Source organism: Pseudoalteromonas sp. 2CM28B, from assembly GCF_023161935.1.
The window spans coordinates 1-56,137 of sequence record NZ_JALNTH010000009.1 but is presented as its reverse complement, the minus strand read 5'-3'; the positions used below and the strand labels follow the sequence as shown (position 1 = coordinate 56,137).

Genomic DNA, 56,137 nt, shown 5'->3' with positions numbered 1-56,137 from the left:
AAAAACTATTTTTCAGTTGTTGTTAGCCGCCCTTGTTATTTGGGCACTTACTCATCCATTTATACAAACTGATGAGTTTGTTTCAGATGAACAAACACGTGCCGACGACATTAAAAAAGAAAAGAAGAAAGAAAAACCATTGCACAATGTTAAGTTGCCAAAATTCTCAGAATACACCGATGTAAAAGAGAAAAAGCATGCGTTTTTTAACTTCATTAAGCCCCATGTAGAAGCCGAAAACAAAAAGATTTTACAGCAACGTGCAAACATTGAAATTGCGCGCATGATGCTAGAACACGACGAGCCGTTAAGTAAAAAACAAGCGAGCGATATTAAAAAAATACTTAAATTATACCGCTTACCTGAAACCTTAGACACGCTTACACTAACTCAAGCGCTGCGCCGTGTAGATATTATTCCTAAAGAACTTGCGCTAATGCAAGCAGCTAATGAGTCGGCATGGGGTACCTCTCGCTTTGCCCAAATAGGCTTAAATTTTTTTGGCCAATGGTGCTACAAAAAAGGCTGTGGCATGGTGCCAAGAAGACGTAATAATGAAGCCGAGCATGAAGTGGCTGCATTTAAATCGGTTCGCGCTGCAGTAACGTCATATTTTAGAAATATTAATACACATAATGCTTATAAACAATTACGCAGTATACGTGAAGATTTACGCGCACAGCAAAAGCCAATTAAGGCGACTAAGCTAACCCTTGGGCTGATGTCCTACTCAGAGCGTGGTGAAGCGTACATTGAAGAGCTAAATACGATGATCAATCAAAACCGAGCGTACTTTGATGAATAAACCAGTATTAAAATTAGTGACGACTATAGCGACCTGTTTTTTAACAATAGCGGCAAATAACGCCTATGCCAAAGAGTTTGTTATGTCGTATGACGGTTTTTACGACCGGTTAAAAGTAGTAAACAAAGGTGATTTTCAATACGCCCGTGTAAACTTTTATATCAGCGATATTGGTACTAATGAGGTGTGTAGTATTAAAAGCGGCACTATTCTAACTGAAAAAAATGAGTACCCGCTTAATTACACCGACAAAGCGCAATTGTTATTACCGTATGATAAGCAGCTTGATACTGACAAAGCGGTGATTGTGGTTCAGCCTAAAAATCCGGTTCATGATTGTCAGTTAAAGCTTCAAATAGAGGCCAACGAGCTAGAAGGGCTAACCTTTTCAAAGCAATCATTATTAACCATTAATAATGAGCTTGAAGCGCTTTTAACAGACTTGTCGGGCTTTTTTGTTAGCAAACTAATGTGGTTTTTACTGCCTGAGCAAAAAGGGGTGGTTGTTACTTTTAATGCGCCTAAACAATTTGATGATGAGCACATAACATGCGAAAAATCAGTGTGTTATTTTGAAGTAACAGACAACTGGCAAAACGACACCAAAGTATTGGCTGATATTAACGAGGTAGTTAAAGTAACACCTTGGATCAGTAAGTAATAAATTAATTGGTTTGATTATAAAGCGGGGTCAGGTTTGACCCCGCTTTTTTTATTACTAAATTAAATAATAGCAGTGGGGCTATTCATGAGTGCGCTTTTTTCATCATGAGTAACAACTTTATTGCGACCCGTTTCTTTGGCAAGATAAAGGCGTTTATCAGCTTGTAATAGCAGCGCTTGCATATTTAAATCGCGAATAAGTGCGCTACTTACTCCGGCACTAACAGACAGTGCAATGCTATTACCATTAAAATAAAAGGGATATTGATCAATACTTTTGCATAGTTTTTGGGCTAACTGCCTTGCTTGAGTAAGATTTTTTTGGTTAAGGAAAATAGCAAACTCTTCTCCGCCAATTCGAGCGGTAATGCCTGCTTCAAAAAACAATTCGTTAATATGTTGTGCAATCCACTTTATTGCTTCGTCGCCAGTTTCATGGCCATATTGGTCGTTCACTTGTTTAAAAAGATCGATATCGAGCATAATTAACGACACTCTGCTGTCAAGCGGTGCAGTGTGGGTTATTTTTTTACACAGGCGGAAAAAGCCTCGCCTGTTTAATAATTGTGTAAGCGGATCGTGATACGCTAAGTTTATTAGTTTTGATTCTTCATTGGCAAAAGCAAAAAACGGCAGAATTAATGCACTGGCTGTGGTTAAAAATAAATGCGAGACCAATAATAGTTGTAATCCCGCGGCTAAGTTCGCCTGACTAATTTGGCTAAAGTAGGGTAAAACAAGGAGTACAACTTGCAACAGCATTACTACACTGTGTAGTGAAAAGCAGGCAATTAGTAGTCGTTGCTGTACTTTAGCAACACTGGGGGTTTTGACCATTAAATAGGCCGCGTAGCTAAATAATACGGCAGTAATAATACTGGTAATAATTTGCCCCGCATCAATGAGATACACAGCAAGTAGCAATGTGCAACATATAGCACTGGCATAATATAAAGGCGATAGCTTTACTGCAGGTACCGTACTTTGTGGTATTAACCCTAAAATAAGCAGGAGTGGGGTTAAAATAATAAATAGGTAAGCAAAAAAGTAAGTTAAAAGTGGATAGTCAATCAGCCCTCTTGAACCAATTAGGGCAATAGCAGTTATAAACGAGCAGCAGGCAGTAGCAAAAAATAAAAAGCTAGGTTGTTTTTTATATGAATACACAGAAAAAAAGAACACCGCAATAAACAAGTTAAGAATAAAACAGAGGCTAATTAATGTGGGTAAATGAAGCATGTTTTAGTTGCTCTTTTAGCTGAATAAGAAATAACGCTTAACTCATTATTAGATAGTAACACTAAAATAGCAAGGGAGTAAAAAGTATTGACTTTATACTCCCTCGCTACAATCTTAACCCTTTAAGACCTCTCGTTAAACTAAACTTTTTAATGCGGCATCGATTTCAGAAAAGTGAAAACGGTAATTATTTTCTAATGCTTTTTTAGGCACCACAAATTGGCCTGTTGTAAGTAGATCTGCCATTTCTCCCATTAAAACATTGAGCACAGCTGCAGGCATGGGCATAAAGGCTGGGCGTGACAATGCTTTACCCAATGATTGGCTAAATTGTTTATTGCTCACCGGGTGCGGGGCTGTTGCATTTATAGCACCAGAGATATCTTGATTACGAATCAAAAATAAAATGAGCTGCACCATGTCATCAATGTGGATCCACGACATACCTTGCTCGCCATTGCCAATTGGCCCGCCTAAACAAAGCTTAAATGCAGGCAACATTTTTCCAAGTGCGCCGCCTTTATTAGCCAGTACAATACCTGTGCGAAGTAAGCAAACACGAGTATCGTCAGACTCAGCTTTTAATGCAGCGAGTTCCCAATCTTTACAAAGTTGGTGACTAAATTCATCGTGTGGTTCTGTGTTGTTTTCATCAACTTGGGTTTTACCTTGGCGACCATAATAGCCTATTGCACTGCCTGAAATAAACGTATGTGGCGGTGTATGACATTGACTAATTGCATCACTTATGGCTTGGGTAATAATAATTCGGCTATCGCGTATTTTTGCTTTTTGTTTATCACTCCAGCGTTTATTAACGATAGGTTCGCCGGCTAAATTAATGACAATATCGACCGTATTAAAATCGACATCGTCTAAGCTGCTAATAGCATTTACTCTGTGGCCTAACAACACTTTAGCTTTGGTTGGGTTTCTACTTAGTACCGTAATGTCGTGGTGGTGCAACAAGAAAGGGCATAGGTGCCTACCAATTAAGCCCGTGGCGCCTGTAAAAAATATATGCATTGCAACTCCAAAATTATAAATAAAGCGGGATGTTTAAAATTTATACTCCCCAGCTCAACGATTTGCAAATTTATACGTACTAATCATTATTATGATCACCCATAAATATTTCATTCTATTGGGTTTTGCCTTACACTGAAGCCAAATAACAGTAATAGGATAAGAGTATTGGCAAGTTTAACTGGGGTAAATAAAAGCTTAATTATTTTTGCGGCGTTGGTCATTGTATTGGCGGGCATTAAAGCCGCAAGTGCTATTGTTATTCCGTTTATTTTGGCAGCATTCATCGCCATTATTTGTAGCCCACTCATTAATTTTTTTGCTCGCTACCGTATTCCAAAAGGCATAGCGGTTGTGCTTGTGGTGCTTATTATTATGGGCTTAGGTGTCAGCTTAGGCGGTTTAGTGGGGCAGTCGGTTAATGACTTTTCAAAGCAGTTACCTGAATACAAAGTACAGTTAAAAGAAGAATTTGTATGGCTGGTTGATATGGCGTCGCAATACAATATCTTAATTAATAAAGAACAAATTTTGTCTATGTTCGACCCCGGTAAAATGGTTGATGTTGCCACCAATATGTTAACCGGCTTAGGTAGCGTAATGGCCAATATGTTTTTAATTATTTTAACGGTTGTTTTTATGCTGTTTGAAGGGCCCATACTTGGTAAAAAAATACATTTAGCACTGGACGATCCTGACAGCAAAATCAAGCAAATTGACCGTTTTTTAGACTCTATTAACTCTTATTTAGCTATTAAAACCTTAGTAAGTTTAGCCACCGGTGTAATTGCTGGTTTTTACTTGTGGATACTCGATGTTGATTACTTTGTACTTTGGGGCGTACTGGCATTTATGCTTAATTACATTCCTAACATTGGTTCAATCATAGCGGCTGTGCCAGCACTGTTACTGGCGCTTATTACTCAAGGTCCTTTAGTGGCAGGCCTCGTTGGCGCGGGTTATTTAACTATAAATACCGTAATGGGTAATATTGTAGAGCCAAAATACATGGGTAAAGGGTTAGGGCTTTCTACGTTAGTGGTGTTTTTATCGTTAATATTTTGGGGCTGGTTATTAGGCTCTGTGGGAATGTTGTTATCGGTGCCGTTAACCATGATTGTAAAAATAGCGCTAGAAGCCAGTGACGAAGGGCGTTGGTTAGCCACTATGCTTGGCACAGGTGAAGAAACCGTTATCAAATCAGAAGACTAATACCTTACAAAGGCGTGCCTACATAGCACGCCTTTTAAAAAGCTAAGTATCCATTAAATTAGCTAAGGCGTTATCTACAGCGTTTATAGCCCCCTCTAAATAGCCAGCTTCTTGTTGTGCAAACTCACTCCCCACAAAATGCACTTGTAACTGTTTAAGCTGCTCGCTGAGCCCTGAAAAATTAAATTCAGGATGCTGCGATACACCTAGTTGGTCATCCTTGTTGGCCACAAATTCATCCTCAGCCCAATCTTTTATCGTGCAATCAGTGGCAGTATAAGCCTGCTCACCATAAAAACAGCCAAGCTGATCAAGGCAGGCTTGGGTTAATTGCTCGCGAGTTACTTGACTTCGCTGTAAGTAAGGAATGCCAATAAAGCCAAATAGAGGAGGATGAGCATGATCACTTGCTGAGGCATCATGTATTTCTACCAATGGACCAACACGGCTAAAACATTGCCCAGATAAATTTTTATCTCGCCAAAAAGCGTGCTCAAAGGTGGCAACAAACTTTGCTTGGCCTGCCATCGATGTAGGCACCGACGTTAAACGCTGTGTTAAAACATTATCAGCCCATAAATGCGGAGTTAAATGTTGGCTGATCATACTAGGGGGTAACGCCAACAGTAACTGTTCGCAAGTAAAGTGCTGCGTACTCACTTGGTAATTAGCGCTTATATGCCAGCCGTTGGAGAGGTTTTTCACTTCGCTAAAAGCGTGTTCTAATTTAACGGTGTTTGGCTGGTCATTTGTAGATTATGGCCCAGAATATTGTAGTTTTACCGCACAAGGGGTTGATGGTGGTTTCTTTAAATCTGACTTGGTTGTTTCTACTAAAAAACGGAAGCCCGTTAATTGTGTTATACAGTAATGACCTTGAAGTGACTCAAAATAAAATTGAAAAAGCTGGAGGCAAAGTAATTAAGCCTACATTTTCATTTCCCGGTGGTAGACGATTTCACTTCAGCGATCCTAATGGAAATGAATTTGCGGTATGGTCAGAGTAATCACATTGCAAACTATATAACTACAAAAATGCAGTCTTTAAGGCTGCAGTTCCCAAAACACCAATAAACTATTCACTTAATTACCAAATCAAACCAAACCTAAGCACACATCGCTTACCTATAAACTAATTAAAGCCCCATTTTAAGCTGCTGAATAAACTGCTCGGTCATTGCTATTTCACACTCTTTGTAGGTAACAACGGCTTGTTGTGCATTAGGTTGTTTTAGCATGTAGCGCCATTGGCAGCTTCTTTGAATGTAGTTGTCTTTTGCGTTAATACTTAGTTTAAATAATGACAAAATTTGGGTGTTGCCGGTTTCGCTTTCTAATGCCGATAGTTCAAAGGTACGCTTTTGGATCCAGCTATCTTGTTCTTGCTGTACTGTATTTAATTTGGCATCTAAACATTGTGTATATGCTTTGATTTGTTCGGGTAGGGCGTTCTTTTCAAGTGTGCATTCTTGCGGCGCTGCAACGCTTGGAACAGCCCAAGCAAATAACAGGGCTAGAGTAAAACAAAGGATATACTTACTTTTTTTCATGGTAATTAAACTCGAGAATAAATTTTGCGCCGCCCAAACGTTGCGACTGAGAAATAGTTAACAACCCGTGATACGACTTCACCAAGTCAGATACAATCGCCATGCCAACACCATGGCCACTCTCGTAAGTATCAAGGCGAGTACCGCGTTGAAGCAATGACTCGCGTTTATCTGGTTGAATACCCGGGCCGTCATCACAAATACTAATGCTGAGCGTTTTAGCTTGTGAAACGTCAATACTTACTTGGGATCGACAGGCTTTGCAGGCATTATCTATTAAGTTACCTAATAACTCCATTAAATCGGTTTTATCGCCTAAAAAGTAATCTTTATCACTCACTTTGCAATTAAATATGATGTCTTTATCGCGATAAACCTTACCCATTGCACTTAAGATAGAGTCGATAACCGGTTTGATGGGGGTTTGCTTTTTCCATGTATCGGAAGCCCCAGTAGCAGCACGTTTTAATTGGTGCTCGATCATCACATTAATTCTGTCGAGTTGTTCTTGTGCGTCGGCATCGTTGGCCAGTGGGCTTGATTTTAATACCGCCAACGGCGTTTTAAGTGCATGTGCTAAATCGCTGAGTGAGGCGCGGTAGCGCTCTTTTTGGCGTTGCTGCGACTCTAACAATAGGTTGAGGTCGGCTTTTATTGTTTGTAGCTCAACGGGGTATAAGCCTTTAATTTCTTGAATATCACCCGATTCAATGGCTTTTATTTCTTTATCTAGGCGCTGCAGCGGCCTTGCACTCCAAATAAAACCAATAGCCATTAACCCTGCAATGGCAATCCCCATTATAAACATCCAATCGACTAAGGTTTGTTTAAACCCGTCCATTAAACGCAGTAGGGCATCGTTGCGTTTTAGTAAAATAAATCGTGCTTGTTCTGATTGGTCAATATTATTAAGAATGACCGTTAAGCTTAACTGCCAATAGGCGGTGTTGTTATAAACCACGCGTCTAAAGTCTGCGGCACCGGCTTTGGGCTCTATATACTGAGGTACAAAATTAACGTTAACCGCAGACTCAGAATGCCAAATAGGCACATCGTCACGGTAAATCATGGCATAAGTATCAGAATTTAAGTTGTTGAGTTCGGGCGTTAAGATAGAGCTGGGCATAATAATACCGCGCTCTGTAAAATCAACCTCGGAGATGAGTGAATACAGGTGCGCTTCGAGGTTTTTTTCGGTGGCATCAACAAGTGACGCGTAATACGCCTTACCTATGGAGTAAAACAAAATAGGTAAGGCGACTAATAAAACAAAGACAAGGATAAATCCTTGCCTTATTTTTAACGAAATCTGCGGTGCTACCACTGGCTTTTAAGCCTGTAACCACGCCCACGCAGCGTTTCTACTGGGTTAAGCACACCGTCTGGGTCGAGCTTTTTACGTAAACGCAGTACAAACACTTCAATGACGTTTGAATCAAGATCGAAATCTTGGTCATAAATATGCTCTGTTAACTCAGACTTTGAAATTACTTTTTGCGGGTTAACCATTAAGTATTCAAGTACTTTATACTCGTATGCGGTTAAGCTCAGCTCTTTGTCATTTACCCACACTTGTTGTGAACGCGTATGAATTTTAATAGGGCCGGCTGTCATTTCTGGGTTTGCTTTACCTGCACTTCGACGAATAAGCGCATTACAGCGAGCAATGAGTTCTTCAACATGAAATGGCTTAGTTAGGTAGTCGTCAGCGCCGGCATCTAGGCCTTCAACTTTGTCTTGCCAACGATCGCGTGCCGTTAAGATTAAAATAGGGATAGTGATGCCTTGGGCACGGGCTTTGTTAATAAGCTCAATGCCGTCTATTTTAGGCAGACCTAAATCAACCACCGCCATGTCTAAAGGGTATTCTGTTATATGAAAAAGGCCCGCTTCGCCATCGTGACATAAATCAACACTGTAACGCTCTTTTTCTAATGCATTGCGCAGATTGTCTGCCAAATGTAAATCATCTTCTATTACTAAAATTCGCATTGGTTAATCCTTTTTCACTTCGCCAGTTTTTTTGTTTATCTTCAAATCGACGACGTGGCCGTCAGCTTTTAAAATTCGTACTGTATAAAATTGTGTTTCTTCAGAAATTTTTAATGTTGTACCGTCTGTGGTTTGTTTTGCAAGTATTACTGCTTTCTTTTTGCTTATCTCAATTTTATCGGGTGTGCTGTTAGTATTATTTGCATGGGCAAAATTAGCCAAACAAAAAACAGCGATTAAATTGAGTGTTAATAATACACGCATTACGAAACTCCTAGAACATACCTGCTTAGCCTAAAAACTAAGCCACTAAAATTTAAATACTCTACTGGGTATTTAAATTTTATAAGACAAAGTCTAATTAAAAATGAGTGAACAAACCCTGAATTACTGGTTGCAGTTAAACAGGGGATCCCACATTGATATTAAGCAGGGAACACTTTTTTGAATGGCTTAACGATTGAGTTTTCATATACGCCACCCGCAACATAAGGATCATCTGCGGCCCATTCTCTGGCATCTTCTAAAGAGTTAAATTCAGCAATCACTAAAGAGCCAGTAAAGCCTGCATCTTGAGGGTCTTCACTATCAACCGCTGGAAGGGGGCCGGCTGTTAATAGTCGGCCTTCGTTTTCTAGCGTTTGTAAACGTGCTAAATGAGCAGGGCGAGCGGCTTTTCTGTGCTCTAAGCTGTTCTGGACGTCCGTTGAATAAATCATATACAACATAAAAATACTCTCAAAATTTGTTAAATTTAATTAACTGCATACTAGCATAGCGTTGATAATTGGTGAATTAAAAGTGTTTATGGCGATGTTTACAGCAAGAATGTTTTTTTACGCGGTAATTGCTTGAAAAGCGTTGTGTAACACTGGTAGAGTCCCTTGGATAAAATAAATAATAACAAGGTTATTACATGAGTGAAAATAGAGAGCACTTTAGCTCCCGCTTAGGATTTATATTAGCAGCGGCGGGTTCTGCTGTGGGCATTGGTAACTTAGTAGGCTTTCCAGTTTCTGCGACTAAGAATGGCGGTGGTGCATTTTTGCTCGTCTATGCTTTGTTCGTCGCATTCATTTGTTTACCCGTCATGATGGCCGAAATGGCTATGGGTCGCCACGCACAAAAAGATCCTCTTGGTGCATACAAGGCGTTAGCCAATAACGACAAAAAATGGAAGTTTGCTGGCTTTTTAGCCGTGTTAACGCCATTTATGATTGCCGTTTTTTACATGGTGATCACAGTGTGGATTTTTGGTTACTTAAGCCAAACCGCATTTGGTAATTTGGATAAGTTGGCAAACCCTGGGCACTTTGATGAGTTTATTAATAGCTACACGGTGTTTGGTTACATGGCACTGGTTGTGGTGATTGTTAACTTAATATTGGTCGGTGGCGTAAAAGATGGCATAGAAAAAGCGGCTAAATTTTTGATGCCGGCGTTATTTGTCATGCTTATTATATTAGTGGGTTACGTACTCACCCTTGATAACGCAATGGCGGGAGTGAAGTACTATATCATTCCTGATTTTAGTAAAATGAATGCCAGTGTTCTTAATGGCGCATTGAGCCAAGCGTTTTTCTCGTTGTCGTTAGGTATGGGTATTTTAATTACGTATGCCTCTTACATTTCTAAAAAAGATGACATTGTGGGTAGTGCGAAAATGGTTGCCATTACCGACTCATTAGTTGCCTTTGTTGCAGGCTTAATGGTGTTACCGGCTATTTTTAGCTTTGACCCAAATACCGATCCAACAAAGTTATCTGACTCGTCAGTTTCAATGATTTTTGTGTACTTACCAAAAATATTATTAGCGTTACAACACGATATTGGCTACTTTGGTGCCTCTGCCGTGGCGTTTATTTTCTTTTTGCTGGTATTTTTTGCCGCAATTACATCATTGGTATCGATTGTCGAAGTGCCGACTGCCACACTAAGTGACCGTAAAGGTATTAGCCGTAAAAAAGCGCTAGGCATACTTACCTTATCAACCGGTGTGTTAACCATTATGTGTATTATGTCGTTTGGTATGATTGACAGCCTCACGACCCTTACTAGCTACGGCAGTGGTAACAAGAGCTTTTTTGATATTGTATATGACGTGTTCTACGACACTATTTTACCACTCAATGGTTTAATGGTGTGTTTGTTTGTAATGTATAAATGGAAGAAGGTTCGTTTAAGTGAAGAGCTAAGACAAGGTTCGCCTAATTATGCGAATAGCTTTATGGAAAAGTACGTTAACTTTTCACTGCAAACGTTTATTCCAGCGATTTTACTGCTTATTTTTGTAAACACCGTTGCGACCAAGTTTTTTAATATCAGTATTTTTGGTTTTTAATTAAACTTAATTTAATCAAGCCGCGCTTGTCGCGGCTTTTTTGTTGCGGTTAGTTAATTCAGTGCACCCGAATCTAAGTAGTCACCAATCCCTAGGGTAAACATCCAAATGCCCCATAAGCTGTGCTCAATAACACAGGCAAAAGTTGAGCGGCTTTGCGCGTAGGTATAGGCAAATAGTAAGCCACCGACAAACGCTAAACTAACAGCTATCCAATTGGCGTATATAATATGTGCCAATGCGAATACACTGGCACTAATAATAATGCGCAACCATTTACTGGGCATAATGCGCTTATAGCGATGAAAAAAATACGTTCTAAATATTAACTCTTGCGGGATCACCGACAACAAAGGGTAGAGCAGCAATAGCATCAGCCAATCGATGAGGTTTTCACGCGGTAAAGTAAACCAGTGTCCTTGGTAGAGTAGGTTATAAAACACCCCTGAAAATAATGCGCCAATAAAGAAAAAGCTAAACATACGGCGCTTCACAGCAGAAAAATGCCCCATACTGGTTAATCTAATGCGCTTAAAGTGAATGTCGTTTAGCAGCAGCATACAGCACACACTCATTAAAATGATCAGTGCTGGAATAAGCCAGTTAGATAAATACTGGCGAATATTAAAGCCAATTAAAGGCAGGATGATAAAAATAAAGGTAAATTCAAACCAGCGGTATTGATTAGCGTTCACGTTTGCTCACGGTGATTTTTATTTCACCTTAGCAAGCGATTAAGTCATCTTTATGACTATAAAACAGCCAAGCTGATTATATTTAACGCCACTCATTACCCCTTATGCACTTTGGGCTTGGTTAAGGTTGACTTACCCCCTTGTAACCCTTAGCCTGCCTGCTTTTATTTTTACATCATTGTATTGCCACGCTAGTTGGCTAAAGCCAGCGCGTGTATTTAGGAGCAAAAAATGAATAAGGCAGAACTTGTTACAGCCATGGCACACACGAGCGAGTTAACAAAAAAAGACGCACAAGCAGCGTTAACCAGCTTACAAAAGGTGATTACCAAATCATTGTCTGAAGGCGATCAGGTACAAATATCTGGTTTTGGCACTTTTGCATTAAGTTATTACCCAGCCCGTACAGGTCGTAATCCACAAACCGGCGAAGCAATAGAAATAGAAGGGGCTAATAAAGCCGTATTTAAGCCAGCTAAAGCGTTAAAAGACAGCCTTTAATTGTCAATGCCTGTAAGGGAGTTTTGTTATTCAAACAAAGCATGTACCTTGCAGGCTATTTTTATTATTCCTAAGTGGTCGTGTAGTATCTGCAACCACTGTAAATAATTTACATAGCACTCTAATCTCCTTATATAAAACGCCAATATTATCAGCATGTTATTTTTGGTATGTGGTATGCAAACTTCCCTGTGTATCAAAAATAAGATAAGGATTATTTAATGAGTAATTTACATAGCAGCACCCGTTTACAAGGTAAAAAAATTGCCATTTTAGCCACCGATGGATTTGAACAAAGCGAGCTACTTTCGCCGCAAAGCGCATTACTAAAGGCGGGCGCCGATATAGAGGTGGTGTCTATTAAAGAAGGGCAGATCACTGGTTGGAATAAAGATAATTGGGGTGAAAAAGTAACCGTTGATAAATTAGCATCAGATGCCAATGCCGCTGACTATGATGCACTTTTATTGCCAGGTGGTTTGTTTAATCCCGATAGCTTACGTCAAAATAAAGATGCCAAAGCGTTTGTTGATGGCTTTTTTGGAGCTAAGAAAAACAAACCCGTGGCCGCTATTTGTCACGCGCCGTGGTTATTAGCTGAAATTAATAAGCTCAGAGATAAAAAAGTGACTTCTTTCCCTAGTATTAAAAGCGATTTAATTAACGCCGGAGCTCATTGGGTAGATCAAGAGGTGTGTGTTGATAACGGCTTAGTCACTAGCCGCAGCCCTGCAGATTTAGATGCATTTAATGCAAAATTTATTGAAGAAATACTTGAAGGTAAGCACCAAGCGCATTAGCTGTGGGCTTTTAAATAGAAAAGGGCATATTACATGCCCTTTTTTATTGATAATGATAAAACACAGCTTGCTATTAAAGTGCAGTAGCTGCTTTCATATCGCTTACAAATGTTTTTAGCTGCGTGGTCATTGCATCTAAATCATCTAAGTTTGCTTCAATAATTTTTACCACAGCAGAGCCCGAAATAGCCCCCGCAGCACCGGCTTTAAGTGCCGCTTTTACATCTTCAGGCGTTGAAATACCAAAGCCTAATAATGCAGGTGCACTGTGGTACTCTTGTAAGCGCGTAACCACATGGGTTGCTGGCATTTGTGCTTTGGTGTCTGTACCTGTTACCCCAGCACGAGAAAGCAAGTAGGTGTAGCCACGGCCGTATGATGCACATTCACGCAGGGTATCGTCACTGGCGTTCGGTGTAGCGATAAAAATCGGGTCGATACCATTGGCCATGGCGGCTTTTCTAAACATTTTAGACTCATGTAATGGCACATCAGCCACTAAAATAGAGTCAACACCCACTGCTTTTGCATCGGTGTAAAACTTTTCTAAGCCACGTTTAAATATTAAGTTTGAATACAATAACAAACCAATTGGAATGTCGGCGTTATATTCACGGATCTCTTTAATAATATCAAAACAGTCTTGCGTATTAATATGCACGTTTAAGGCACGAATATTGGCTTTTTGAATGACAGGGCCATCGGCAATCGGGTCGGAAAACGGAATACCTAATTCAAGCCCGTCAGCACCGCCGTCAATTAAGCTTTTAATAATTTCGATGCTTTGCGCTTTACCTGGATCGCCAATGGTCACAAACGGTACAAAAGCACCCTGGTTTTGCTCTTTAAGCGCGGCAAACATTTGTCCATAACGGTCAGTTTTTACGTGGCTCATAGTTGACCTTCCTCTGATAATACCTTGTGTACGTGGGCTAAGTCTTTGTCGCCACGACCACTTAAATTAATAACAATGATACTGTCTTGCGTTTGCTCTTCTGCATATTCGAGGGCATAGGCTAGCGCATGACTTGATTCAAGCGCAGGAATAATCCCTTCGTGTTTAGCTAATGCTTGAAAGGCATCAAGTGCTTTGGTGTCGGTAATACCGACATATTGAGCACGGCCAGTTTCGTGCAAAAAGGCATGTTGAGGGCCAACTGCGGGGTAATCTAGTCCCGCCGATACAGAGTAAGACTCTTCAATTTGGCCATCTGTATTTTGCATAATATAAGTGTAAGTACCGTGCAAAATACCTTTTGTTCCTTTACAGATAGTTGCGCCATGTTCGTGCGTGTCTAACCCTTTACCTGCAGGTTCAACGCCAATGAGTTTAACGCTTGGCTCATCAATAAAATCGCTAAACATACCAATTGCGTTAGACCCACCGCCTACACACGCAATAACCGCATCAGGCAAACGGCCTTCGGCTTTAAGTACTTGTTGTTTTGCTTCTTCACCAATAATTTTTTGATATTCACGTACAATAGTCGGGAATGGGTGAGGACCCGCTGCAGTACCTAAAAGGTAATGAGCCTCTTGATAATTGGCAGACCAATCACGTAGTGCCTCGTTAACCGCATCTTTTAATGTACCCGAGCCTGCGGTTACCGGAATAACTTCAGCGCCCATTAGCTTCATTCTAAATACATTTGGTTGTTGGCGTTCAACATCTTTTGCACCCATATAAATGCGGCATTTTAGTCCAAGTAACGCACAGGCAAGTGCCGTTGCAACGCCGTGCTGGCCGGCGCCTGTTTCAGCAATCACTTCTTTTTTACCCATACGTTTGGTAAGCAGTGCTTGGCCTAAAACTTGGTTTGTTTTGTGCGCACCACCGTGGAGTAAATCTTCACGCTTTAAGTACAGTTTTACTTTTGGGTTTTTAACTAAGTTACGCGTTAAAGTAAGCGGGGTAGGACGACCCGCATACTCGTTGAGTAATTTACTTAGCTCTGCCTGAAATTCAGGATCTTTTTGTGCTTTATTAAATTCGTTTTCTAACTGCTTAAGCGCAGGGACAAGCAGTTGGGGTACAAACATACCGCCAAACTCGCCAAAATAAGCTGGATTTTGCATTTTAACCTCAATAATTTCTGATACTTGTAAAAGCATGATGTAGTTTGTTTGCACACTTTTTACCTGGAGACTCTTCAACACCTGAATTTAAATCAAGCCCAAGAGCACCTTGAAAAAGTGCATCGCTAATATTGTCTGGGTTTAAGCCGCCAGCAAGCATAAATGGGGTCGTGGCATCGCGAAGTACCGACCAATCAAATGTTTTGCCTGTGCCGCCAGCCTGTGAATCACTGTGGGTGTCGTATAAATGGCGATCGGCTCCTGTAATCGGTTGTGGTAAAGCATTTTTGATGGCCTGTGCTTTCCATATTTCACAATGACGTGGTAGTTCATTACGTAAGGATGCAATGTAATGTTCATCTTCTTGGCCATGTAATTGAACAGCAGACAGTTTTAGTTGTTTTGCGTGCTCAGCAACCTCTGCTATGGCGGCATTAACAAACACCCCAACAAATTTTAAAGGGGCACTTTGGCTGATTTCTTTGGCGCAATCTAAATCGACAAAGCGCGGTGATTTTGGATAAAAAATTAATCCGCCATAAAGGGCACCGTTGTCGTAAGCCGCAATGGCATCTTGATTACGGGTTAATCCACAGACTTTGTTTTCGCCTAGGATTACGCGGCGGCACGCTTGTAATAAATCAGCCTCAGCCATTAATGAGCTGCCAATTAAGAATCCATTACATAAAGGCGCTAAACGTTTTACATCTTGATGGGTATAAATACCTGACTCTGAAATAACCACTTTATCGTTAGGAATAAGTTTACGTAGTCGTTCGGTTGTGGCTAAGTCGGTGCTTAAATCGCGCAAGTCACGATTATTAATACCTATTATTTGTGCATTGAGTGCCAGTGCACGATGCACTTCTTCTTCGTTACTCACCTCAGTTAGTACCGACATATTTAACGAATCGGCGACGGCATGCAGTGCTTTATACTGCTTATCGTCAAGCACTGATAGCATCAGTAAAATAGCGTCACCACCATAAATACGTGCCATATAGACTTGGTATTCATCAATAAAAAAGTCTTTACAAATAAGTGGCTGCTCTACTTGGCTGCGCACAAACTCAAGGTAATCAAAGCTACCCTGAAAGTACTTTTCGTCAGTTAATACACTCATACAAGTGGCATACTGCTTATACGCTTGGGTGATTTCTGTTAAATCAAACGGCTGACGAATTAACCCTTTAGAAGGCGATGCCTTTTTGCACTCTAAAATAAACTGCGTGCCAGGTGCCGCTAACGCTTGATAAAAGCTACGTGTGGTGGGTTTAGCTTGATGCTTAAAGCTCTCAAGTGGGCGCGCTGCTTTGCGTTCAATGAGTTCTATTTTTTTATCGGCAATAATTTTGTCTAATACATTAGCCATGACTTACCTCAATAATTGCATTTAGTGTGTCCATGGCCTTGCCTGAACGTAATAATGAGTGTGTTATTTGTGCACCTTGTTTTAACGATTGTGCTTGGCCAGTTAAGTACAGCAATGCAGCAACGTTAACAATAATAGCGGCGTTATGTGCCTCGCTACCTTTGCCCTGTAAAATGGCAAGGCTGGCATTTGCATTGTATTGTGGGCCTTCACCGGCTAATTGTTCAAGTGAATAGTTTGCAAGGTCAAAATCACTAGGGTTGAGTGTGTATTGGGTGATTTTGCCGTTATCCAGCTCAACAACCTGTGTTGGGCCATGCAAGGCGATTTCGTCGGTGCCAGAGCCGTGAACTATCATAGCGCGCTTAGTGCCCAGAGTATGAAGAGTTTGCGCCATAGGTAGGCACAAAGATTCATCGTATACCCCCAGTAATTGAACATCTGGGGCCGCGGGATTAGCTAGCGGCCCAAGAATATTAAAAATAGTACGGGTTTTTAAAGTGGTTCGTACATTCATCGCATGGCGCACGCCGCTGTGATAGTGCGGTGCAAATAAAAAGGTAAAATTTGTATGTTCAAGGCATTTAGCCGCTTGCGTGGGAGTCATATCAATATTGATCCCCAAGGCTTTGAGTAAATCAGCAGACCCTGAGTTACTTGATACACTGCGATTGCCATGTTTTACCATATTAACACCGGCAGCGGCTGCCACAACTGCCGCGGTTGTACTGATATTAATAGTGTTCGAACCATCGCCACCGGTACCACAGCTATCGGCAAGTTGAGTTTTATTGGTTATAAATGCCACGGCGTTTTCACGCATTGAGGCCGCGGCACCGGCGATTTCATCGCTTATTTCACCTTTCATTTTAAGGCTAATTAACAGTGCAGAGAGCTCAATATCACTCATATTCCCTTGCATTATTTGATCAAAAAGTGTTTTTGCTTGTGCATAGCTCAATGATTGCTTGGCAATAACGTGCTCAATAGCCTGTTGAACATTAAACGAGTTTTGTAATTGTGTAGTCATAATGTTCCCTTTATTTGGCACGCGTTAAATAGGCAACGCTTTGCTGCAGCAGCATAGCGCCATTGGGCGTTAAAATAGATTCTGGGTGGAATTGATAACCCAGCGCAGTGTCTTGATGATGATAAATAGCCATTGGAATATCTTGATACTTTGCAATAACCGCTAAGTTATCAGGTACTTTTGTGGCCATTAATGAGTGATAACGCGCCACTGGCATAGTGCTGCCCATTCCGTTAAACACAGGGTGATCGTCTAACTCAATAATTGATGATTTACCATGTACGGTTTCACCAGCATGACCGATTACTCCGCCATAACTTTGTGTTAGTGCTTGTTGGCCTAAACAAATGCCTAGCATTGGAAATTTACCTTTGCACAAGCTAATTAATTCCATTAGGCAACCCGCATCACTGGGTGCCCCTGGACCTGGCGATAAAACCAGTAATACCTGCTTATGCTCTGCCTGCATTTTGTTGAATATTACTTCAGCGCTAATGTTATTTCTGTAAACAACTAACTCAGCACCTAGCATTGTTAGTTCATCAACAAGGTTATAGCTAAATGAGTCAAAGTTATCTAAAAAGTAAATTTTAATAGGGTGTGCTTCACTCATTTTATACAGCCTCATATGTCGATTTAATCGCGGTGATCACTGCCTGTGCTTTTGCGCGGGTTTCGTTAGCCTCTGACATTGGGTCTGAATCAAACACAACCCCAGCGCCAGCTTGCACATAAGCAATATTATTTTTAACAAAGGCTGCACGAATAACAATACAGCTATCCATTGCACCATCACCAGTTAAATAGCCAACTGCGCCGCCATAACTGCCGCGGCGCTTTCCTTCAGTTTGGCGCACAAGCTCTGCAGCTCTTACCTTTGGCGCGCCCACTAATGTGCCCATGTTCATACAGGCTTGATAAGCATGTAGGGCATCTAGTTCGGGTTTTAATTTCCCCACCACGCGCGACACTAAGTGCATTACTTGTGAGTAACGGTCTACTTTTAATAGCTCTTTGGCATGGCGCGTACCCGGCATGCTAATGCGCGCCACATCATTACGCGCTAAATCAACCAGCATTAAATGCTCTGCACGTTCTTTTTGATCGTTTCTAAGCTCAAGCTCAATACGGCTATCTAAATCAGGGTTGATTTTTCCATTAGCAAATTTGCCGCGAGGGCGTGTGCCGGCAATCGGATAAACCTCGACCTGTTGGGATTTAACTTCGTATTTAAGCGCGGACTCAGGAGATGCGCCAAATAATGAGAAATCTTCATCGCGCATATAAAACATGTACGGACTAGGGTTTTGTTTTTTTAGCTGGCTGTAGGCATGTAAAGAGTCAGGACAGGGTAGTGAGAAGGTACGAGAGGGCACCACTTGAAAAATATCGCCATCGACTATGTGTCGCTTGAGCTTAATTACTTGCTGGCAGTATTGCTCATCACTAATATCAACACTCACTGGGCAGTCGCCAGTTTGGCTTGGTGCGCTGAAATCAGCAGCATGGTCGCATAATGTATTCAAGCGCTCTAATTGTTTGCCTACTTCAAAGCAGTTTGCATGTACATCAGGGCCATTAAATACGTTACCAATTAATTCCGTTGTTTGTTTTTGATGATCAATAACAACCAGAGTTTCTGCTAAATAAAAAACATAGTCTGGACAGGTGTTTTCCCCGTCGGGTACATCGGTTAGCTGTTCAAAATTAGCCACCATGTCGTAGGCAAATACACCGCCTAAAAACACCGAGAATGGATTGTTAGTGGTACTTTTAATGCTGTTTAAACAGGTGCGTAATGCGCTAAAAGCGTTATCTGCAATCAGCTTACTGGCTTGGTCTATTGTGTCATCTGTTGGGTGATACGCCAGTGTTAGTGTGGTATCGGATAACTGTGATGCGCAGTTTTTTACATTAGCTTGTAAATAGTTGAGTAACTGCTGCCCGTTATTTGATTGTGCTGTTACGCTCACTTGATTGCCTTGGCAGACAATACGCAGTGCACAATCAACGAGTATTAAGCTTTTTACGCTATCTTTAGAATCTATCTCTGCAGATTCAAGTAATAGTGAGTTAGGTTTATCAAGTGCGGCATACAATGCAAGTGGGCTACTTATGTAGTCTCGTACTTGCGTTATGCTGGTCACTTCACCTGGTGTTGTTGTTATATGACTAAATATCAAACCTCATCCCCTAAAAAAATAAAACCCCGCAATGCTAAGCAGTGCGGGGTTTGAATAACGATGTCTAAATTATAGATAGACCATTACCGTCCCGCTATGCCAGGCGCCACCACCAATGATGTGTAAGAGTGTTTACGTTATTCATGTTTTTAATTCCTGTTAATCTTGTATTGCAAAATTTAGTTATAAAAAAACCCGCATGGTAGCGGGTTAGAATTTTTTGTTTAGACACGACAATTCATCACCCTTGATTTTAAGAGTGCCACCACCAAATGATGTTGTGAATTGTATTTTTCATTGTTGTTAATTCTTTAATGTCTAAAAGTGGCTACAGTAAAACGTATCAACTGCTTTTGTGTCAAGTGTTTATTTAAAACAATTTAGTTAAAAAACTTGTTATACTGGGTAAAACACCGTTAAACCCTAAATTTAAGTAGTTTTCATTTGATAAAATACGACCTACATAGCCACACCACGCACTCAGACGGCCATTTAACCGTTGAGGAATTATTAGCGCGAGCAGTCGACAAAAATATTGATGTATTTGCTATTACCGATCACGATACGGTGGCTGCTATTGAACCTGCACGGGCTTTTATCAAACGTGAAAATTTGCCGCTTAAACTTATTAACGGGGTTGAAATATCAACCAAGTGGGAAAGTTTTGAAATTCATATTGTTGGACTAAATATTGATACCAACGATAGTACCTTGCATACATTACTGAGCGAGCAGCAGCAAAAACGCGAAACCCGCGCAATAGAGATTGGCCATCGACTAAATAAAAACGGATTCGATGGTATTTACCAACAAGCTCGCGAGCTGGCCGAAAATGCACAAATTACCCGCGCTCACTTTGCCAGAGCATTGATTGAGCGTGGTGTAGCTAAAAACTTTCCTGGGGTATTTAAAAAGTATTTAGGGCGAGGTAAAACCGGTTACGTGCCAAGTAATTGGTGTAATATGCAAACAGCTATTGCGGCGATTCATGCCGCAGGTGGGGTGGCCGTTTTAGCGCACCCAAGTAGCTATAAAATGTCGAACAAGTGGCTACGTAAATTGTTAGTGGAATTTAAATCAGTAGGCGGAGATGCAATGGAAGTTGCGCAGCCGCAGCAGGCGCCAAGTGAACGTCAGTTTTTAGGGCTATTGAGCCAAGAATACGAGCTACTTTGCTCACAAGGCTCTGATTTTCATTTTCCGACTAGCTATTTAGAACTTGGAAAAAATTTATACTTACCTAAAGATTGCCAAGGGGTTTGGCAAACATGGGAAAAGCACGAAGGAGTTGCATTATGAGTCAATTATTTCATATACATCCAGATAATCCACAGCCTAGATTAATTTCTCAAGCTGTTGATATTATTAAACAAGGCGGCGTAGTTGTGTATCCTACAGATTCAGGGTACGCGATAGGCTGTAATTTAGGTAATAAGCAAGCTAAAGAGCGCATTGAACGTATTCGTGGTATTGAAAAACATCACAATTTTACTTTGGTATGCCGTGATTTATCTGAGCTGTCTACTTATGCGCGTGTTGATAACCAAATGTTTAGGCTTATTAAAAATAATACCCCAGGGCCTTACACGTTTATTTTTAAAGGTACAAAGGAAGTGCCTAAGCGGTTATTAAACGACAAGAAAAAAACCATAGGCATACGTGTTATAGAGCACCCAATAGCGTGTGCTTTATTAGCTGAGCTGGGTGAACCCTTAATGTCGTGCTCACTTATTTTACCGGGCGAAGAGTTTACTCAAGCTGATCCCGATGACATTTTAGAGCGCCTTGATAAACATGTGGACTTAATTATTCATGGTGGGTATTTACCTGAGCAGGCGACCACAGTGATTGATTTATCAGAAGATGATATTCAAATTCTTCGTGTTGGTTGCGGTGATACAACGCCATTTGAATAACAATGAAACAGTCTGAGACGCTATCATCAACGCCAACACCTGATATGCCAGTGCAGCAAAAGCTCCCTCTGGCTTTTTTACATGGTAAAGCCGTTGTTGATAAACCCGAAGATTTATATATCCCGCCTGATGCGCTTGAAGTTATTTTAGAAACCTTTGAAGGGCCTTTGGATCTGCTGCTTTATCTAATTAAAAAGCATAAGCTAGATGTTCTTGAGTTGTCTATTTTTAGCATTACTGAGCAGTATGTAAAATATGTAGAAATGATGAGCGAGTTCCAGCTAGAACTCGCGTGTGAATATTTAGTAATGGCGGCATTGCTGGCCCAAATTAAATCTAGGCTGTTACTGCCTGTTCATGAAGAGTTAGAAGAAGAAGACGATCCCCGCGCCGAACTTATAAAACGCTTACAAGAGTACGAACAATTTAAAAAAGCGGCCGAAAATATAGACAGCCTACCTCGTGTTGGCCGCGATATCTTTATAGCGCAGGCAAGCGTGCCAGAACTAGCAGAAAAAAACCAGCCATTACCTGACCTTGCCATTAAAGATTTATTGTTAGCGCTAAGCGATGTCATGGCGCGTGCAAAAACATTCGAGCATCATTTAATTAGCGCTGAAACCCTTTCAACGCGTGAACGTATGAGCTTGATTTTAAATACCTTATCCCAATCAAAAGCGCCGGTTGCGTTTACTCAACTATTTACCTTTGAAGAGGGACGCAGTGGGGTTGTTGTTAGTTTTATCGCTATGTTAGAACTAATAAAAGAGGGCCTGATTGCCTGCTTACAGGTTGAACCTGATAGCCAAATATACGTGTCTCTTAACGAGTCAGCTGCTAGCTAATTCCTTCTCAACGTTATTTGCAATTATACTAACCTTATACCATTTACTGTGCGTATACGCACGATAAGTGTTTACATATGCTATTTTAATCACCACTTAATCATTATATCGTAGTGTTATTACTAAATAAGAGATTGGCAGTAGGGAATGTTTAAAAACTCAAAAACCAGCTATGGCGTGGTGGCTATATTTTTCCACTGGCTAATGGCGCTGACCGTGTTTGGTCTGTTTGGTTTAGGTTTATATATGGTTGAGCTGACTTATTATGATAGTTGGTATAAAGGATCATTAGACCTACACAAAAGCATTGGCCTTAGCTTAGCAGCGGTTTTTGTTTTTAGGCTGTTATGGCGACACTTTAGTGTTAAACCAAGTCCGATTGGCAGTAACAAGCAGTTAAATCAATTAGCCCAAACAGCACATATTTTAATGTATCTGTTTTTACTGATCATTATGGTGTCAGGGTATTTAATTTCGACGGCTGATGGACGACCCATAGAAGTATTTGGCTTTTTTTATGTAAAAGCTATCGACTTTGCGTTTGATTCTCAGGCTGATATAGCTGGGCAAATCCATTTCTATAGCGCATGCTTATTAATTGGATTTGTAGTATTGCACGTGTTAGGTGCGCTAAAACATCACTTTATCGATAAAGATAAAACATTAATTAGAATGATCACATTACAAAAGGATGATTAAAATGAAAAAATTATTTTTAACTTCAGCGTTATCAGCAGCGATGTTTATGACAGCGACCACTGCGAATGCCGCAGATTATGTTATTGACACAAAAGGTGCGCATGCTTTTGTAAACTTTAAGATTAAACATTTAGGCTATAGCTGGCTGCACGGGCGTTTTAATTCCTTTGACGGCAAATTTAACTACGATGCTAAAAATCCAAATGCGTCTCAAATTAGTGTAAATATTGATACGGCAAGCTTAGATTCAAATCACGCAGAACGTGATAAACACTTACGTGGTAGTGACTTTTTAAATGTAAGCAAATACCCACAGGCAAGCTTTAAGAGTACAGCGATTAAGTTTGACGAAGACGGTGAAGAAGCCACAGTAACCGGTGACTTTACTCTACACGGTGTTACGAAGACAATTACCTTTGAAATAGATAAAATTGGTGAAGGTAAAGATCCATGGGGTGGTTACCGTGTTGGTTTTGAAGGAGAAACTAGCTTAAAACTGGCCGACTACGGTATTGACTATAACTTAGGCCCAGCATCTACCCATGTTGATATTGGTTTATTTATTGAAGGTATTCGCCAGTAAGACTATTTTAAAAAAGCTAAGCGCTAATTAGTAACACGCTTAGCTTTTTATTATTGTAAATGCGCTTCTAATTTGGGTTTGAAATGACTTGGTAACCACCGAGTTAATATCTGTTTATAGTCTTCAGTCTGCTTAATCAGTTTGAGTTGTTGATTAAGCGTAGCAATATCCTCTGCACCTTGCTCGTTTTTAGTACAGCCAATGTAACCGTAACTTATTTCTGGTGCTTCAGTGAGCACCCGCTGGGTTAAATTATCAGTAAAGCCCATTGTTTTTGCTAAATAATAATGTTCACTTGGGTAACCTAATAAAATATCAATTCTTTTAAGGTTAAGCATATATGTTAACGTACTGAGGGTATCGCGGGTTGGCCGAATGACCAGATTTATACCGGGTGTGGTGTTGATTATTTTATCAATTTCACTGCCATAGGAGCGATTCATAGATACACCTAAGGTAAGCTTTTTATTAACTAATAAATTGGTTAATGACACCGGTTTTGCGTCTTCAATCTCAAGCGCACTACTTAGCTTGGTATGCATGGCAATCGATGGCGAAAGCCCTGCTGTAGAGCTTTGATGTGTGAAATAAACACGCTCTTCGCGGTATTTATTCTTATAGAGCGACAAAGCACAGGCATTAGACTGCAGGTTTGCGAGTTCCTGAATCACTTTACCTGAGGGGATGATCACTTTTTCAAAGATAATATGCGGCAGCTGCTGTTCTAAAAGCGAAATAATACTTTCGTCACGACCTTGGGATTTGTTCGGCCCGCTTATAATGTAGTAGGGCGCAAAATCATGTGTTAACCATTTTATTGTTCTGGCATTACACTTTGTGCTTAAAAATACACAGACTAACAGTATTAACCACGAAAACCGCATTGGCACTACAACGAATAAATAAACAAGGATTTAAGTGTAGTCAATAATACACCAAAAAGTAAAATGCCAGCTTCACGCTGGCATTTAGATTTATTTATAAGTGTTTAACTTATCAATGATAATTAGCTGGCTTTGAGCCACTTTACAAATTGACGTGCATCACTTGCTTTTTGAAACAATGCATTTTTCAAACCTTGTGTATCGCTAAAGATTACACGATGTTTGTTAACCGAAATTGATTGCACTGGATGTGCTATTTGGATCATAGATCCGTTATATTTGTATGACATAATAAAACTCACTTTATTTTTGTTATTTATTCTGGGCTTTTTCTTAAAGCACATTACAGATGATAAATAATCACATTGTGTTTAGCTTCATTACAGTGTTGACGATCTTTATGACACTTTTACGATGATATTAAAAATAAATCATCAAGGTATTAATAGGGGTTCTCGCCGTACAATAACTTAGCTTCTGAATATACGTTTTGCGGGGCTTACTGGATCAGGGTAAAGAGGTTAACCGCTAGGGCTTTTTATAGCCAAGCAGCGATACTACTTCACAACATTTTACTTTGCAAGCAATTTATTAAAATACTTTGAATCGAGTGGAATTCGCATATAGCCATAAATATTAATTTGCAAAGGTCAACAGACCCGAATATACCTGACTATACTCAGTTTTTAACTGAGGGGGTCAAATGAGCTCACTATCTACGCCATATCAACATTTTTTATCTAATCCAATAGCAAAGCCGCCTTGTCGTATGCACATTGCGACTATGTATGGTTTTTTTGCTGAGATAGAATTAGCTAAATCACAAAGATATATTGATTCAACGCTAAACGTAGGCGTTAAAGGGAATATTCGTTTTAAAATACTTGGCGAGTTTGCACTTATTACATTTACAGATATTGAAAAAATAGTCTCAATGACACCGCCTTTCGAACAGCATTGTTGGATGCAAGAAACAGATATTATCATCTGGTTGCCTGTCACTAAAGTTGAAGATGAGGATATAACCTACCTATATTTATATCCTGCATTTATCTGCGTTAATAACATTTATGCACTCATTAATGGTCGCGAAACGTGGGGCTATAATTAAATACTTATGTGATTACATTATGCCCGAGTGTGTAACTGAGCTTTCGAATTTTTCACTATCTTTAGAATGCATTGATCATTTTTCGACTGAATCAAAGCTACAAATGCATGAGCTATTTACAATTACAATAAATTCTCAGGGGCAGGAAAATGATTTTTTCTCTGTCCTAGATGATTTTGGTGAGCAAGTAGCAAATTTGTTTTCTCGTAAACATTTAGGCATTGATTTGTCATTATTAAAGCAGCTATTGAGTGGGTTTGTTAATCCACAAATGGATCAAATATTGTTTAAGCAATTTCCCGATGGCAGTAGTGATTCAGCGGTATACCAAAGCGTAATGCACTCACCCTCTATGATTAAAAAAATACATCATTTTAAATTTTTGAAACCTGAGTTTACTTTACATCTTAATAAATTAGATAGTTTCCCCCTTGCCGATATGTTTGGTCTGAAGTTAGGTAGTCAAACGCTGCACTTACCATTTTATGTTCAAATGGATTTTGACCAGTTAGCCACAACTAAAATTTAAATTGCTTAGAAGGATTTATCATAGTCCAAGAAAAAATTGTGATAATTGGTGGTGTATCGGCTATGACTGCTGCACTGATTTAACTGAGCAGCGTGATTGGCAACAGCATCGAACTATTACTATATACCAACAAGGTTGGCGTTTAGGTGGTAAAGGCGCAAGTGATCGTAATGCGGCTCGTGGGCAGCGTATTGAAGAGCATGGCTTACATGTTTGGTTTGGTGCTTATGTAAATAGTTTTAAAACAATAGAAACGGTTTACACTAAGTTACAATGCCCAGTCGATTCACCTTTATCTACATGGCAACAAGCATTAAAGCCGCATAGTTTTATAGCACTAGAAGAATATATTAATGATCAATGGCAAACATGGCCAATAGATTTCCTCTTATTACCTGGAAATCCTGCGGAGGGTAGTTTAGATATTACGCCATGGGACTTTATCAAAATGATCCTAGCTTGGCTAAAAAAGTGGATACTGGATTTACAATTAGCCGAAAAAAAAGCCAACAAAAATATAAAACTGAGCACAAAAAAATCTCGTGATCAGTCTTTATTACACCATGTACATCAACAAATTGCGGACTTGGATTTGTTATTGCGGTTATACAAAGCCAATATAGTTTTAATAAATACTTATTTGCCTATTACAAATAATCTCATTTAGCAGGTTAATTTTATAATTATCCGGTGGTTAAAATTAATCTGCACTTATGCTCTACTCAGTAATGTTCTATTTGGTCGGGTGTTAAATAAAATGTCTGATGCCATCTTGATTAAAAAATCGTTCCCTCATTTTTACTAATAGTGAATACCGTGCAGTTATTCGCTGCGGTGATATCAATTATAAAAATGCAATTACAGACACCTATTAACTAACATGCTTTAATGGAAAGAGGATGTTTTTCTAGGTGTTAACAATGCAATATCAACATATTACTGTGCCAGAATATGGTGAAAATATACTTATTGATGAACAAGGACAGTGGCATATACCCGAACACCCTATTATTGCGTATATTGATGGTGATGGCGTTGGGCTGGACGTGATGCCAGTGATGCGAAAAGTAGTGGATGCCGCCATAGAGCATAGTTATGGCCCAAGACGCAAAATTCATTGGATGCAAGTTTATAATGGTGAGCAAGCTGCCAAGCTTTATGACGGTGATTGGTTCCCTCAAGAAACGATTAATGCAGTACGAGAGTGTAAAATCGCGATTAAAGGCCCTTTAACCACACCGCTTGGAGGCGGGTTTCGCTCGCTCAATGTCGCGCTTCGTCATGAAATGGATTTGTATGTAAATATGCGAACCATTAAAGGATTTAGTGCATTACCGTCACCCTTAAAAAACCCATTTACCACGCATATTACTGTGCTGCGTGATAGCAGTGAAGATGTGTACTCAGGAATTGAGTGGCAAGCGGGCAGTGTTGAAAGTGAAAAAATGCTCGATTTTTTATGTGAAGAAATGGGCGTAACACGGCTTCGTTTTACCCAAGAATGTGGTTTAGGTATTAAAAATATCTCTAAAGAGGGATCAGAGCGATTAATACGCTATGCAATTAATTATGCCCTAAAAAATAATAGTGAATCAGTCACTTTAGTTCACAAAGGTAATGTACTTAAGTTTACCGATGGCGCATTTAAGCGTTGGGGATTTGCACTGGCCAAACGTGAATATGCTGCCGTTGAGCATCAAAACGGGCGCTGGCTTGAAATACAACGTGCTGATTTACCGCCGCTGGTTATTAAAGAAGTAATTGCCGATAATATGCTTCAGCAGTGTTTAATGGATCCTGCTCAATTTGATGTGGTGGCCACCACTAATCAAAACGGAGACTTTTTGGCCGATATGCTCAGTGCACAAGTCGGTGGAGTAGGGATTATGCCAGCGGCAAACTTAAATACCGAAGTTGCGTTTTTTGAACCCACACATGGTACATTTGAGCGCATAGCAGGACAAGATAAAGCAAATCCGAGCAGTAGCTTATTGAGTGCGGTGTTAATGCTTAAGTTTATGGGATGGAGTGAGGCTGCTTGTTTAATTGAAAACGCGCTTGAAAGCACATTTGCCAGTGGACAGGTTACATTTGATTTAGCTCAATCAAATCATAACTCGACAACCTTAAGTTGCAAACAATTTGCCAACAAGGTTATCGAGCACTTTTAAAGGGCAGCATTTTACGCTGCAGAGGCGTTAGCTGTTTGCTTGCGATGAACGCATGGACGCTCTGTCAGCTCTGCAGCTCTGTGGTAAAGTTTATGGGCGCTTGGCTCATCACAGAGTGTGCCACTAAGCGTATCCATTAAAGCAACCACAATAATTGCAGGCACTTGGCAACAGTATTCATCTAGAACCGCTGCGGTTGTTTGTGCATCTACATGACAATGTGGATGACTTTTACGTTGATATGCATTTAATAAAGTATTCACGTCGAGAATGTCGTTTTCTTGGTGTTTTGTTTTACGACATGTACACCCAAACTCATCAACTAACGTAGCTAACGCTTGGTAAACGTGTTGCGTTTGAAGTGTTGTTTTACGACACAATTGTTGTTCAATGAATTGATGTAAATTTGCATCAATGAATAATCCGTCTTGTTGTGTGAAGCTTGCTGATGTTTGCATAATTATTACTCTTAGTTTGTTGGCTTAACTTCACTGTAGCGCTAAGTGTAATATTAATGAAATTGTTGTTTTCAATAACTGATATTGATTTTATCAATATTTTAATTCTTTACCTATCAATCACTGTATTTGCAAACGCCAACAACTCGCGTCTAAGCCATTGGTGCGCTGGTGTATGGTGTAACAACGGGCTCCATATCATTTTTACTTCTATGGGGACGATTTGAAATGGCACAGGGCTAATCACTAAATTAGTATGGCTAGTTAAAAGCTTTGCTTGACGACGCGGAAGGGTTGCAATGAGTTGCTCAGATTGACACAGTAAACTGGCAATCATGTAATGACGAGTAAACACTCTTATTTTACGTGTTTGTTCTAATTGCCATAATGCCTCATCGACCCAGCCTAATTTTTGTTTACCTGATTTATTGGTGACAGCGGGTTCGGGGCCCCAGCCGGCTCGATTAACCCAAATATGTTCACTTTTTAAGTATTGGTCTAAGTTTGCATCGTTTAAAAATGGATTATGTGGATGGGTTAAACAACAGTAGTTATCTCGCCATACAGTAGCTTGATGAAAAGAGCGCGGCAGACCATTAAAACGGTTTATTGCCAAATCGATAGTCCCTTTTTCCATATCCTGTAGGTTCACGTCGCTGGGGCTAAGTACATCGAAGTCAATGCCCGGATTTTTAGCTAGCTGCTCGCAAATAAAGGGGGCAATTAGCGTCGATTCTAAATAATCGTTTGCCATAATACGAAACGTCACGTGGGCGGTAGCCGGATTAAACTGCTCACTTGGTTGCGTGATCTCTTCTGCCATTTTTAACAGCGCTTCAATTTCGGGCTTAAGGGCAAGGGCTTTAGCTGTTGGGGTCATGGAGCCCGCAGCTCGTACCAGCAAAGGATCGTCAAATAAATCTCTTAGGCGTTTTAACGCATTGCTCATAGCTGGTTGTGTTAATGCGAGTTTATTGGCCGCTTTAGACACACTTTTTTCATCAATTAATACATTTAAATAGACGAGTAGGTTGAGATCGACATTTCTTATATTCATATGATCAATTTTATTTATTTGCTGTATTAATTATCTAAATTAAAGCGTGCTTGCTAAGGTGTAAACCTCTAATAAAAAATAATCAGCATAATTGCTAAAAATAGAAGCGCCTATACTATGCCTAGCACGTCGTTAACGTCTACCCACAATCCTATACAAGTACTCATAGCCACTAAGTTAGCACGCGCTGTATTTGCTGGCTTTGAAGCTATGTTTGCACAGTTTTTAAATATTACTTTAGGGGCACAAAGTCGCTTTGAACAACGCCAATATCATGAGGTGCAAGCGGCAATGCGAGCGCGCTTGCAAGTATATGAGCGTCAAGTAAAGCAGGTGAGTGAGGCCGTTAAAGTGATTGCCTATGATGAACTAAACTGTCCGCAAACATGGCAACGTGCAAAAAATATTTATGGCGAAATGGTTAAAGAGCATGAAAACCAGCCAATTGCACATACGTTTTTTAATTCTACTTTTGGCGCTATTTGGGATGATAAAAAAATTCGTACGGTGCATTTATTTGTCTTAAAAGCAAAGTACCGGGGGCAACCACGTTCTTATGAAGGGCTTGTGAGTCGTATTTCCTTAAAAGAAGGCTTTGATAGCGCAGTTAAAACCTTAGTTAATGAACAAGTGTTTAGAGTGCCATTTAAAAGTTTAAACGAGGACTTAGCTAAACTACAAGCAACGTTAACCCAAGGGGCGCAGCAACAATGCCGACAAGTGTATGAGCTAATAAGTTTAAATGACGGCTATATTGAGTACGCTAACTCACACTTTTACCGAAATAAAGCGTGTTATGTAATAGGACGATGTATTGCTAAAAATGGCGATAATATGCCCTTTGCAATTGCCATTTTAAATACCCCAGACGGGCTTACAATTGATGCTGTAATGATGGGCGCTGATCAGCTGAGCTTGTTGTTTGGCTTTGCGCGCACGTACTTTATGGTAGATACCGACCAACCTGCACGGTATGTAGATTACTTAAGTGTGTTAATGCCTCACAAACAACGGTTTGAATTGTTTAATGCGATTGGTTTTATTAAACATGCGAAAACAGAATTTTATCGCTATAAGGTGGACACGACTAAAAGTAGCCCCGAGCAATATAAATATCATTTAGCACCAGGTACACCAGGTATGGTGATGCTTGTTTTTACAATTGATGGCCTAGACTATGTGTACAAAGTAATAAAAGATAAGTTTAGTGCACCAAAAACGGCGACAAAACAGCAGGTAAAAGATAAGTATAACTTTGTAAAACAGGCTGATAGAGTAGGGCGATTAGTTGATACTCATGAATTTAGATACCTAGCCTTTGATTTAAGTCGTTTTAGTGATGAACTGCTTACTGAAATGAAAAAACACATTGGTAATAGCTTAATTATTTCGGGCAAAGCGTTAATACTCAAACATGTCTATGTTGAGCGAAAAATGACACCGCTTAATTTATATATCGGTCAATGTACCAGTAAATCACTGCAGCAGGTGATGGTTGACTATGGTAAAGCGATAAAAGAGCTTGCCAGTGCAAATATTTTTGCCGGTGACATGCTAATGAAAAACTTTGGCGTGACACGTTGGGGGCGAGTGGTATTTTATGATTACGATGAAATTTGCCCTCTTACTGATTGTAATTTTAGAGAAGTGCCAAATACTGACAACGCGTTAGAGGAATTAAGCTCACATTCTTATTTTGATATAGACCAAAATGATATATTCCCGAGTCAATTTAAGGTGTTTTTTAGTGCCAGCAGCAGTGCCTTTAGCCATTTTAATCATTATCATAGTGACTTATTTACGGCAAAGTACTGGCAAATGACTCAGCAAGGTATTGAGCAAGGTCAGCTTCCTGATGTATATCCTTATAAACAAAGCTGGCGCTTTAATAATTTATAGTTTTGTTTATCTTTCATAGTTAAATTCGAAGTTGTGTTTTTAGGCAAGGCTTCCCCTGCAATTGCTGATAACGCAGCATAAATGCAGAACATGCACTGCCCAACGAGTTCGGCCTAAATTGAACAAAGGTTAGTCCACAAAGGCCAATAAACTGATTAAATCAGCGCTGAATTTTTGTACTTAAGGCGCTGTTAACTCCAAAAGGAGTATTATGAGGTTTATATTAGTTGGCTTCGCTTTTTTGTCAGGCTTTGTGTTTGCCAGTGCTAAAACCCCGAGGTTACATCAATAAAATTAATAACCGCTACACACTTTAATTATATTACACAGAAAATAACGAGTTAGTTGAAGCCGAAGTATGGCGAAAATCAAATAGAATAAAATACGAGGAGATTTATGCAGTACATTTCACATCAAGATCAGCAGTTAGCGTTTGAACAAACCGACAAGCCGAAGATTAGCAGTAATGAAGTACTGGTAAAAGTAGCAGCGATTGGCGTTAACCGCGCCGATTGTATGCAGCGCCTAGGTAAGTATCCTGCTCCTGAAGGGGATAGCCCTATACTAGGACTCGAATGTGCAGGTACCGTGTGTGAGCTTGGCAGTGAGGTAGACCCTAAATGGCAAGATAAGCGTATTTTTACTCTATGTGCCGGTGGTGCGTACAGTGAATATGTCGCGGTAGATGCGCAGCAATTAATGGAATTGCCAGATAATATTTCTATGGCACAAGGTGCTGCTATAAGTGAAGTGTATTTAACTGCCTTTGGCGCACTCTTTGAGTTAGGAAAACTACAATCAGGGCAAACGGCGCTTATTCATGCCGGTGCCAGTGGCGTAGGCGGAGCGGCTATTCAAATGGCAAAAAGTGCCGGTGCACAGGTGGTAATAACAGCAGGGTCTGATGAAAAATGTGAACACGCTAAAAGCTTAGGTGCTGACCATGTGATTAATTATAAAACCACTGATTTTGTTGAATATATGAAGGCACATAACTTAAGTGCAAACGCCATAGTCGATCCTGTTTCTGGCCGCTATTTGAATAAAAATGCCAAAGTGGCCGCAATGGATTGTCAGATTGTAATGCTCGCATTTTTAGATAGTCGCTTTGCCGAAGTCGATTTTGCACGCTTATTACAAAAGCGCATTTCGTTTCATGCCTCGACATTACGTAATCGCAGTATCGCGTTTAAACGTGCGTTAAAAGATGCATTTGTAGCGCGCTTTTATGATGATATTGCCAATCAAAAGTATGACTTTAATATTTATAAAACCATGCCATGGCAACAAGCTAGTGAGGCACATGCCATTTTAGAGGGTAATGAAAACTCAGGTAAAGTTGTATTATTGGTAGAGTGAAACAAGTAATGCCACAGGGATTAATATTGTTAATCCCTGTATGAGGCCATATACTTTAACAAACTATTTCGATTTTAAGGTTAATAATGAATCCAATTATTGCAATATTAAAAGAGCACAATGTCAGCGATGAAAAAGTAGCGGCATTATTTGAAGCATTTACCCAAAACCCAATGATGGCTATGGCTTTAGTACAAGAGCTGGGCATACCACCTGAAAAACTTCAGCAATTGATGGCGGTAGTAATGACCCAACCTCATTTAATTAAAGAAGCAACGGATGAATTAGGTTTAGATTTTGCAAAAGTACAAGAAGCGAAAGACAAGTTAAACCAACAGTAAACTATCTTTAGAGACATGTTTTATGCATGTCTCTATCCCTAAACATGTTTTGTTACACACTCATTTGAACGGCTCTGCATTTATACAATTAAATAAATACTTAACCTATAGCAGAGACAAAACATGAAGCGACTTTATAAATTTTGGAAAAATAACCGTTCTTAAGGGCCTGTTAACCTTTCAAGGTTGAATTTGCAGTAGTCTGTTTGGTATTTAAGCAAGGCAGAGCCTATGTGGTGTGGTTATTCCCCACAAATAGGCGATAACGTAGCATCAATGCCAAACAGGCATTGCCCAAAGGGTTCTTCCAAGGGGCGATTAACTCTTTGTTACTCGGTTTTTACTTAGCCCACTAGGTTACAAACCTCGCGCCGCGATTAAATCGCCCCTTGTTTGAACAAACTCCAATCCGCAAAGGTCAACAGGCCCTATTGTTTTTATTATTTTAATGAGCGTGCTTCGTAGTGCCGTCGCCGATTGGTACGAAGTACCAACAGGTTCAATGAAACCGACTATTGAAGAAGGCGACCGAATCCTTACCGATAAAATGGCGTATGATTTACGTATTCCATTTACGCATGTATCCCTGTTAAGACTGGCAGAACCAAAAACCGGCGATATTATTGTATTTGATTCTAAGGTGGCGGGTAACCGTTTAATAAAACGCGTTATTGGCACACCAGGTGATACAATTTCATTTCAAAACAACGAATTGACCATTAATGGTGAGAAAGTAAGTTATAGCACTTTAAACAAGAGCATTCAGTGGCTAGATAAAACTGAGCACTTAAAGGGGCATGCTCATACCATACGGCTTACCAAATCGGCAGCAAGCTTAGTGCAGTTTCCGGCAACATCGATAGCAGCAGATCATTATCTTGTTATGGGTGATAACCGCGATAACAGTGCGGACTCACGGGTTATTGGATTAATTACACGTGATGAGTTGCTTGGTCGGGCAGAGCGTGTGATTGTCTCGCTTGATTATGATGATTACTACTTGCCAAAAAGTGACCGATTTTTGAAGCGTTTAGAATAAAAAACTTACTATTATAATGGCTAAGCAAGATTGGTTAGCCATTGCTGTTTTTGCAGGTAGGATTATTTAAGGCATTAATCAATATCAATCGAGTAAGCTTCTAATAGCTTGTTAAGCTTAACTTGCTCTGAAGCATCAAACTCTATACCAACGCTAAGGCGGTTGCCTTTCATTTGGTTATTCCTAATGTAAGACGTAATAATAACAGGCTCGTTGTCTAATGGAGAAAGTATATGCACAAAAACTTGACGTTTTTTTAGTGCAACAAATCCAGAGCTTACGTGAATAGCAAAGCGACAACCACTCGGAGAAATATCAATAATTAAACCGTGCAATAAGCTTTTACTATCAGCATCAATATCGCTTTTATGTAAACTAATTTTAGCCGGAATGTGTGTAGGCAACCTGCTAGTTTCACGTAATTGTCGGCTTTCAATTTTTTTAGGGTAAGCTAAATAAATTAATCGTTCTGGGCGAAATGAAATCGCTAATATGCTGGTTGAAAAAGCAACACATTCGCCCCGTTCGTCTTCAATGATATAACGTACAATAGCCCCATTACCTTCAACTAAAATGTCGCTGTAATCATTTTTACCTGCTTGAGCAGGGTATTTTAATATTAAATATTTACCGGTGTCGTAGCCGATTAAAGTGAGTTTAAAGCGAACCTGAATGGGATTGTTAAATTGTATATCAATCATCTTTCCCGGGAGTAAATCGAGGAAAAACTTCTTTTGATCTTCAGTTGGCTTATCTTCAACAGTAGTATTATTTTTATTTGTTTCCACAAACACTTTCTCAATATTAACAGATGCTTAATTATCTTTTAATATAGTGTAAAAATCACTAGTATAAAAGAGGGCATTTAGTAAAAGAAATCGATATTTTGTGCTTATAATAGTGAGCGGAGTTAGTATTTTACTCCGCTGTTGAGATTAGGTTGTTACTCTTTTGGCAACAAAACAGTATCAATGACATGAATCACGCCATTGCTGGCTTTTACATCTGCCATTACTACGTTGGCACTGTTGATCATGACAGAGCTATCATTGGTGGTTACATTCACAGACTGGCCTTGCACGGTCGTTGCACTGTCTAATTTTACAACGTCTGCAGCCATTACTTTACCTGATACCACATGGTAGGTAAGAATTGCAGTTAACTTGTCTTTATTTTAGCTCTTAAGAAGGTTTTCAACGGTACCTGCTGGTAGCTTAGCAAATGCTTCATCAGTTGGCGCAAATACAGTAAAAGGGCCATCTCCTTTTAACGTATCAACGAGGCCTGCCGCTTTGACAGCTGCAACGAGTGTTGAAAAAGAACCATTGGCAGCAGCTACATCAACGATATCTTTTTTCATCCATGGTGATCGGCATGAGCTGCTGAAGATAGGGTTAAACTTGCTAATACAAAAGTCAGAACAGACGCTATTTTCTTAAACATGTTACTTTCCTTTAAATTGATTATTTGTCGGTTAAATATTGCGCAGGGTTGCTAGCTTACGATCATTTTTTAAAAAAGGGTGGGTCATTGCTTTATCCCAATAAAGGTATTTAATAAAAAGCAAAGCCAGCTATTAACCCTCCTCGTGAAAGCTTTTATGAGTAAACACGGTCTGTTTATTTTCAATTTTTTATATCCAGTTCAGCGATATAACGTCATTAATTAACAATAGGAAATAAACCATGAAAAAATGGGCTCTTTTTACAGCGCTCATTACATCACTTTCTTCATTAGCGTCTGTTGCTGGACAAACTGAAATGCAGATAAATACACATAATCAACAGCTTGAAAATGTGGCTATGATGGCACGATTAACGGGTAAAATGGCACAGCGTATAATCAACGCAGCGTCTGCAGCAGCGCACAAAGACAATTTAGCTGTATCAATAACCGTTGTGGATGCATCTGGGCAAACGCTGGCGGTACTTCGCGATCATCGTGCCGGTGTTCATACTATTCGTGCCAGTTATAAAAAAGCCTATACCGCCAATTCGCAAAAGCGTAAAACCGCAGTTATAGCAAAAGGCATAAAAGAGGGCACTATTCCAGCAGACCTTCGTTATTTAGGTGAAAACATTTTAATATTGGATGGCGGGGTGCCTATTTATATAAACGATACTGTGGTGGGGGCTGTGGGAGTTGGCGGTGCTCATGGCAGTGAGGATGTACCTGTTGCAAAAGCAGGGATCAAAGCGTTATGGTTAGCGCAGTAGAAAAACAGATCACGTTACTAAATATCCCCAAAAGTGATAGTAAAGGAGTTTACAGATTATGAACGAGACTGATTTAGCGCACTTAAAACGCACCGTAGCACTAGCTAAAGAGGCGTTAGAAGCAGGAGATGAACCGTTTGGCTCTGTGCTTGTTGATGCTAATGGGCATGTCTAAGTGAAATGCACGTTGCTACAGCACCGGTCAATCCTTTGCCTATTGAGGCTATTTCTCCCAATACGGCGGTTTATGGTCCAGTACCGGCACTTGCAGAGCAAGTTCATGCTTTGCACCGCCAATTTCACCAAGCAAGGTAACTAAAAAAGCAGCGAGCTGTCCTTTTATAATTCAATTAGTAAATAATGAGTGCATGTTATAGTTACCTGTACTCATTTTTAAATCAGAGCTGCAAAAGGCATAACTATGATTGTTAAGATGTTTGATAAACTACTATTTGCTTGCGCTTTTATTGTTTCATTGCAACTACCGCAGCTGAGTGATCATTACCAACAACATTTAGCGGGCTTATACCATGCCACCAAGTGGCAAGTTGATGGCTATGCAAAAACGGCCAAGCAATATAACTTTTCTAGCATGCAAGCGATGATAAACCGCCACTTAGCTAACGCTGAACCTAGCGTTAGAGCCGATGCAAATCAAAAACAGCAAACATTACTGCAATTTGCCGATTTAAAAAAAGGGATGGCTATTTTTGAACAAGGTAATTTAGTGCAAAAAATGCTGTATATGTTCTCCCTTGAGCGCGTTGACAGATTACAAAGTACACTTGATAACTTTAAGTTAGGTATCCCTTTAACCGCAAGTGCAGTGTTGTTTGCATTGGTATTAGCTATTTTATTAAATCAATTACTTATGCTGCCACATACTTTATATGTTTGGCGTAAAAAGCGTATTGCATCCGATGCAGTAAAATTTAATAGCTGATCGTCAATGAGTTATCATTGGTGATTTTCACTGTCCTTTTTAACAACAAATGCGCCACGAATGTCACCCAGTTTAAAATCAGTTGCCTGATCATTAGGATATAAAGTCGCTATTTTTTTAGAAACAGTGGGGTCAACCTGACTGCCATGACACGCTAAACATGCTTTTTGAGTAGGAATCGCTTTTACAAAATACCAGCCATCCGGTCTTTGCTCTTGATATTCTATGCTTGCTACCGGCTCGCCATTGAGCTTACGTTGTTCAAAGTTTAATAAAACATTTTTGAGCCATGCATCGGGTTGATTATCTGAGTTACGAGTTTTCAAAGCACTACGGCTAATTTGCCAAGGACTATTGCTATGTTGTGAAGCGATAGCGGGTGCAGCTGTATTACATACACTTATTGCCGCTAGTGGGCCGCTTTGTTTCATAGTACTAACCAGTACCTGTTTTAAATCACTTGAAAATGCCTTAATGGTTTGTCGTGCCTCGTCGGTATTGTTAGCAAAAGCAGCGGATGAAAGAAATAAACTGGAAAAAAGCAAAATAATGCGCATAATACACCTCTTAATATTAGAATATTCTAATATACAGGGTATCAGGTGTTTTTCAAGTATATCGTTTAGCGTTTAAGCACTTTTTTACTTAAGGCACCGCGCCTAAAATCGATAAACAGTTTCAAGAGAAAAAATATGCACAATAAGCACGGTGAGAGTAAAATAATAAACCAACAAAATAACCATGATGCTGGTGGACTTAATGCACAAGATCCATTAGCCGCTATTAAAGCAATTCGACTCGAACAGTTAGCGCAATGTAGGCTTAAAACACGAAAAGAAATACAACACATGCAAAACAAAAAATAGCCTTGGGCGATAAAAACTTGCTAAGTTAACGTTATTAATTTTAAAGGTTGGATAGTGCAATTAATCCGTTATCTATAAAACATCCGCATCAAATTATTACTTTTATAGCTTGGCTGTGCGCTTTAGCTGTGATGTTAATAGGGCTACTTGCGCCTGAAAATAAACGTGTTTTAATGCTATTGACACTGAGTTCGCTCTGCTTACTTATGTTTAATAGTGTAACGATGTCAGCTTGGGTATTTAAACGTTTTAAAGAGCAACAATTACGCTTTATTGCTCTTTTAGGCAGTGGCGCTTTTATGTTGTGTATCGCGGGTGATGTGGTTAATTTTAATTTACCTCAACACTATTATCGCTATAGTACCTTGATAAAACATGATTACTTAGTTGATTCAATCTTATTTTTTGCACCTGGTTACAGCCTTTTATTTATAGCCTGTGTGTTAGCTTTTAATATAAAACGCCGGGTGTCGCTTATAAAAAGTGCACTTTTTTTTGTTGTTGTGTTGGTGCTAAGTAGTGCGTCGCTCTCTACTATGTATCTTGAGGGGGCAGGAGATACTATTTTAGCTATGACTGGGGTTTATAGCTTAGTGATAACGGCTGTTGGGCTTATGGGTCTGGTATTAGTTGTTGCCTATGGTGGGATTAACGCACCCAAATCAATAGTGTGGGTGAGCTTAGGGCTTTTCCTTGCTGCATTGGCTGATGCCATTATTGGTGCTTTTTGGATTTATGGTAATCAGGGGCAAGGCTTTTACCCTCAAGTGCGCTATATAAACTGGTTTGTGTATATTAGCTCGCAAAGCTTGGTGATTCACTTAGCAAAAGTTGTTGCAGTAATACCAAATCGCAATAATGCTTAATTATTTTTCAGGGAGCAAACCAGAGAATAGCGGCGTTAAAAACTCTCATTAGAATAGCTAAATAACAAATGAAAAAAAGCCGCTAAATATTAGCGGCTTTAAGCGATAATAATTACATTACGCGCATACCCGGCTCAGAGCCGTCGTCTGGGTTAAGAATGTAAATTTCTTTACCACCAGGGCCTGCCGCAAGTACCATGCCTTCAGACATTCCAAAACGCATTTTACGTGGTTTGAGGTTAGCAACCATTACCGTTAATTTACCTTCAATGTCTTCTGGTGCGTAAGCCGATTTAATTCCAGCAAACACTTGGCGAGTTTCACCGCCTAAATCAAGGGTTAATTTAAGCAGCTTGTCAGCGCCTTCTACGTGCTCTGCTTTGGCAATTTTAGCAACACGCAGGTCTACCTTTGCAAAGTCATCAAACTCAATCTCTTCGCTAATAGGCTCTTTTGCAAGTGGGCTATTAGGATCGATTTTGTCTTTTTCAGCAACTAAGCTTTCTTTTGATTCTTCAACCATTTTATTCACTTTATCCATTTCTACACGTTGCATTAACGGCTTAAATTTATTGATAGGGTGGTTTACTAGCGCTGTTTGCGCACCCTGCCAAGATAATTCATCATTTAAAAAGGCTTCAACATTACTTGCCATGCCAGGTAGCACGGGTTTTAAGTAAGTGATCAACACGCGAAATAGGTTAAGTCCTAGTGAGCAAACCTGATGCGCTTCTTCTTGCTTTGACTCATCTTTAATAAGCACCCAAGGCGCGGCATTATCAATAAACTGGTTTGCTTTATCAGCAAGTGCCATGATTTCACGAATTGCACGGCTGTATTCGCGGTTCTCGTAATATTCGGTGATTGTCGCTGATGCGTTCTGGAATTCTGCAAGCAGTTGAGGTTGCATAACTGTATTGCTCAGCTTACCGTCGAACTTTTTAGTAATAAAACCAGCACAACGACTGGCAATATTCACTACTTTACCTACTAAGTCTGAGTTTACACGTTGTGCAAAATCTTCAAGGTTTAAATCTAAATCGGTAATGCCACTATTAAGTTTAGCTGCGTAGTAGTAACGTAAAAATTCTGGGTCTAGGTTATCTAAATAAGTACGCGCTTTAATAAACGTACCTTTTGATTTAGACATTTTTGCGCCATTGACCGTAACAAAACCATGGGCGAATACGTTAGTTGGCTTTCTAAATTGAGCGCCTTCTAACATGGCAGGCCAAAATAGACTGTGGAAATAGATGATGTCTTTACCAATAAAGTGATAAAGCTCAGCGTCTGAACCTTCTTGCCAAAATGCATCAAAGTCGATGCCCTGCTTATCACATAAGTTTTTAAAGCTCGCCATATAACCAATAGGCGCATCTAGCCATACGTAAAAGTATTTACCTGGTGCGTTTGGAATTTCAAAACCAAAATAAGGTGCATCACGGCTAATGTCCCATTGCTGGAGACCATCGGCAAACCACTCATCTAACTTGTTGGCCATTTCTTGTTGAATTGTGCCTGAATGTAGCCACTCTTTAAGCATGTCTTCAAAGGCGGGTAAATCAAAAAAGTAATGCTCAGAATCTTTTAAGATAGGCTCAGCACCTGACATGACAGAGCGTGGGTTAATCAGCTCGGTTGGGCTGTAGGTTGCCCCACAGGCATCACAGCTATCCCCGTTCTGATCTTCCGATTTACATGTAGGACACGTGCCAGTGACAAAGCGATCTGGCAGAAAAATGCCTTTTTCTGGATCGAATAACTGTGAAATAGTGTGCTTTTTAATATGACCGGCATCGTTAAGGCGATTATAAATAAGCTCACTAAATTCTTTATTCTCTTGGCTATGGGTACTGTGGTAATTATCAAATTTGATATTAAAATCAGCAAAGTCGCGTTGGCGCTCGATACTAACGTTTTTTACCATTTCCTCAGGCGTGATCCCTTGCTTTTGCGCATTAAGCATAATAGGTGTGCCATGAGCATCATCGGCGCACACATAGTACGCTTCGTGGCCTTGTAGTTTTTGAAAACGCGACCAAATATCAGTTTGAATATACTCTAATAAATGCCCTAAATGGGTAGGGCCATTGGCATAAGGTAATGCGCTAGTAATCAGGATCTTTCGCTGTGCCATAATCATTCCGAATTAAGCGTTCCTAGTCAGGAACAGATGAAAATTATTACATTATCGATAAGCAAAGTGATAACAGAGCACACTGCTTATCGATATTTACTAATTGACTGGTGTTAATGCCCTGAATGTTACATAATTCCGTGGCACTTTTCATCAAAGAAACGCTATTTTATTGCTATGTTTGGACTGTCGAAACTATTCTCTGCAAAATCGGTGCAAAAACAACCGATTATTTCTGCTCTAGCGGCCTATCGCAGTGCCGCTTTCGCTGTGGGTATTGAGCAAGATTTCATTGCTGATATCACTCAAAACACTGATAAATCAATTACGGTTAAACTCAATCTCCCTTTTGCGGCGCAATCTGAAATGCCGCATGTGGCTCAATTTTTGACTGAGCGTTTAAAGATTGATGTAAACGTAACGGCTAGTGTTCACCTTAAAGAGGCTGCGAAATTTAAAGCCATTAAACATATTGTTTTAGTCGCCTCAGGAAAAGGTGGGGTGGGTAAATCTACTACGGCTGTAAATCTTGCGGGTTCGCTTAAAAATGAAGGCGCAAAAGTAGGCATACTAGATGCCGACATTTACGGTCCGTCAATTCCTATGTTATTAGGATTAGTTGGCAGTGAGCCGGTTACAAAAGACAATAAACAATTACAACCGTTTGATGCCAATGGTATTAAAGCGCAATCTATCGGTTTTTTAGTCCCCAGCGATGATGCCACCGTATGGCGCGGTCCAATGGCCTCAGGGGCGCTTAGTCAGCTTTTAAATGAAACCGATTGGGGTGAACTTGATTATTTAATTGTAGATATGCCGCCAGGTACCGGTGATATTCAATTAACCATGAGCCAAAGAGTGCCAGCCAGTGGCACCGTGATTGTCACGACGCCACAAGACTTAGCGCTTGCTGATGCGCAAAAGGGTATTGCTATGTTTAATAAAGTAAATGTGCCAGTGCTCGGTTTGATTGAAAATATGAGCCATTACATTTGTGAGCATTGCGGCGAGGCCAACCATGTATTTGGTAAAGACGGTGCGCAAAAATTAGCCCTTAAGCATGGTGTGCCTGTGCTTTCGCATATTCCGCTTGCGATTGATATCAGAGAATCCTCTGAGCAAGGTAAGTTGATTGCCGATGATACAGATGCGGTTATTAGCAAAACTTACAGCGCGGCCGCGCGATTGGTTGCCAGCACGCTTTACTATCAACAACATCACAACGCGATTGACGTTGTGATTACGGAAGATTAAAAATGAGACTTTCAGATACACATATTAAAGAATACTTAAACGATGGGCGCATTGTTATCGAGCCCGCGCCAACGAGTGAAATGATTTCAGGGGTTACCGCTGATCTTCGCTTAGGTAATAAGTTTAGAACATTTCATGCCCATAATGCCGCTTATGTTGATTTAAGTGGTCCAAAAGATCAGCTTAATAAAGCGTTAGAATCAATCATGAGCGACGAAATTGTATTAGCTGAAGGCGAAGCGTTTTTTCTACATCCTGGCGAGCTTGCGTTGGCAATAACCTATGAAAAAGTAACCCTACCTGCAGACATTGTTGGTTGGTTAGACGGGCGTTCATCGCTGGCACGTTTGGGTTTAATGGTGCATGTTACAGCACACAGAATCGATCCTGGTTGGAGTGGTAATATTGTTTTAGAGTTTTATAACTCTGGTAAGCTGCCGCTTGCACTCAGACCTATGATGAAAATTGGCGCAATGAGTTTTGAAACACTTACCGGTCCGTGTGAAAGCCCTTATAACACCCGCATTGATGCAAAATATAAAGATCAGAATAGTGCGGTAGCAAGCCGTATCAGTGACGATAAATAACTGAGCTAAACAATAGCTTATTTTTCTAGTTGATGAAGCGCATAACCTAATAGTTGAAAATAATGGTTAAGCGCTTCATTGGCGTGTAACGTGTGATTTAGCTCAGGATAAATTAAGTTATTATTACTCAAACCGCCGACTAAAAAACTGTTTTTGATTGTTTGATGCTCGTTGATACAGGCTTCAAAACACCGAGCAGCAAGCTCCTCTGGCATACTCATATACAGCTGATTATGCGCTTTATCAAACGCAATGCATTTATTTACAAATTCATTGGCATGTTCACCGCTTTGCTCTAAAAACACCTGTTTATAAAATTGATTAAGTGCATCATTAAGTGGATGGCTTAAGTCGGGTGAGTTTGATAACCATAACTTAGAAGCGAAACCAAAGCGGGTTTTTGATTTAAACAAATGCTCACTAATATGATGATCAAAAGCATGAAACCATTCATGGGCTAAAGCGCCACCGCCTGCATTTTTAGCCAGTGCTAAGGTTTGGTCATACGCATTATAATGTGCTTGCACGCCTTTTTGTCCACCGTGACCAAAAGCGAAATTAAGTTTGCCACGCAGGCCAATGGCTGTGGGTGGTAAATGCAAAATCTGCGCTAAATCAGCCAGCGCATCATAAATTAAGTTGGCACTAATAAAGCGCTCTTCTTTAGTAACCCATTTACCAACCACCATAGAACGAAAACTAAATGTGGTTCTTATATCACTAAAATCGACTTGATCGTCAAAACGATAGTCGGGACCTTGGCGAGAAAACCCGCGTTTTAATCGAGATGTGGTATTACGCATCGGTTATTTTATTTCAGCTTATTACAAGTAACGTGCTTTTACGTGAGCGGGCATGTGTTGGGTTTGTTTTTTTATTAATTCCTCTAATAAACCATACAAGGGGGCAGGGTTTAGTGCTTCTATGAGCCATAAACTATGTGCTACAGCTTCTAGTGTCGATAAACTATCTGCTCTAGGGGCTTTACGAATAGCATAACGGTTGGTGGGGATATGGCTAAAGCTTACCGTTTTAAACTGTTGTAATAACGAGGTTAATTGCAAAATTTTAAAGGCTTTATTCCATGTACCATCAATCACAATTAAATGCGTAATCTCTTGTAGATTTTCTTTACTATTCGGTCGGTCTAATTTTACGGCGCTCTCGCTTGGGTAGAGTAATACGCTCGATTCAATAGGCAGGTCTTGTAAACTGGCGAAGTCCTGATTATTTTCGCCTCTAATAATTTTACAGTGGGTTAAACCCAAAGCTAATAGCTGCGCCGTATTTTTGCTAACTTTTGCTTCACTGGGGTGCTGCAAAATAATAACCTGAGTTTGGTTATTAACACGGGTAATTGCGCTGCAAATACAAGTGCTTAGCGAAAAGTTACACTGTTTACAAAGAGGGCGTGCCATTGAATACACTATGTCGTTAGTACATTTGCCGTAATTATACATTTTTGCACTAATAAAGTTGGTTTTTTTTGTGCTTAGATATAGAGTAAGAGATAAGAAGAAAATCGATGGACCGTATTGAAGGGCATGAATATGACAGAGATCAATATTGACGAATCCGCTTTAGAAAGTATGGAATCGCTATTAGGAGAACAATTTCCAGATACGCTGGAATTTTGTTGTGCGGAATTTGAGCGATTGGGTAACGAAGCAATTGCTGCGATTGGGCAAGATAAAGAGGCTGCTATTCGCCACTCTCATAGCCTTAAATCAAACGCCGCTCAATTTGGTGCGGCAAGTTTAGCCGAAGTTGCCCGTTTAATTGAATATAATTTAAATAACGGGAATGACGAGCAGGCTGTTAATGCAGCCCATGGATTAATGGCACAAGTTACTGGTTCACAAGCAAAACTAAATGCATGGTTAGCTGGACGCTAAGCGTGTTTTAACAGTAATAAAAAAGAGTGTTAACGTGAATTTTTTTCAGTTTTAAGCGCTTAATTTTTCTAGTAATTCACGGCTTTACTGCGTTAGTCTAATGACTAACTTGCTCTTTAGAGGTAACAATGTCAGAAATAAAAAAGAGTCATAAATTAGACGGCGTCTGTTATGACATCCGAGGTCCCGTTTTAGTGCAAGCTAAAAAAATGGAGGATGAGGGCCAAAAGGTATTAAAGCTTAATATAGGTAACCCCGCCGCATTTGGTTTTGATATGCCAGAAGATATGCATCGCGATATCATCCGTAATTTATATTCAGCTCAAGGGTACTGTGACTCTAAAGGTCTTTATTCTGCGCGTGTTGCTATTTATCAGCACTACCAACAGCGTGGCTTACACAATTTAGACGTTGATAATATTTACATTGGTAACGGTGTGAGTGAACTTATCCAAATGGTTACTCAAGCACTGTTGAATAATGATGATGAAGTGTTAATTCCTGCCCCAGATTATCCACTTTGGACAGCCTCGGTAAGATTAGCAGGTGGTAATCCGGTTCACTACTTGTGTGATGAAGAGCAAGATTGGTTTCCTGATATTGACGATATCAAAAGTAAAATCACTTCTAAAACCAAAGCATTAGTGCTGATTAATCCCAACAACCCAACCGGGGCTGTGTACAGTGACGCTTTGCTTGAAGAATTGATCAATATTGCTCGAGAGCACAAACTACTGCTGTTAAGCGATGAAATATACGAGAAAATTCTATACGACGGCGTTACCCATACTTCTATTGGTTCATTATGTGATGATCTCCCTATCATCACCTTTAATGGCTTAGCTAAAACATACCGTGCTGCTGGGCTGAGAATGGGCTGGATGGTGTTAAGTGGTCGCACGGCATTAATGACAGATTTAATTAAAGGCTTAGATATTCTTGCTTCAATGCGTCTTTGTGCCAATGTGCCCGCACAATATGCAATTCAGCAAGCACTGGGAGGGGTTCAATCAATTGATAGCTTAATAGACCCCGGTGGGCGTTTATATGTGCAGCGAGATATTGCTTGGCGCGGCTTAAATGCGATTGATGGAATTAGTTGTAAAAAGCCAAAAGGGGCGCTTTATGCTTTCCCTAAAGTGGACACCGCTAAATTCAATATTAAAAGCGATGAACAAATGATGTTTGATTTGTTAAAAGCAGAAAAAATATTATTAGTGCATGGGCGCGCCTTTAACTGGCCAGAGCCTGATCACTTTAGATTGGTATTTTTACCCAATAAAGATGATTTATCGAGTGCAATGATGAAAATGCAGCGTTTTTTCAAAGATTACCGACAAGAATAAAGAAAAAACGAGCCAAGGGGCTCGTTTTTTAGTTAATGCACTAAAGTAAATGGTCGTGTTTCAAAGCATGCAATAGGGCACTGCATACGTTGCCTTGGGATACCTGCTTCCATAAAGACGTGGCCTTGCACAGTAAACCCATTATTTTTGAATCGTTCTACTTCGTTTAAAATACAATTAATACTGATTGCTTCAATACCTTGCTCCGCTGCTAATTTAACAATGAAATTAAGCAGTGACTTATAAACATTGCGGTTGCGATGCTGCGGCAATACGGCGATTCTTCCAATTAAACCATCATTACATAATCGACCTGTGGCAACAGGTGAGTGCATATTATCGGTGACCAGAATATGTTGAGCGAGTGCATCTAAGTTGTCAAATTCAATACTTTTAGGAATATGTAACTCATATACAAACACTCGCTCCCTTATATGTTGCAGTTGGCTTTTTTCACTTTGCCAATCAACTTTGTCAATGGTATAAACCATGACCTCCTCCTAGCTAAACCAAATACCTTCATTAACCAGTGTAGTAAAAGTTTCGATAAAATCTAGGCTAGGTGTGGTTGCATTAAGCACGCTACTATCAAATTCAATAAAATCAGTAAGCTGTTTTACCGCTTCTAAATCAGATAAGGGTAAAGCGTAGTTTTCGCCATTGATACTTAGAAGTAACTCTGCATCCATACATTGATAAATAGCACGTGTGCCCCCTAAACGCTCAAATGTTACTTGGTTTTCAAGCAGTTGTTGTATTTGTGCGACACTAAATGGGTCTTCTTCAGGGGCTAAGTCCATATCATGCTTAGGTTGGCTAAGGGTGTTACCTAACCAGTGTTTAAATAAACTCTCGTCTTCAAGCAATGCTTGCATTAACGTTTTTACTTTATCGACTTCGCTTTGGGTTAGCTCACCTTTGGAATCACGCAGGGCGAGGGTATGGTCGGTATACCTTTTTTGGCCGCTTTCTGTGTCGATAATATGATCAGCAAAACTTGAAAGTAAATCTTGCTGATTAGGTGCTCTAAAACCGACTGAATAGTTGAGTGCATTTTCAACCGCATAGCCTTCATGAGGACAACCGGGTGGTATATATAAAATATCACCGGGCTCTAAAATACAATCAATCACAGCACTAAAAGCTTCAACTTGCAGTAATGTTTTATTTTGGGCAAATTGTTTTAGTGTTGGGTCGGGTAATCCTACCCGCCAATGGCGTTTACCTTCACCTTGAATAATAAATACATCGTATTGGTCTAGATGTGGGCCAACACCGCCACCTGGGGTTGAGTAGCTGATCATCAAATCATCTATGCGCCAATTTGGTATAAAGCGAAAAGGTTCAAGTAACTGAGCAGCCTCTGGGTGCCAATGATCCACTGCTTGCACGAGTAGCGTCGAATGCTGATCAGTGAGTATTTCAAAATCGTCAAATGGCCCCTGATGCGATTGCCATTGTTGGTTGTGGTTAGTAATAATGCGCGATTCTATGCTGTCTTCCATAGCAAGGCCTGCGAGTTCATTCGCATCAAGTGGGTCTTGAAAATCTTTAAAACCAGCTTTGATCAACAGTGGTTTTTTTTGCCAATATTGACTTAAGAACGCTTGCTCTGATAATTCATTTATTTTTAATTGATACATAGAATGCCTATAACGTTAAGACCTAAATGAAAAAAGCGAAAGGCAGGTACCTTTCGCTTTTTATTAGTAGATTTGAGTGATTAAACTAAATCATCAATAAACTCAACAGCGCGACCAATGTAGTTAGCCGGCGTTAGTTTTTTCATTTCAATTTTTGCAGCTTCTGGTAGGTCTAAACCATCGATGAAATCAGCCATAATTTCTTGATTTACACGTTTACCACGGGTTAAATCTTTTAGCTTTTCATATGGTTTTTCAATACCGTATTTACGCATAACGGTTTGAATTGGCTCAGCGAGCAGCTCCCAGTTTTGGTCAAGCTCATCTGCTAAACGTTGCTCGTTCACTTCAAGTTTGCTTACACCTTTAAGGGTTGATTGGTATGCAATTACCGCATAACCCATACCTACACCTAAGTTACGTAATACGGTTGAGTCAGTTAAATCACGTTGCCAGCGAGACACAGGTAGTTTTTGTGCTAAATGACCAAAGATAGCATTGGCTAAGCCTAAGTTACCTTCTGAGTTTTCAAAATCAATTGGGTTCACTTTGTGTGGCATAGTTGATGAGCCAATTTCACCCGCAATAGTTTTTTGCTTAAAGTGATTAAGTGCAATGTAGCCCCACATGTCGCGGTCAAAATCGAGCAAAATAGTATTAAAGCGTGCAATTGCATCAAAAAGTTCTGCAATGTAATCATGCGGTTCAATTTGCGTGGTAAACGGGTTGAGAGTTAAACCTAGGCTAGTTACAAACTTATCGGCGTGGGTATGCCAATCGTAGTCAGGGTATGCACTAAGGTGTGCATTGTAGTTACCCACAGCACCGTTTACTTTACCTAGCATTTCTACTTGTGCAATTTGGTCACGTTGGCGCTTTAAACGCATGTAAACATTTGCAAACTCTTTACCCATAGTTGAAGGCGTTGCAGGCTGTCCATGTGTACGAGTCATCATTGGAATGGCTTTGTACTCAATTGCTTTTTCTTTAATAGCGCTTAATAACTCATCACAGTAAGGTAAAACGACGTTGTTACGCGCTTCACTTAACATTAAACCATGAGATAGGTTATTAATATCTTCAGAGGTACAGGCAAAGTGAATAAATTCATTAATTGCGTGTAGCTCAGCATTATCAGCTACTTTTTCTTTTAGTAAATACTCTACGGCCTTAACATCATGGTTTGTCGTGCGTTCGATGTCTTTAACTCGCTGAGCATCAGCTTCACAGAAGTTATCTACAATGGCATTCAACAGCGCATTCGCTTCGTCGCTAAAAGCGGGGACTTCTTTAATCTCGCTTGCTGCAGCTAACGCTTGCAACCAACGCACTTCAACGGTTACGCGGTATTTGATTAATCCAAATTCGCTAAAAATACTGCGTAGTTCAGTGGTTTTGCTGCCGTAGCGACCATCAACCGGAGAGATAGCCGTTAACGCTGAAAGCTCCATAATAACTCCTAAATTTTAGTTTGAACGATAATTAAATTTTTGTTTTAGCTATGGCGAGAATTTTTCTTTTTGCAAAAAAGAAATGACGACGTTTGCCGCCCATTTGTCGCCATAATACTGCACTGCGAATTCCGGCTAAAAGTAATGCGCGGATTTTATTTTGCGTGAGCTGCTGTTTTAATAACTCGGGTTTACCATAAACCTGAATTCGGTGCCCAAGGGGGCTTAGCACCGACGAGTATATATCTGCTAAACCGGCAACAACACTGTCATCGGTAATAGCAAAATGGTCTAAACGACGATGAATATCATCAATACGTTTACCTAATTCATTGAGGTTTTTACTGTTAGCACTAAGCGCACGCTCTAACTGCATTAAACCACCCACATATTTGACTATTTCTACATCTTTTTGAGCACCGGCACTCAGTTGTGCCATCAATGTTTTATAGCCATCACGTAAGTTATGCTCACCTTGATACACATCTTCAGGGGACGCTGGCGAGGTTTGCACAATACTCGATAATAAAATCGATAAATCTTGTTCATCAGCGCGACCATACTGAGCAACCTTCTGAACTTGCTTAGCCACTTGACACATGGCTGCAAGCGCCATGACTTGGTGTTGATTCATTATTTGATCACCGAGTCAATAATACCGCCACCTAAACATACTTCATTAGCGTAAAATACCGCAGATTGTCCTGGGGTTACCGCTTTTTGTGGCTCATCAAATAATACGCGTGCCATACCATCTTCACCGACTAACAAGGTACAGCTTAGGTCCTCTTGACGGTAGCGTGTTTTTACGGTGCAACGAGTAGTACCTTGAGGACCAACACGATCTACCCAGTGTAATTGGTTGGCATTTAGGCCATTACTGTAAAGGCGAGGGTGATTTTTACCTTGGCCCACAATCAATACATTGCGTTCAACATCTTTGTCTACAACATACCAAGGTTCGCCTGAGCCCTCTTTCATACCACCAATTAACAAGCCTTTGCGCTGACCTAAGGTGTGGTACATCAAGCCTTCATGTTCACCAACGTTGTTACCATCTGTGTCTTCAATAACACCAGGTTGAGCAGGTAAGAATTTTTGTAAGAAATCTTTAAATTTACGCTCGCCAATAAAACAAATGCCGGTGCTGTCTTTTTTATCATGGGTAATTAAATCTTGCTCTTCAGCAATACGGCGCACTTCTGGCTTGGCAATATCTCCCACAGGGAACAGCGTTTGCGCGATGTGTTCATGACTCAATGTGTACAAAAAGTAGCTTTGATCTTTATTATCATCTAGGCCACGGCACATAACATATTTATCATCTCTGAGCTCACGACGTACGTAGTGGCCCGTTGCTATATAGTCAGCACCAAGTGCTTGAGCCGCAAATTCTAAAAAGGCTTTAAATTTAATTTCTTTGTTACACATGATGTCTGGGTTAGGTGTGCGACCAGCTTTGTACTCAGCTAAAAAGTATTCGAATACGTTATCCCAGTATTCGGCTGCAAAGTTAACGGTATGAAGTTCAATACCTAATTTGTCACAGACAGCTTGGGCATCTTTTAAATCTTCAGCGGCAGCGCAATATTCATCATTGTCATCTTCTTCCCAATTCTTCATAAACAAGCCTTCTACTTGGTAGCCTTGTTGTTTTAATAAATATGCAGATACAGAAGAATCAACACCGCCGGACATACCAACGATGACTTTAATGTGACTATTTTCGCTCATGAATAATTTCGCTTATACAGATTACTGTTAACTTGGAAAGGCCGCGATTATAGCATGTATTTTGTAAGTGCTTAAAGAGAGGAAGGGCTATTGAATAGATTTTGTTGCTTTTTTTTGTTGGTTCGGGATGATTTACTCTTTGTTAGTCGATTTTTACTTAGCCGATTTGATTACACATTTTGCGGTGCTATTGTAGCCCCTTTGTTTGAACACATTTTAATTTGCAAAGAACAACAGGTCCAAATGTCAGGCCATTAAATTACAAACACTCATTTAAGTTATAAGTGATGAGTAAATGTTGTTTATTTAAGGTGTTAGTACTATTTAAAGAATATCAAAGAATATATTTATTATTGTTATTAACAAACCTTTACAATCAAATGATTATGCAATACCTTTAGATGAGTTTAAATTGAATAAACACGCAAATAAGTATTTATAATATAGTCAATGGAATGAATATATGAATTATGCTTCTCAAGCACAAAAGGTAAAATCTTACGTTGTTGAGTTATCAACAAAGGTACAACGCGATGATTGCTTAGTAGCAGAACAATTGCCACATAACGTTAAAGAATCAGCTTACCAACTGTTTTATCAAACCATTAGGGTTCCTCGTCCTTACCGCTTTGAAGAACCCAACCCTATTTCAGCGCTATTTAGACTCATTGAACATTCTTTAGACTTTATTAATCCCTTTCAACAAGTCATTTTAAAGCAGCTAGAAAAGTGGTGGTTAGAATGGCATTTTGTTGCCACTATGAATGCTTCTCTTGAAATGAAACACGTTGAACAGCAGCGTTTTGTTAGTAGTGCAACTGAACATCCAATGCGAAAACATGAGCTGAGCCATTATGCAAAATTATTTACTATTTTGCCTTTGCCCGTGTGTAATGTTTGTATGGTAACCGGCGATATTTTAAAGCTTAATCAACGCTTTGTAGATGTATTTGGTTATACAATTGATGATATTCCTAATTTAAAACAGTGGTGGAAGGTCGCGTATCCTGAGCCTAGTTATAGAGAGTCTGTTCAAACGATGTGGGGTGAATCTTTAGCGCAGGCAAATAAAAATAATGACGATATTCCCGCTAATGACTATCAAATTGTATGTAAAGATGGTTCGAAAGTGATAATGCAAGTGTCAGGTATTAGTGTAGAAAGTGAATTTATTGCTGTATTTAACGATGCGACGGAGCGTTTGAAAACCCAAGAGATACTCAGCGATATGGCCTTTTTAGACTCATTGACTAAAATTGCCAACAGACGCCGTTTTGACGAAAAATTACATGCTGAATTTAAAAAACTGATAAAAGTAAATACTCAACTTTCTATGATCATTATTGATATAGATAATTTCAAAAAATTTAATGATAGGTATGGTCATGTTGCCGGAGATAAGTGTTTACATAGCGTAGCGCAAAAGCTGGCAGAAACAGTCAGTCGTCCTGAGGACTTTGTAGCGCGCTATGGCGGAGAAGAGTTTGTTGTTTTACTCCCTCAAACAGATGATCAAGGTGCGCTCTTTATTGCAGAACAAATACAAAAATCTATTGAAGATTTAGCGATAGCTCATGAAGATAGTTTTACTGGCTTTCTCTCTGTGAGTATGGGAGTTCATACGGTAAAACATGGCGAAAAAACTAACCATGTCGATTTCTTTAAAGCAACGGATAGTGCGCTGTATTATGCAAAAAAGCAGGGCAGAAATTGTATTGCCTTAGGAAGGCATGAATAACACAGCATGTTTAACCTTTGCTTTTAATACCAGATAAGCAAAGGTTAACGTAAAGTATTACTGTTGGTTTGTGGTCCACTGATTTTATATTGACCTGTTTCAATTCCATCGAGTGTGTATTTACCAATACTATAGCGAATTAACCGTAACGTTGGGTGGCCAATGTGTGCGGTCATTCGTCGAACTTGACGGTTTTTCCCCTCGTTTATAGTGATACTCAACCAAGATGTTGGAATTGATTTACGTTCTCTCACTGGGGGAGTGCGTGGCCAAAGCGCTGGTTCATCGATTAACTTTACCTGTGCAGGTAAGGTTAATCCATCTTTGAGTTCGACCCCTTGACTGAGCGCATCAATAGATGCTTCTGTAGGCACCCCCTCAACTTGTACCCAGTACGTTTTGTTGGTTTTTTTACCAGGAGCGGTTAAGGTATTTTGTAATTTCCCGCAATTGGTCAATAATAACAAGCCTTCACTGTCTCTGTCTAAGCGACCCGCAGCATAAACATCTTTAATAGGAATAAAATTAGCCAGTGTTTGTCTATTTTGCTCGTCTGTAAATTGGCAAAGGACATCATAAGGTTTGTTAAATAAAATAACTTTTTTATCGCTTTGGGCTATCTGTGGCTTAATTGCTCTTTTTATCGGGCTCTTTTTTACAGCACTGCGCGAATATGTACGACCTGTATTGCGTTTACTTGTTGAAGATGACGTGTTTTTAGCTTTTTGTTTCATTAAATACACCGTGCAGGTTTAGGTAAGCCCGCAATTTTAGTGGCTTGTTTAGCTGGTCCCTTTGGAAAAAGTTTATACAAGTACATGCTATTACCTTTATCCTCACCGAGCGCTTTAGCCATCGCTTTGACTAACATTCTAATTGCCGGGCTGGTGTTGTATTCAAGATAAAATGCGCGCACAAAGTTAACAACTTCCCAATGCTGTTCGGTTAATATAATGCTTTCATGTTGTGCAATAACATCGGCCAATTCTTTAGACCAATCAGTATGATCTAGCAGGTAACCTTGCTTATCTGTGTCTATTGTTTGATTATTAAATTCCAGCATAAATCACCAAGTAATTGATTGTTTAGATGATAAACTTAGGGTAACGAACTCATCATAGCTAATCGCTTTATCATTCAAATTTAAAGAGATACCACGCGCCGCTGCATCGTCCTTTAAAATATAAAGCGAATCGGCAAATTGTCTGTATTGCCCTTTAGCAAAACAGGCATCACCCACTAATAAAACCGAGTCTGTTAGCATAATCAGATTATCGAGACTGTTTGCACTGTAGTAATTCAGTGGTTTTGAAAATATATGTAAAGTGCTCATAGCGTTACCACGTGCTGCTGATTTTGAATTAACTGTTTTTGGGCATTAAAGTTAACGGTTTTTACTTCAATAAGTAGCTCATTTTTACTTAAACCGTAGTCAATGAGTGACTTCTCACACACGTAGATATTGTCAACATCATATATTTCTAGGGTTTTAATATTTTTAAAAAAATCTTTAAGCCCCAAACTATTCGGGCTTTGATTTTTTTTAAGAGCTAGCACCGCAGGACCGCTAAACAACCAACTTATATTTTGATCAACTGCGGCAAAAATAAGCGTCATATCGAGTGCATCGCGAATATGCATGTCATCAAATGGGCTTGATTGACTAATAACGAGTACATTAATCATTTAAATTGTATCCATTTATCTGCTTCACTGGCTAACATAGCAAATTCAGCGAGGCCCGCTACAGCGAATACACCAGTATTTTGCATATCTAAGCCACGCTTTTCAGCTGCCGTAACGCACAGCATTAAATTAATATTTTTGTCGGCTAGTTGTTGCCAAAGTGAGGATAAATTGAGCTCATCTGAGGCAAGTTCAAAATGCGTAGAAGCATGATAGATAGCATCTTGGTATAAAAATATTGCATCAATACTATGCCCTTGTGCTAAACAGGCGTGAGCAAATTTAACAATACGCTGTGTGGTATCGTGATCCGATGGTGGAGTATGTAAAGAAAGTACAAAGCGTGCCAAAACTATTCCAATAAAAAAGCCCCAATAAAGGGGCTATTTTAACAGAACTATTTAATTAGTCATTATTTGCGCCAAGTAACGCAAGTAAAGACGTAAATAAGTTATAAACGCTCAGGTATAAAGAAACCGTTGCGCGGATATAATTCGTTTCGCCACCATTAATGATTCTGCTCGTATCGAACAAAATTAGGCCAGACATGATTAATACCACGGCTGCGTTTAGTACCATAAACATTAAAGAACTACCTAGGAAAATATTTACAATACTTGCCACGATAACCACAATTAAGCCCACAGTTAAAAAACCACCCATAAACGAGAAATCTTTTTTAGTGTTAAGTGCATAAGCAGATAAACCAAAGAAGATTAACGCTGTAGAACCTAGCGCTTGCATAATTAGCATAGGGCCATTAGGTAATTGCGCATAGTGATTAAGGAGTGGGCCTAAACCAGCGCCCATTAATCCTGTAAACGCAAACACCCAAAATACACCAGATGCTGTGTCGGCTTTTTTGTTTACAACAAAAAGAAGGCCAAACGAAACCAGAGTGAACACTAGTCCCATGAAATAAGGTAATTGCAGTGCCATTGAAATGCCAGCGGTGACGGCACTAAATGCAAGTGTCATTGCAAGTAGAAAATAAGTGTTTTTAAGCACTTTGTTTGTTTCAATGGTCGACATTACCGGCTTTGCAGTATTGTACGATTGATTAAATGCCATTGTAGAGCTCCTGTAAGTGAAACTAATTAGTTCCTGTAATTTAACTAAAATTAGATTATCAACTCTTATATGTTTGGGCAAACCTTTGTAGATCAATAGACAATTAAATTTAAATAAAAGTTCACTCGGCGTATAGGAATTGCTCTTTTGCTTTATGTTTAAACAAATTAGTTGTTTTTTAATCACTTGAACAAATAATTGAAAAAAAAGCTTCACAAAGCCCATGGGTTTCCCTATTATTCAGGCCGTGAGGAGAGATGGCAGAGTGGTCGAATGCACCGGTCTTGAAAACCGGCAGGGGTTTATAGCCCCTCTAGGGTTCAAATCC

63 protein-coding genes and 3 pseudogenes (1 of these 66 cut by a window edge) are annotated in these 56,137 nt (G+C 39.8%); 30 read left to right on the top strand and 36 right to left on the bottom strand.

Going from position 1 to position 56,137, the window contains the following annotated elements; translation table 11 throughout:
• Positions 1–805: the 3' portion of a glucosaminidase domain-containing protein gene (locus MTN96_RS14135; protein ID WP_036982462.1), read on the top strand. It extends 5 nt beyond the left edge of the window; only the last 805 of its 810 coding nucleotides appear in the window; its start codon lies off the left edge, out of view; it ends in the stop codon at positions 803–805.
• Complete coding sequence (locus MTN96_RS14130) at positions 798–1,466, top strand: DUF2987 domain-containing protein (RefSeq protein WP_282452042.1); 669 nt, start codon at positions 798–800, stop codon at positions 1,464–1,466. The genes MTN96_RS14135 and MTN96_RS14130 overlap by 8 nt, the downstream gene beginning before the upstream one ends.
• 62 nt (positions 1,467–1,528) lie before the next feature.
• Here the strand turns inward: MTN96_RS14130 and MTN96_RS14125 are convergent, their stop codons facing one another.
• Positions 1,529–2,707, bottom strand: a complete 1,179-nt coding sequence (locus tag MTN96_RS14125) for a GGDEF domain-containing protein (protein ID WP_248532003.1) — start codon at positions 2,705–2,707, stop codon at positions 1,529–1,531.
• 135 nt (positions 2,708–2,842) lie between these two features.
• Entirely contained in the window at positions 2,843–3,733 is an 891-nt protein-coding gene (locus tag MTN96_RS14120; protein WP_248532001.1) for a TIGR01777 family oxidoreductase, read from the bottom strand.
• Between the two features lie 168 nt (positions 3,734–3,901).
• Here MTN96_RS14120 and MTN96_RS14115 point away from each other — a divergent pair, with 168 nt between their 5' ends.
• Positions 3,902–4,945 carry an AI-2E family transporter gene (locus MTN96_RS14115; RefSeq protein WP_248531999.1) on the top strand — a complete coding sequence of 348 codons (1,044 nt, stop codon included), beginning with the start codon at positions 3,902–3,904 and terminating at the stop codon, positions 4,943–4,945.
• A gap of 42 nt (positions 4,946–4,987) precedes the next feature.
• On the opposite strand, the pseudogene MTN96_RS14110 reads toward MTN96_RS14115, so the two are convergent.
• Positions 4,988–5,686: pseudogene (locus MTN96_RS14110) on the bottom strand (FAD-dependent oxidoreductase); the annotation flags it as partial.
• On the opposite strand from MTN96_RS14110, the pseudogene MTN96_RS14105 reads away from it, so the two are divergent.
• Positions 5,622–5,952: pseudogene (locus MTN96_RS14105) on the top strand (VOC family protein). The pseudogenes MTN96_RS14110 and MTN96_RS14105 sit on opposite strands and share 65 nt — an antisense overlap.
• Before the next feature lie 129 nt (positions 5,953–6,081).
• On the opposite strand, the gene MTN96_RS14100 reads toward MTN96_RS14105, so the two are convergent.
• The 5 genes from MTN96_RS14100 to MTN96_RS14080 all read right to left on the bottom strand — a co-directional run bounded on the left by MTN96_RS14100 (position 6,082) and on the right by MTN96_RS14080 (position 9,215).
• Positions 6,082–6,495 (bottom strand): hypothetical protein, encoded by a 414-nt coding sequence (locus MTN96_RS14100; protein WP_036982467.1) that lies wholly within the window; start codon positions 6,493–6,495, stop codon positions 6,082–6,084.
• Complete coding sequence (locus MTN96_RS14095; protein ID WP_028835133.1) at positions 6,482–7,819, bottom strand: ATP-binding protein; 1,338 nt, start codon at positions 7,817–7,819, stop codon at positions 6,482–6,484. The genes MTN96_RS14100 and MTN96_RS14095 overlap by 14 nt, the downstream gene beginning before the upstream one ends.
• Positions 7,813–8,487 (bottom strand): response regulator transcription factor, encoded by a 675-nt coding sequence (locus MTN96_RS14090; RefSeq protein ID WP_008109187.1) that lies wholly within the window; start codon positions 8,485–8,487, stop codon positions 7,813–7,815. The genes MTN96_RS14095 and MTN96_RS14090 overlap by 7 nt, the downstream gene beginning before the upstream one ends.
• 3 nt (positions 8,488–8,490) lie before the next feature.
• Positions 8,491–8,751: a PepSY domain-containing protein gene (locus tag MTN96_RS14085; RefSeq protein WP_069439545.1), complete on the bottom strand. Its 261-nt coding sequence runs from the start codon at positions 8,749–8,751 to the stop codon at positions 8,491–8,493.
• A gap of 161 nt (positions 8,752–8,912) precedes the next feature.
• Positions 8,913–9,215, bottom strand: coding sequence for a YciI family protein (locus MTN96_RS14080; protein ID WP_016900387.1), 303 nt, complete (start codon positions 9,213–9,215; stop codon positions 8,913–8,915).
• A gap of 188 nt (positions 9,216–9,403) precedes the next feature.
• On the opposite strand from MTN96_RS14080, the gene MTN96_RS14075 reads away from it, so the two are divergent.
• On the top strand, positions 9,404–10,828 hold the full coding sequence (locus MTN96_RS14075) for a sodium-dependent transporter (protein WP_036982471.1): 1,425 nt from the start codon (positions 9,404–9,406) through the stop codon (positions 10,826–10,828).
• A gap of 53 nt (positions 10,829–10,881) precedes the next feature.
• Here MTN96_RS14075 and MTN96_RS14070 read toward each other — a convergent pair whose 3' ends face one another.
• The gene (locus tag MTN96_RS14070; RefSeq protein ID WP_248531998.1) at positions 10,882–11,523 is read right to left on the bottom strand and encodes a CPBP family intramembrane glutamic endopeptidase; all 642 of its coding nucleotides are present in this window, start codon (positions 11,521–11,523) and stop codon (positions 10,882–10,884) included.
• A 231-nt stretch (positions 11,524–11,754) separates the two neighbouring features.
• Here MTN96_RS14070 and MTN96_RS14065 point away from each other — a divergent pair, with 231 nt between their 5' ends.
• Entirely contained in the window at positions 11,755–12,024 is a 270-nt protein-coding gene (locus MTN96_RS14065; protein WP_036954530.1) for an HU family DNA-binding protein, read from the top strand.
• Positions 12,025–12,245: 221 nt separating this feature from the next.
• The gene (locus MTN96_RS14060) at positions 12,246–12,824 is read left to right on the top strand and encodes a type 1 glutamine amidotransferase domain-containing protein (RefSeq protein WP_214551980.1); all 579 of its coding nucleotides are present in this window, start codon (positions 12,246–12,248) and stop codon (positions 12,822–12,824) included.
• A gap of 73 nt (positions 12,825–12,897) precedes the next feature.
• Here the strand turns inward: MTN96_RS14060 and trpA are convergent, their stop codons facing one another.
• From trpA to MTN96_RS14030, 6 genes are read right to left on the bottom strand one after another with little or no spacing between them, the layout of a single operon-like run.
• The gene (gene trpA / locus MTN96_RS14055) at positions 12,898–13,719 is read right to left on the bottom strand and encodes a tryptophan synthase subunit alpha (protein WP_028835137.1); all 822 of its coding nucleotides are present in this window, start codon (positions 13,717–13,719) and stop codon (positions 12,898–12,900) included.
• Positions 13,716–14,900, bottom strand: coding sequence for a tryptophan synthase subunit beta (gene trpB / locus MTN96_RS14050; RefSeq protein ID WP_036983443.1), 1,185 nt, complete (start codon positions 14,898–14,900; stop codon positions 13,716–13,718). Before trpB ends, trpA begins: the two co-directional genes overlap by 4 nt.
• A gap of 7 nt (positions 14,901–14,907) precedes the next feature.
• Positions 14,908–16,272 (bottom strand): bifunctional indole-3-glycerol-phosphate synthase TrpC/phosphoribosylanthranilate isomerase TrpF, encoded by a 1,365-nt coding sequence (gene trpCF / locus MTN96_RS14045; RefSeq protein WP_248531996.1) that lies wholly within the window; start codon positions 16,270–16,272, stop codon positions 14,908–14,910.
• Positions 16,265–17,302, bottom strand: coding sequence for an anthranilate phosphoribosyltransferase (gene trpD, locus MTN96_RS14040; protein ID WP_248531994.1), 1,038 nt, complete (start codon positions 17,300–17,302; stop codon positions 16,265–16,267). Before trpD ends, trpCF begins: the two co-directional genes overlap by 8 nt.
• A 10-nt stretch (positions 17,303–17,312) precedes the next feature.
• Entirely contained in the window at positions 17,313–17,915 is a 603-nt protein-coding gene (locus MTN96_RS14035; RefSeq protein ID WP_013465081.1) for an aminodeoxychorismate/anthranilate synthase component II, read from the bottom strand.
• Between the two features lies 1 nt (position 17,916).
• Positions 17,917–19,485 (bottom strand): anthranilate synthase component 1, encoded by a 1,569-nt coding sequence (locus MTN96_RS14030; protein WP_248531992.1) that lies wholly within the window; start codon positions 19,483–19,485, stop codon positions 17,917–17,919.
• Positions 19,486–19,929: 444 nt separating this feature from the next.
• On the opposite strand from MTN96_RS14030, the gene MTN96_RS14025 reads away from it, so the two are divergent.
• From MTN96_RS14025 to MTN96_RS14005, 5 genes are all read left to right on the top strand, one after another.
• Positions 19,930–20,784, top strand: coding sequence for a PHP domain-containing protein (locus MTN96_RS14025; RefSeq protein WP_248531991.1), 855 nt, complete (start codon positions 19,930–19,932; stop codon positions 20,782–20,784).
• Positions 20,781–21,401, top strand: a complete 621-nt coding sequence (locus tag MTN96_RS14020) for an L-threonylcarbamoyladenylate synthase (protein WP_013465078.1) — start codon at positions 20,781–20,783, stop codon at positions 21,399–21,401. Before MTN96_RS14025 ends, MTN96_RS14020 begins: the two co-directional genes overlap by 4 nt.
• A 2-nt stretch (positions 21,402–21,403) precedes the next feature.
• On the top strand, positions 21,404–22,246 hold the full coding sequence (locus MTN96_RS14015; RefSeq protein ID WP_248531989.1) for a ScpA family protein: 843 nt from the start codon (positions 21,404–21,406) through the stop codon (positions 22,244–22,246).
• Between the two features lie 147 nt (positions 22,247–22,393).
• The gene (locus tag MTN96_RS14010; protein WP_248531987.1) at positions 22,394–22,945 is read left to right on the top strand and encodes a cytochrome b; all 552 of its coding nucleotides are present in this window, start codon (positions 22,394–22,396) and stop codon (positions 22,943–22,945) included.
• Between the two features lies 1 nt (position 22,946).
• Positions 22,947–23,528: a YceI family protein gene (locus tag MTN96_RS14005; protein ID WP_036982490.1), complete on the top strand. Its 582-nt coding sequence runs from the start codon at positions 22,947–22,949 to the stop codon at positions 23,526–23,528.
• Between the two features lie 50 nt (positions 23,529–23,578).
• On the opposite strand, the gene MTN96_RS14000 is transcribed toward MTN96_RS14005, so the two are convergent.
• Both MTN96_RS14000 and MTN96_RS13995 read right to left on the bottom strand, forming a co-directional pair.
• Positions 23,579–24,412, bottom strand: a complete 834-nt coding sequence (locus MTN96_RS14000; protein WP_138563640.1) for a transporter substrate-binding domain-containing protein — start codon at positions 24,410–24,412, stop codon at positions 23,579–23,581.
• Between the two features lie 122 nt (positions 24,413–24,534).
• Positions 24,535–24,702: a hypothetical protein gene (locus MTN96_RS13995; RefSeq protein WP_007375427.1), complete on the bottom strand. Its 168-nt coding sequence runs from the start codon at positions 24,700–24,702 to the stop codon at positions 24,535–24,537.
• Positions 24,703–25,115: 413 nt separating this feature from the next.
• On the opposite strand from MTN96_RS13995, the gene MTN96_RS13990 reads away from it, so the two are divergent.
• The 4 genes from MTN96_RS13990 to icd all read left to right on the top strand — a co-directional run bounded on the left by MTN96_RS13990 (position 25,116) and on the right by icd (position 28,223).
• Positions 25,116–25,523: a hypothetical protein gene (locus tag MTN96_RS13990; protein ID WP_248531985.1), complete on the top strand. Its 408-nt coding sequence runs from the start codon at positions 25,116–25,118 to the stop codon at positions 25,521–25,523.
• A gap of 103 nt (positions 25,524–25,626) precedes the next feature.
• On the top strand, positions 25,627–26,052 hold the full coding sequence (locus MTN96_RS13985; RefSeq protein ID WP_248531978.1) for a hypothetical protein: 426 nt from the start codon (positions 25,627–25,629) through the stop codon (positions 26,050–26,052).
• A 1-nt stretch (position 26,053) separates the two neighbouring features.
• Positions 26,054–26,719, top strand: a complete 666-nt coding sequence (locus tag MTN96_RS13980) for an NAD(P)-binding protein (protein ID WP_248531976.1) — start codon at positions 26,054–26,056, stop codon at positions 26,717–26,719.
• A gap of 253 nt (positions 26,720–26,972) precedes the next feature.
• Entirely contained in the window at positions 26,973–28,223 is a 1,251-nt protein-coding gene (gene icd, locus MTN96_RS13975) for an NADP-dependent isocitrate dehydrogenase (protein ID WP_069439535.1), read from the top strand.
• Positions 28,224–28,234: 11 nt separating this feature from the next.
• On the opposite strand, the gene MTN96_RS13970 is transcribed toward icd, so the two are convergent.
• The gene (locus MTN96_RS13970) at positions 28,235–28,681 is read right to left on the bottom strand and encodes a hypothetical protein (RefSeq protein WP_036982496.1); all 447 of its coding nucleotides are present in this window, start codon (positions 28,679–28,681) and stop codon (positions 28,235–28,237) included.
• A 109-nt stretch (positions 28,682–28,790) separates the two neighbouring features.
• A complete protein-coding gene (locus MTN96_RS13965) occupies positions 28,791–29,738 on the bottom strand; it encodes a LysR family transcriptional regulator (protein ID WP_036982498.1) in 948 nt (315 codons plus the stop codon).
• 117 nt (positions 29,739–29,855) lie between these two features.
• On the opposite strand from MTN96_RS13965, the gene aceK reads away from it, so the two are divergent.
• The 4 genes from aceK (at position 29,856) to lepB (ending at position 34,376) form a co-directional block, all read left to right on the top strand.
• On the top strand, positions 29,856–31,637 hold the full coding sequence (gene aceK, locus MTN96_RS13960) for a bifunctional isocitrate dehydrogenase kinase/phosphatase (protein WP_248531974.1): 1,782 nt from the start codon (positions 29,856–29,858) through the stop codon (positions 31,635–31,637).
• Positions 31,638–32,033: 396 nt separating this feature from the next.
• On the top strand, positions 32,034–32,996 hold the full coding sequence (locus MTN96_RS13955) for a zinc-binding dehydrogenase (RefSeq protein WP_248531972.1): 963 nt from the start codon (positions 32,034–32,036) through the stop codon (positions 32,994–32,996).
• 86 nt (positions 32,997–33,082) lie between these two features.
• Positions 33,083–33,337: a DUF2999 family protein gene (locus tag MTN96_RS13950; protein ID WP_008113615.1), complete on the top strand. Its 255-nt coding sequence runs from the start codon at positions 33,083–33,085 to the stop codon at positions 33,335–33,337.
• A 430-nt stretch (positions 33,338–33,767) separates the two neighbouring features.
• Positions 33,768–34,376, top strand: a complete 609-nt coding sequence (gene lepB / locus MTN96_RS13945; RefSeq protein WP_308200630.1) for a signal peptidase I — start codon at positions 33,768–33,770, stop codon at positions 34,374–34,376.
• A gap of 74 nt (positions 34,377–34,450) precedes the next feature.
• On the opposite strand, the gene MTN96_RS13940 is transcribed toward lepB, so the two are convergent.
• Positions 34,451–35,164, bottom strand: a complete 714-nt coding sequence (locus MTN96_RS13940) for a flagellar brake protein (protein WP_036982509.1) — start codon at positions 35,162–35,164, stop codon at positions 34,451–34,453.
• 155 nt (positions 35,165–35,319) lie between these two features.
• Positions 35,320–35,819: pseudogene (locus MTN96_RS13935) on the bottom strand (fasciclin domain-containing protein).
• Positions 35,820–36,061: 242 nt separating this feature from the next.
• Between MTN96_RS13935 and MTN96_RS13930 the strand changes: the two are divergent.
• From MTN96_RS13930 to MTN96_RS13925, 3 genes are all read left to right on the top strand, one after another.
• Positions 36,062–36,592 carry a heme-binding protein gene (locus MTN96_RS13930; RefSeq protein ID WP_248531968.1) on the top strand — a complete coding sequence of 177 codons (531 nt, stop codon included), beginning with the start codon at positions 36,062–36,064 and terminating at the stop codon, positions 36,590–36,592.
• 180 nt (positions 36,593–36,772) lie between these two features.
• Positions 36,773–36,907 (top strand): hypothetical protein, encoded by a 135-nt coding sequence (locus MTN96_RS37030; protein ID WP_282452041.1) that lies wholly within the window; start codon positions 36,773–36,775, stop codon positions 36,905–36,907.
• Positions 36,908–37,013: 106 nt separating this feature from the next.
• Positions 37,014–37,535 (top strand): DUF2937 family protein, encoded by a 522-nt coding sequence (locus tag MTN96_RS13925; protein ID WP_248531966.1) that lies wholly within the window; start codon positions 37,014–37,016, stop codon positions 37,533–37,535.
• 14 nt (positions 37,536–37,549) lie between these two features.
• Here MTN96_RS13925 and MTN96_RS13920 read toward each other — a convergent pair whose 3' ends face one another.
• The gene (locus tag MTN96_RS13920) at positions 37,550–38,092 is read right to left on the bottom strand and encodes a DUF3365 domain-containing protein (RefSeq protein WP_036982519.1); all 543 of its coding nucleotides are present in this window, start codon (positions 38,090–38,092) and stop codon (positions 37,550–37,552) included.
• Between the two features lie 135 nt (positions 38,093–38,227).
• Here MTN96_RS13920 and MTN96_RS13915 point away from each other — a divergent pair, with 135 nt between their 5' ends.
• Both MTN96_RS13915 and MTN96_RS13910 read left to right on the top strand, forming a co-directional pair.
• Positions 38,228–38,401: a hypothetical protein gene (locus MTN96_RS13915; protein WP_190276266.1), complete on the top strand. Its 174-nt coding sequence runs from the start codon at positions 38,228–38,230 to the stop codon at positions 38,399–38,401.
• Between the two features lie 224 nt (positions 38,402–38,625).
• Positions 38,626–39,267: a hypothetical protein gene (locus tag MTN96_RS13910; RefSeq protein WP_248531965.1), complete on the top strand. Its 642-nt coding sequence runs from the start codon at positions 38,626–38,628 to the stop codon at positions 39,265–39,267.
• Between the two features lie 112 nt (positions 39,268–39,379).
• Here MTN96_RS13910 and metG read toward each other — a convergent pair whose 3' ends face one another.
• On the bottom strand, positions 39,380–41,404 hold the full coding sequence (gene metG / locus MTN96_RS13905) for a methionine--tRNA ligase (protein WP_013465054.1): 2,025 nt from the start codon (positions 41,402–41,404) through the stop codon (positions 39,380–39,382).
• 177 nt (positions 41,405–41,581) lie between these two features.
• Here metG and apbC point away from each other — a divergent pair, with 177 nt between their 5' ends.
• Positions 41,582–42,658, top strand: coding sequence for an iron-sulfur cluster carrier protein ApbC (apbC, locus tag MTN96_RS13900; protein ID WP_248531963.1), 1,077 nt, complete (start codon positions 41,582–41,584; stop codon positions 42,656–42,658).
• Between the two features lie 2 nt (positions 42,659–42,660).
• Positions 42,661–43,245: a dCTP deaminase gene (dcd, locus tag MTN96_RS13895; protein ID WP_013465052.1), complete on the top strand. Its 585-nt coding sequence runs from the start codon at positions 42,661–42,663 to the stop codon at positions 43,243–43,245.
• Positions 43,246–43,262: 17 nt separating this feature from the next.
• On the opposite strand, the gene MTN96_RS13890 is transcribed toward dcd, so the two are convergent.
• Positions 43,263–44,048 carry a CLCA_X family protein gene (locus MTN96_RS13890; protein WP_248531961.1) on the bottom strand — a complete coding sequence of 262 codons (786 nt, stop codon included), beginning with the start codon at positions 44,046–44,048 and terminating at the stop codon, positions 43,263–43,265.
• 21 nt (positions 44,049–44,069) lie between these two features.
• On the bottom strand, positions 44,070–44,663 hold the full coding sequence (locus MTN96_RS13885; RefSeq protein ID WP_036982528.1) for a tRNA-uridine aminocarboxypropyltransferase: 594 nt from the start codon (positions 44,661–44,663) through the stop codon (positions 44,070–44,072).
• A 132-nt stretch (positions 44,664–44,795) separates the two neighbouring features.
• Between MTN96_RS13885 and MTN96_RS13880 the strand changes: the two genes are divergently transcribed.
• Together MTN96_RS13880 and MTN96_RS13875 are read left to right on the top strand one after the other, a co-directional pair.
• Positions 44,796–45,140: an Hpt domain-containing protein gene (locus MTN96_RS13880; protein WP_036982530.1), complete on the top strand. Its 345-nt coding sequence runs from the start codon at positions 44,796–44,798 to the stop codon at positions 45,138–45,140.
• A gap of 128 nt (positions 45,141–45,268) precedes the next feature.
• Positions 45,269–46,486, top strand: coding sequence for a pyridoxal phosphate-dependent aminotransferase (locus tag MTN96_RS13875; protein ID WP_036982532.1), 1,218 nt, complete (start codon positions 45,269–45,271; stop codon positions 46,484–46,486).
• Positions 46,487–46,518: 32 nt separating this feature from the next.
• On the opposite strand, the gene MTN96_RS13870 is transcribed toward MTN96_RS13875, so the two are convergent.
• The 5 genes from MTN96_RS13870 to mnmA form a co-directional block, all read right to left on the bottom strand.
• Positions 46,519–46,977 carry a GNAT family N-acetyltransferase gene (locus tag MTN96_RS13870; RefSeq protein WP_248531959.1) on the bottom strand — a complete coding sequence of 153 codons (459 nt, stop codon included), beginning with the start codon at positions 46,975–46,977 and terminating at the stop codon, positions 46,519–46,521.
• A gap of 9 nt (positions 46,978–46,986) precedes the next feature.
• Positions 46,987–48,129 carry a cupin domain-containing protein gene (locus MTN96_RS13865; RefSeq protein ID WP_248473812.1) on the bottom strand — a complete coding sequence of 381 codons (1,143 nt, stop codon included), beginning with the start codon at positions 48,127–48,129 and terminating at the stop codon, positions 46,987–46,989.
• Positions 48,130–48,209: 80 nt separating this feature from the next.
• Entirely contained in the window at positions 48,210–49,580 is a 1,371-nt protein-coding gene (gene purB, locus MTN96_RS13860) for an adenylosuccinate lyase (RefSeq protein WP_069439525.1), read from the bottom strand.
• Positions 49,581–49,611: 31 nt separating this feature from the next.
• Positions 49,612–50,214, bottom strand: coding sequence for a high frequency lysogenization protein HflD (gene hflD / locus MTN96_RS13855; protein ID WP_248531957.1), 603 nt, complete (start codon positions 50,212–50,214; stop codon positions 49,612–49,614).
• The gene (gene mnmA, locus MTN96_RS13850; RefSeq protein WP_036982542.1) at positions 50,214–51,314 is read right to left on the bottom strand and encodes a tRNA 2-thiouridine(34) synthase MnmA; all 1,101 of its coding nucleotides are present in this window, start codon (positions 51,312–51,314) and stop codon (positions 50,214–50,216) included. Before mnmA ends, hflD begins: the two co-directional genes overlap by 1 nt.
• A gap of 463 nt (positions 51,315–51,777) precedes the next feature.
• Here mnmA and MTN96_RS13845 point away from each other — a divergent pair, with 463 nt between their 5' ends.
• Positions 51,778–53,052, top strand: coding sequence for a diguanylate cyclase (locus MTN96_RS13845; protein ID WP_248531956.1), 1,275 nt, complete (start codon positions 51,778–51,780; stop codon positions 53,050–53,052).
• A 44-nt stretch (positions 53,053–53,096) separates the two neighbouring features.
• On the opposite strand, the gene MTN96_RS13840 is transcribed toward MTN96_RS13845, so the two are convergent.
• The 6 genes from MTN96_RS13840 to MTN96_RS13815 are packed head-to-tail and all read right to left on the bottom strand — an operon-like array spanning position 53,097 to position 55,809.
• Positions 53,097–53,786: an rRNA large subunit pseudouridine synthase E gene (locus MTN96_RS13840; RefSeq protein ID WP_214552885.1), complete on the bottom strand. Its 690-nt coding sequence runs from the start codon at positions 53,784–53,786 to the stop codon at positions 53,097–53,099.
• Positions 53,786–54,115, bottom strand: coding sequence for a TusE/DsrC/DsvC family sulfur relay protein (locus MTN96_RS13835; RefSeq protein ID WP_008112024.1), 330 nt, complete (start codon positions 54,113–54,115; stop codon positions 53,786–53,788). The genes MTN96_RS13840 and MTN96_RS13835 overlap by 1 nt, the downstream gene beginning before the upstream one ends.
• A 3-nt stretch (positions 54,116–54,118) precedes the next feature.
• Entirely contained in the window at positions 54,119–54,385 is a 267-nt protein-coding gene (locus tag MTN96_RS13830) for a DsrH/TusB family sulfur metabolism protein (protein WP_028835169.1), read from the bottom strand.
• The gene (gene tusC, locus MTN96_RS13825; protein ID WP_008112028.1) at positions 54,382–54,738 is read right to left on the bottom strand and encodes a sulfurtransferase complex subunit TusC; all 357 of its coding nucleotides are present in this window, start codon (positions 54,736–54,738) and stop codon (positions 54,382–54,384) included. The genes MTN96_RS13830 and tusC overlap by 4 nt, the downstream gene beginning before the upstream one ends.
• Positions 54,735–55,088, bottom strand: a complete 354-nt coding sequence (tusD, locus tag MTN96_RS13820; protein ID WP_036982547.1) for a sulfurtransferase complex subunit TusD — start codon at positions 55,086–55,088, stop codon at positions 54,735–54,737. The genes tusC and tusD overlap by 4 nt, the downstream gene beginning before the upstream one ends.
• A 55-nt stretch (positions 55,089–55,143) precedes the next feature.
• Positions 55,144–55,809, bottom strand: a complete 666-nt coding sequence (locus MTN96_RS13815; RefSeq protein WP_008112034.1) for a Bax inhibitor-1/YccA family protein — start codon at positions 55,807–55,809, stop codon at positions 55,144–55,146.
• Positions 55,810–56,137 lie beyond the last annotated feature (328 nt).

Bases quoted from the DNA above. Each gene is read 5' to 3' on its own strand.
- MTN96_RS13950 (WP_008113615.1), top strand. From the start codon at position 33,083: ATGAATCCAATTATTGCAATATTAAAAGAGCACAATGTCAGCGATGAA.
- MTN96_RS14085 (WP_069439545.1), bottom strand. From the start codon at position 8,751: ATGCGTGTATTATTAACACTCAATTTAATCGCTGTTTTTTGTTTGGCT.
- MTN96_RS14080 (WP_016900387.1), bottom strand. From the start codon at position 9,215: ATGTTGTATATGATTTATTCAACGGACGTCCAGAACAGCTTAGAGCAC.
- dcd (WP_013465052.1), top strand. From the start codon at position 42,661: ATGAGACTTTCAGATACACATATTAAAGAATACTTAAACGATGGGCGC.
- MTN96_RS13920 (WP_036982519.1), bottom strand. From the start codon at position 38,092: ATGCGCATTATTTTGCTTTTTTCCAGTTTATTTCTTTCATCCGCTGCT.
- MTN96_RS14120 (WP_248532001.1), bottom strand. From the start codon at position 3,733: ATGCATATATTTTTTACAGGCGCCACGGGCTTAATTGGTAGGCACCTA.
- hflD (WP_248531957.1), bottom strand. From the start codon at position 50,214: ATGAATCAACACCAAGTCATGGCGCTTGCAGCCATGTGTCAAGTGGCT.
- icd (WP_069439535.1), top strand. From the start codon at position 26,973: ATGCAATATCAACATATTACTGTGCCAGAATATGGTGAAAATATACTT.
- MTN96_RS13990 (WP_248531985.1), top strand. From the start codon at position 25,116: ATGAGCTCACTATCTACGCCATATCAACATTTTTTATCTAATCCAATA.
- MTN96_RS13870 (WP_248531959.1), bottom strand. From the start codon at position 46,977: ATGGTTTATACCATTGACAAAGTTGATTGGCAAAGTGAAAAAAGCCAA.
- purB (WP_069439525.1), bottom strand. From the start codon at position 49,580: ATGGAGCTTTCAGCGTTAACGGCTATCTCTCCGGTTGATGGTCGCTAC.
- MTN96_RS13845 (WP_248531956.1), top strand. From the start codon at position 51,778: ATGAATTATGCTTCTCAAGCACAAAAGGTAAAATCTTACGTTGTTGAG.
- MTN96_RS13840 (WP_214552885.1), bottom strand. From the start codon at position 53,786: ATGAAACAAAAAGCTAAAAACACGTCATCTTCAACAAGTAAACGCAAT.
- MTN96_RS14000 (WP_138563640.1), bottom strand. From the start codon at position 24,412: ATGCGGTTTTCGTGGTTAATACTGTTAGTCTGTGTATTTTTAAGCACA.
- MTN96_RS14130 (WP_282452042.1), top strand. From the start codon at position 798: ATGAATAAACCAGTATTAAAATTAGTGACGACTATAGCGACCTGTTTT.
- MTN96_RS13925 (WP_248531966.1), top strand. From the start codon at position 37,014: ATGATTGTTAAGATGTTTGATAAACTACTATTTGCTTGCGCTTTTATT.
- trpA (WP_028835137.1), bottom strand. From the start codon at position 13,719: ATGAGCCACGTAAAAACTGACCGTTATGGACAAATGTTTGCCGCGCTT.
- MTN96_RS13815 (WP_008112034.1), bottom strand. From the start codon at position 55,809: ATGGCATTTAATCAATCGTACAATACTGCAAAGCCGGTAATGTCGACC.
- MTN96_RS13910 (WP_248531965.1), top strand. From the start codon at position 38,626: ATGTCAGCTTGGGTATTTAAACGTTTTAAAGAGCAACAATTACGCTTT.
- MTN96_RS14010 (WP_248531987.1), top strand. From the start codon at position 22,394: ATGTTTAAAAACTCAAAAACCAGCTATGGCGTGGTGGCTATATTTTTC.
- MTN96_RS13915 (WP_190276266.1), top strand. From the start codon at position 38,228: ATGCACAATAAGCACGGTGAGAGTAAAATAATAAACCAACAAAATAAC.
- trpD (WP_248531994.1), bottom strand. From the start codon at position 17,302: ATGACTACACAATTACAAAACTCGTTTAATGTTCAACAGGCTATTGAG.
- MTN96_RS13970 (WP_036982496.1), bottom strand. From the start codon at position 28,681: ATGCAAACATCAGCAAGCTTCACACAACAAGACGGATTATTCATTGAT.
- MTN96_RS13880 (WP_036982530.1), top strand. From the start codon at position 44,796: ATGACAGAGATCAATATTGACGAATCCGCTTTAGAAAGTATGGAATCG.
- MTN96_RS14100 (WP_036982467.1), bottom strand. From the start codon at position 6,495: ATGAAAAAAAGTAAGTATATCCTTTGTTTTACTCTAGCCCTGTTATTT.
- MTN96_RS14020 (WP_013465078.1), top strand. From the start codon at position 20,781: ATGAGTCAATTATTTCATATACATCCAGATAATCCACAGCCTAGATTA.
- MTN96_RS13835 (WP_008112024.1), bottom strand. From the start codon at position 54,115: ATGCTGGAATTTAATAATCAAACAATAGACACAGATAAGCAAGGTTAC.
- MTN96_RS13965 (WP_036982498.1), bottom strand. From the start codon at position 29,738: ATGAATATAAGAAATGTCGATCTCAACCTACTCGTCTATTTAAATGTA.
- aceK (WP_248531974.1), top strand. From the start codon at position 29,856: ATGCCTAGCACGTCGTTAACGTCTACCCACAATCCTATACAAGTACTC.
- MTN96_RS13865 (WP_248473812.1), bottom strand. From the start codon at position 48,129: ATGTATCAATTAAAAATAAATGAATTATCAGAGCAAGCGTTCTTAAGT.
- MTN96_RS13985 (WP_248531978.1), top strand. From the start codon at position 25,627: ATGCATGAGCTATTTACAATTACAATAAATTCTCAGGGGCAGGAAAAT.
- trpCF (WP_248531996.1), bottom strand. From the start codon at position 16,272: ATGGCTAATGTATTAGACAAAATTATTGCCGATAAAAAAATAGAACTC.
- MTN96_RS14015 (WP_248531989.1), top strand. From the start codon at position 21,404: ATGAAACAGTCTGAGACGCTATCATCAACGCCAACACCTGATATGCCA.
- MTN96_RS13995 (WP_007375427.1), bottom strand. From the start codon at position 24,702: ATGTCATACAAATATAACGGATCTATGATCCAAATAGCACATCCAGTG.
- MTN96_RS13890 (WP_248531961.1), bottom strand. From the start codon at position 44,048: ATGCGTAATACCACATCTCGATTAAAACGCGGGTTTTCTCGCCAAGGT.
- trpB (WP_036983443.1), bottom strand. From the start codon at position 14,900: ATGCAAAATCCAGCTTATTTTGGCGAGTTTGGCGGTATGTTTGTACCC.
- MTN96_RS14075 (WP_036982471.1), top strand. From the start codon at position 9,404: ATGAGTGAAAATAGAGAGCACTTTAGCTCCCGCTTAGGATTTATATTA.
- MTN96_RS37030 (WP_282452041.1), top strand. From the start codon at position 36,773: ATGCACGTTGCTACAGCACCGGTCAATCCTTTGCCTATTGAGGCTATT.
- mnmA (WP_036982542.1), bottom strand. From the start codon at position 51,314: ATGAGCGAAAATAGTCACATTAAAGTCATCGTTGGTATGTCCGGCGGT.
- tusC (WP_008112028.1), bottom strand. From the start codon at position 54,738: ATGATTAATGTACTCGTTATTAGTCAATCAAGCCCATTTGATGACATG.
- MTN96_RS13930 (WP_248531968.1), top strand. From the start codon at position 36,062: ATGAAAAAATGGGCTCTTTTTACAGCGCTCATTACATCACTTTCTTCA.
- MTN96_RS14005 (WP_036982490.1), top strand. From the start codon at position 22,947: ATGAAAAAATTATTTTTAACTTCAGCGTTATCAGCAGCGATGTTTATG.
- metG (WP_013465054.1), bottom strand. From the start codon at position 41,404: ATGGCACAGCGAAAGATCCTGATTACTAGCGCATTACCTTATGCCAAT.
- MTN96_RS13885 (WP_036982528.1), bottom strand. From the start codon at position 44,663: ATGGCACGCCCTCTTTGTAAACAGTGTAACTTTTCGCTAAGCACTTGT.
- MTN96_RS14090 (WP_008109187.1), bottom strand. From the start codon at position 8,487: ATGCGAATTTTAGTAATAGAAGATGATTTACATTTGGCAGACAATCTG.
- MTN96_RS13830 (WP_028835169.1), bottom strand. From the start codon at position 54,385: ATGAGCACTTTACATATATTTTCAAAACCACTGAATTACTACAGTGCA.
- MTN96_RS14060 (WP_214551980.1), top strand. From the start codon at position 12,246: ATGAGTAATTTACATAGCAGCACCCGTTTACAAGGTAAAAAAATTGCC.
- MTN96_RS14035 (WP_013465081.1), bottom strand. From the start codon at position 17,915: ATGAGTGAAGCACACCCTATTAAAATTTACTTTTTAGATAACTTTGAC.
- MTN96_RS13955 (WP_248531972.1), top strand. From the start codon at position 32,034: ATGCAGTACATTTCACATCAAGATCAGCAGTTAGCGTTTGAACAAACC.
- MTN96_RS14065 (WP_036954530.1), top strand. From the start codon at position 11,755: ATGAATAAGGCAGAACTTGTTACAGCCATGGCACACACGAGCGAGTTA.
- apbC (WP_248531963.1), top strand. From the start codon at position 41,582: ATGTTTGGACTGTCGAAACTATTCTCTGCAAAATCGGTGCAAAAACAA.
- MTN96_RS13875 (WP_036982532.1), top strand. From the start codon at position 45,269: ATGTCAGAAATAAAAAAGAGTCATAAATTAGACGGCGTCTGTTATGAC.
- MTN96_RS14125 (WP_248532003.1), bottom strand. From the start codon at position 2,707: ATGCTTCATTTACCCACATTAATTAGCCTCTGTTTTATTCTTAACTTG.